This is a genomic window from Caballeronia sp. GAFFF1 (genome assembly GCF_023630705.1).
Taxonomy (GTDB): domain Bacteria; phylum Pseudomonadota; class Gammaproteobacteria; order Burkholderiales; family Burkholderiaceae; genus Caballeronia.
Window position 1 is genome coordinate 1 of sequence record NZ_JALQEM010000004.1, and the last position, 55049, is coordinate 55049.

59 protein-coding genes and 1 other RNA gene (1 of these 60 running past the window's edge) are annotated in these 55049 nt (G+C 63.8%); 31 read left to right on the forward strand and 29 right to left on the reverse strand.

Features of this window, described 5'->3' with window-relative positions; all coding sequences use genetic code 11:
- From NCR37_RS01770 to NCR37_RS01790, 5 genes are all read left to right on the forward strand, one after another.
- On the forward strand, positions 1-182 hold a 182-nt coding region (locus tag NCR37_RS01770), incomplete at its 5' end, for a hypothetical protein (protein ID WP_250471247.1).
- Positions 183-271: 89 nt separating this feature from the next.
- On the forward strand, positions 272-1165 hold the full coding sequence (locus tag NCR37_RS01775) for a glutamate/aspartate ABC transporter substrate-binding protein (RefSeq protein ID WP_206467496.1): 894 nt from the start codon (positions 272-274) through the stop codon (positions 1163-1165).
- A 69-nt stretch (positions 1166-1234) separates the two neighbouring features.
- Entirely contained in the window at positions 1235-1975 is a 741-nt protein-coding gene (locus NCR37_RS01780) for an amino acid ABC transporter permease (RefSeq protein WP_206467497.1), read from the forward strand.
- Positions 1975-2652 (forward strand): glutamate/aspartate ABC transporter permease GltK, encoded by a 678-nt coding sequence (gene gltK / locus NCR37_RS01785; RefSeq protein WP_175939440.1) that lies wholly within the window; start codon positions 1975-1977, stop codon positions 2650-2652. The genes NCR37_RS01780 and gltK overlap by 1 nt, the downstream gene beginning before the upstream one ends.
- Positions 2649-3374 (forward strand): amino acid ABC transporter ATP-binding protein, encoded by a 726-nt coding sequence (locus NCR37_RS01790; RefSeq protein WP_040052979.1) that lies wholly within the window; start codon positions 2649-2651, stop codon positions 3372-3374. The genes gltK and NCR37_RS01790 overlap by 4 nt, the downstream gene beginning before the upstream one ends.
- Before the next feature lie 54 nt (positions 3375-3428).
- Here NCR37_RS01790 and NCR37_RS01795 read toward each other — a convergent pair whose 3' ends face one another.
- Complete coding sequence (locus NCR37_RS01795) at positions 3429-4331, reverse strand: class II glutamine amidotransferase (protein ID WP_350029040.1); 903 nt, start codon at positions 4329-4331, stop codon at positions 3429-3431.
- 216 nt (positions 4332-4547) lie between these two features.
- Between NCR37_RS01795 and pyrC the strand changes: the two genes are divergently transcribed.
- The 3 genes from pyrC (at position 4548) to rnpB (ending at position 6916) form a co-directional block, all read left to right on the forward strand.
- Positions 4548-5639, forward strand: a complete 1092-nt coding sequence (gene pyrC / locus NCR37_RS01800; protein ID WP_250471248.1) for a dihydroorotase — start codon at positions 4548-4550, stop codon at positions 5637-5639.
- 11 nt (positions 5640-5650) lie between these two features.
- On the forward strand, positions 5651-6490 hold the full coding sequence (locus tag NCR37_RS01805; protein WP_350029041.1) for a DUF3025 domain-containing protein: 840 nt from the start codon (positions 5651-5653) through the stop codon (positions 6488-6490).
- Between the two features lie 12 nt (positions 6491-6502).
- Positions 6503-6916, forward strand: an RNA gene (rnpB, locus tag NCR37_RS01810) — RNase P RNA component class A.
- Positions 6917-6975: 59 nt separating this feature from the next.
- Here rnpB and NCR37_RS01815 read toward each other — a convergent pair.
- Positions 6976-7398, reverse strand: a complete 423-nt coding sequence (locus tag NCR37_RS01815) for an OsmC family protein (protein WP_159835228.1) — start codon at positions 7396-7398, stop codon at positions 6976-6978.
- Between the two features lie 591 nt (positions 7399-7989).
- On the opposite strand from NCR37_RS01815, the gene rplM reads away from it, so the two are divergent.
- From rplM to erpA, 3 genes are all read left to right on the forward strand, one after another.
- On the forward strand, positions 7990-8418 hold the full coding sequence (rplM, locus tag NCR37_RS01820; protein WP_159835229.1) for a 50S ribosomal protein L13: 429 nt from the start codon (positions 7990-7992) through the stop codon (positions 8416-8418).
- 10 nt (positions 8419-8428) lie between these two features.
- Complete coding sequence (gene rpsI, locus NCR37_RS01825; RefSeq protein WP_008351569.1) at positions 8429-8821, forward strand: 30S ribosomal protein S9; 393 nt, start codon at positions 8429-8431, stop codon at positions 8819-8821.
- Positions 8822-9020: 199 nt separating this feature from the next.
- Positions 9021-9386 carry an iron-sulfur cluster insertion protein ErpA gene (gene erpA / locus NCR37_RS01830; RefSeq protein ID WP_175939444.1) on the forward strand — a complete coding sequence of 122 codons (366 nt, stop codon included), beginning with the start codon at positions 9021-9023 and terminating at the stop codon, positions 9384-9386.
- 76 nt (positions 9387-9462) lie between these two features.
- On the opposite strand, the gene NCR37_RS01835 is transcribed toward erpA, so the two are convergent.
- Positions 9463-10593, reverse strand: coding sequence for an anhydro-N-acetylmuramic acid kinase (locus tag NCR37_RS01835; protein ID WP_350029042.1), 1131 nt, complete (start codon positions 10591-10593; stop codon positions 9463-9465).
- Between the two features lie 286 nt (positions 10594-10879).
- Between NCR37_RS01835 and tyrS the strand changes: the two genes are divergently transcribed.
- Genes tyrS through NCR37_RS01850 form a run of 3 tightly spaced genes read left to right on the forward strand, consistent with a single transcriptional unit; the run spans position 10880 to position 13243 of the window.
- Positions 10880-12136 (forward strand): tyrosine--tRNA ligase, encoded by a 1257-nt coding sequence (tyrS, locus tag NCR37_RS01840; RefSeq protein ID WP_250471249.1) that lies wholly within the window; start codon positions 10880-10882, stop codon positions 12134-12136.
- A gap of 4 nt (positions 12137-12140) precedes the next feature.
- On the forward strand, positions 12141-12599 hold the full coding sequence (gene dtd / locus NCR37_RS01845) for a D-aminoacyl-tRNA deacylase (protein WP_250471250.1): 459 nt from the start codon (positions 12141-12143) through the stop codon (positions 12597-12599).
- On the forward strand, positions 12596-13243 hold the full coding sequence (locus NCR37_RS01850) for a histidine phosphatase family protein (RefSeq protein WP_250471251.1): 648 nt from the start codon (positions 12596-12598) through the stop codon (positions 13241-13243). The genes dtd and NCR37_RS01850 overlap by 4 nt, the downstream gene beginning before the upstream one ends.
- Here NCR37_RS01850 and NCR37_RS01855 read toward each other — a convergent pair.
- The 10 genes from NCR37_RS01855 to NCR37_RS01900 form a co-directional block, all read right to left on the reverse strand.
- Positions 13240-14142 (reverse strand): oxygenase MpaB family protein, encoded by a 903-nt coding sequence (locus NCR37_RS01855; RefSeq protein WP_250471252.1) that lies wholly within the window; start codon positions 14140-14142, stop codon positions 13240-13242. The genes NCR37_RS01850 and NCR37_RS01855 overlap by 4 nt on opposite strands.
- 3 nt (positions 14143-14145) lie before the next feature.
- The gene (ruvB, locus tag NCR37_RS01860; RefSeq protein ID WP_175939449.1) at positions 14146-15207 is read right to left on the reverse strand and encodes a Holliday junction branch migration DNA helicase RuvB; all 1062 of its coding nucleotides are present in this window, start codon (positions 15205-15207) and stop codon (positions 14146-14148) included.
- Positions 15208-15287: 80 nt separating this feature from the next.
- A complete protein-coding gene (gene ruvA / locus NCR37_RS01865) occupies positions 15288-15869 on the reverse strand; it encodes a Holliday junction branch migration protein RuvA (protein ID WP_250471253.1) in 582 nt (193 codons plus the stop codon).
- A 24-nt stretch (positions 15870-15893) separates the two neighbouring features.
- Positions 15894-16436, reverse strand: a complete 543-nt coding sequence (gene ruvC, locus NCR37_RS01870; RefSeq protein WP_175939451.1) for a crossover junction endodeoxyribonuclease RuvC — start codon at positions 16434-16436, stop codon at positions 15894-15896.
- A gap of 90 nt (positions 16437-16526) precedes the next feature.
- Positions 16527-18092, reverse strand: a complete 1566-nt coding sequence (purH, locus tag NCR37_RS01875) for a bifunctional phosphoribosylaminoimidazolecarboxamide formyltransferase/IMP cyclohydrolase (RefSeq protein WP_250471254.1) — start codon at positions 18090-18092, stop codon at positions 16527-16529.
- A gap of 64 nt (positions 18093-18156) precedes the next feature.
- The gene (locus NCR37_RS01880; RefSeq protein ID WP_175939453.1) at positions 18157-18390 is read right to left on the reverse strand and encodes a Fis family transcriptional regulator; all 234 of its coding nucleotides are present in this window, start codon (positions 18388-18390) and stop codon (positions 18157-18159) included.
- Complete coding sequence (gene dusB, locus NCR37_RS01885) at positions 18387-19478, reverse strand: tRNA dihydrouridine synthase DusB (protein WP_250471255.1); 1092 nt, start codon at positions 19476-19478, stop codon at positions 18387-18389. Before dusB ends, NCR37_RS01880 begins: the two co-directional genes overlap by 4 nt.
- 198 nt (positions 19479-19676) lie before the next feature.
- Positions 19677-20876: a UbiH/UbiF/VisC/COQ6 family ubiquinone biosynthesis hydroxylase gene (locus NCR37_RS01890; protein ID WP_250471256.1), complete on the reverse strand. Its 1200-nt coding sequence runs from the start codon at positions 20874-20876 to the stop codon at positions 19677-19679.
- A gap of 10 nt (positions 20877-20886) precedes the next feature.
- On the reverse strand, positions 20887-22284 hold the full coding sequence (locus tag NCR37_RS01895) for an aminopeptidase P N-terminal domain-containing protein (RefSeq protein ID WP_250471257.1): 1398 nt from the start codon (positions 22282-22284) through the stop codon (positions 20887-20889).
- A 115-nt stretch (positions 22285-22399) separates the two neighbouring features.
- Entirely contained in the window at positions 22400-23701 is a 1302-nt protein-coding gene (locus tag NCR37_RS01900) for a THUMP domain-containing class I SAM-dependent RNA methyltransferase (protein WP_250471258.1), read from the reverse strand.
- Between the two features lie 146 nt (positions 23702-23847).
- Between NCR37_RS01900 and NCR37_RS01905 the strand changes: the two genes are divergently transcribed.
- Complete coding sequence (locus NCR37_RS01905) at positions 23848-24150, forward strand: hypothetical protein (protein ID WP_250471259.1); 303 nt, start codon at positions 23848-23850, stop codon at positions 24148-24150.
- A 132-nt stretch (positions 24151-24282) separates the two neighbouring features.
- A complete protein-coding gene (locus tag NCR37_RS01910) occupies positions 24283-24447 on the forward strand; it encodes a hypothetical protein (protein ID WP_250471260.1) in 165 nt (54 codons plus the stop codon).
- 73 nt (positions 24448-24520) lie between these two features.
- Here NCR37_RS01910 and NCR37_RS01915 read toward each other — a convergent pair whose 3' ends face one another.
- The 3 genes from NCR37_RS01915 to NCR37_RS01925 are packed head-to-tail and all read right to left on the reverse strand — an operon-like array spanning position 24521 to position 27443.
- Positions 24521-25963, reverse strand: a complete 1443-nt coding sequence (locus NCR37_RS01915) for an NAD(P)(+) transhydrogenase (Re/Si-specific) subunit beta (RefSeq protein WP_250471261.1) — start codon at positions 25961-25963, stop codon at positions 24521-24523.
- Positions 25964-26284 (reverse strand): NAD(P) transhydrogenase subunit alpha part 2, encoded by a 321-nt coding sequence (locus tag NCR37_RS01920; RefSeq protein WP_175939459.1) that lies wholly within the window; start codon positions 26282-26284, stop codon positions 25964-25966.
- A 13-nt stretch (positions 26285-26297) separates the two neighbouring features.
- The gene (locus tag NCR37_RS01925) at positions 26298-27443 is read right to left on the reverse strand and encodes a Re/Si-specific NAD(P)(+) transhydrogenase subunit alpha (protein WP_250471262.1); all 1146 of its coding nucleotides are present in this window, start codon (positions 27441-27443) and stop codon (positions 26298-26300) included.
- 216 nt (positions 27444-27659) lie between these two features.
- On the opposite strand from NCR37_RS01925, the gene NCR37_RS01930 reads away from it, so the two are divergent.
- The 4 genes from NCR37_RS01930 (at position 27660) to NCR37_RS01945 (ending at position 31298) form a co-directional block, all read left to right on the forward strand.
- Positions 27660-28142 carry an NUDIX hydrolase gene (locus NCR37_RS01930; protein WP_250471263.1) on the forward strand — a complete coding sequence of 161 codons (483 nt, stop codon included), beginning with the start codon at positions 27660-27662 and terminating at the stop codon, positions 28140-28142.
- A 31-nt stretch (positions 28143-28173) separates the two neighbouring features.
- The gene (gene mnmA, locus NCR37_RS01935) at positions 28174-29307 is read left to right on the forward strand and encodes a tRNA 2-thiouridine(34) synthase MnmA (protein ID WP_250471264.1); all 1134 of its coding nucleotides are present in this window, start codon (positions 28174-28176) and stop codon (positions 29305-29307) included.
- 147 nt (positions 29308-29454) lie between these two features.
- Positions 29455-30012 carry a TetR/AcrR family transcriptional regulator gene (locus NCR37_RS01940; protein WP_248321192.1) on the forward strand — a complete coding sequence of 186 codons (558 nt, stop codon included), beginning with the start codon at positions 29455-29457 and terminating at the stop codon, positions 30010-30012.
- A gap of 260 nt (positions 30013-30272) precedes the next feature.
- Complete coding sequence (locus tag NCR37_RS01945; RefSeq protein ID WP_250471265.1) at positions 30273-31298, forward strand: alpha/beta hydrolase; 1026 nt, start codon at positions 30273-30275, stop codon at positions 31296-31298.
- A gap of 45 nt (positions 31299-31343) precedes the next feature.
- Here the strand turns inward: NCR37_RS01945 and NCR37_RS01950 are convergent, their stop codons facing one another.
- From NCR37_RS01950 to NCR37_RS01970, 5 genes are all read right to left on the reverse strand, one after another.
- Positions 31344-31955, reverse strand: coding sequence for a glutathione S-transferase (locus NCR37_RS01950; RefSeq protein WP_250471266.1), 612 nt, complete (start codon positions 31953-31955; stop codon positions 31344-31346).
- A gap of 218 nt (positions 31956-32173) precedes the next feature.
- Positions 32174-32875: a PqiC family protein gene (locus tag NCR37_RS01955; protein WP_250471267.1), complete on the reverse strand. Its 702-nt coding sequence runs from the start codon at positions 32873-32875 to the stop codon at positions 32174-32176.
- Complete coding sequence (locus NCR37_RS01960) at positions 32872-34533, reverse strand: PqiB family protein (RefSeq protein ID WP_250471269.1); 1662 nt, start codon at positions 34531-34533, stop codon at positions 32872-32874. Before NCR37_RS01960 ends, NCR37_RS01955 begins: the two co-directional genes overlap by 4 nt.
- On the reverse strand, positions 34526-35215 hold the full coding sequence (locus NCR37_RS01965) for a paraquat-inducible protein A (RefSeq protein ID WP_250471270.1): 690 nt from the start codon (positions 35213-35215) through the stop codon (positions 34526-34528). The genes NCR37_RS01960 and NCR37_RS01965 overlap by 8 nt, the downstream gene beginning before the upstream one ends.
- Positions 35212-35871, reverse strand: coding sequence for a paraquat-inducible protein A (locus tag NCR37_RS01970; protein ID WP_250471271.1), 660 nt, complete (start codon positions 35869-35871; stop codon positions 35212-35214). The genes NCR37_RS01965 and NCR37_RS01970 overlap by 4 nt, the downstream gene beginning before the upstream one ends.
- 420 nt (positions 35872-36291) lie before the next feature.
- Here NCR37_RS01970 and NCR37_RS01975 point away from each other — a divergent pair, with 420 nt between their 5' ends.
- The 3 genes from NCR37_RS01975 to NCR37_RS01985 all read left to right on the forward strand — a co-directional run bounded on the left by NCR37_RS01975 (position 36292) and on the right by NCR37_RS01985 (position 38191).
- The gene (locus NCR37_RS01975) at positions 36292-36861 is read left to right on the forward strand and encodes a cytochrome b (RefSeq protein WP_250471273.1); all 570 of its coding nucleotides are present in this window, start codon (positions 36292-36294) and stop codon (positions 36859-36861) included.
- Positions 36862-36990: 129 nt separating this feature from the next.
- Positions 36991-37554 carry a YceI family protein gene (locus NCR37_RS01980; protein WP_250471274.1) on the forward strand — a complete coding sequence of 188 codons (564 nt, stop codon included), beginning with the start codon at positions 36991-36993 and terminating at the stop codon, positions 37552-37554.
- A gap of 73 nt (positions 37555-37627) precedes the next feature.
- Complete coding sequence (locus NCR37_RS01985; RefSeq protein ID WP_502800472.1) at positions 37628-38191, forward strand: YceI family protein; 564 nt, start codon at positions 37628-37630, stop codon at positions 38189-38191.
- Between the two features lie 82 nt (positions 38192-38273).
- On the opposite strand, the gene secF is transcribed toward NCR37_RS01985, so the two are convergent.
- The 5 genes from secF to queA form a co-directional block, all read right to left on the reverse strand.
- A complete protein-coding gene (secF, locus tag NCR37_RS01990; protein WP_250471277.1) occupies positions 38274-39224 on the reverse strand; it encodes a protein translocase subunit SecF in 951 nt (316 codons plus the stop codon).
- Between the two features lie 18 nt (positions 39225-39242).
- Positions 39243-41318, reverse strand: coding sequence for a protein translocase subunit SecD (gene secD / locus NCR37_RS01995; protein WP_250471278.1), 2076 nt, complete (start codon positions 41316-41318; stop codon positions 39243-39245).
- Between the two features lie 149 nt (positions 41319-41467).
- Positions 41468-41797 (reverse strand): preprotein translocase subunit YajC, encoded by a 330-nt coding sequence (gene yajC, locus NCR37_RS02000; protein ID WP_159835259.1) that lies wholly within the window; start codon positions 41795-41797, stop codon positions 41468-41470.
- A 207-nt stretch (positions 41798-42004) separates the two neighbouring features.
- Positions 42005-43165, reverse strand: coding sequence for a tRNA guanosine(34) transglycosylase Tgt (gene tgt, locus NCR37_RS02005; RefSeq protein ID WP_250471280.1), 1161 nt, complete (start codon positions 43163-43165; stop codon positions 42005-42007).
- Positions 43166-43214: 49 nt separating this feature from the next.
- The gene (gene queA, locus NCR37_RS02010; RefSeq protein ID WP_250471282.1) at positions 43215-44258 is read right to left on the reverse strand and encodes a tRNA preQ1(34) S-adenosylmethionine ribosyltransferase-isomerase QueA; all 1044 of its coding nucleotides are present in this window, start codon (positions 44256-44258) and stop codon (positions 43215-43217) included.
- Between the two features lie 80 nt (positions 44259-44338).
- Here queA and recG point away from each other — a divergent pair, with 80 nt between their 5' ends.
- The 8 genes from recG (at position 44339) to NCR37_RS02050 (ending at position 52788) form a co-directional block, all read left to right on the forward strand.
- Entirely contained in the window at positions 44339-46537 is a 2199-nt protein-coding gene (recG, locus tag NCR37_RS02015) for an ATP-dependent DNA helicase RecG (protein WP_250471283.1), read from the forward strand.
- Positions 46538-46678: 141 nt separating this feature from the next.
- Positions 46679-47638, forward strand: a complete 960-nt coding sequence (locus NCR37_RS02020; protein WP_175939478.1) for a hydrogen peroxide-inducible genes activator — start codon at positions 46679-46681, stop codon at positions 47636-47638.
- A gap of 196 nt (positions 47639-47834) precedes the next feature.
- Positions 47835-48206 carry a DUF805 domain-containing protein gene (locus NCR37_RS02025; protein ID WP_250471284.1) on the forward strand — a complete coding sequence of 124 codons (372 nt, stop codon included), beginning with the start codon at positions 47835-47837 and terminating at the stop codon, positions 48204-48206.
- A gap of 299 nt (positions 48207-48505) precedes the next feature.
- Positions 48506-49996 (forward strand): catalase, encoded by a 1491-nt coding sequence (locus NCR37_RS02030; protein WP_250471285.1) that lies wholly within the window; start codon positions 48506-48508, stop codon positions 49994-49996.
- A 53-nt stretch (positions 49997-50049) separates the two neighbouring features.
- A complete protein-coding gene (locus NCR37_RS02035) occupies positions 50050-50214 on the forward strand; it encodes a hypothetical protein (RefSeq protein WP_250471286.1) in 165 nt (54 codons plus the stop codon).
- A 167-nt stretch (positions 50215-50381) separates the two neighbouring features.
- The gene (locus NCR37_RS02040; protein ID WP_250471287.1) at positions 50382-50870 is read left to right on the forward strand and encodes a Dps family protein; all 489 of its coding nucleotides are present in this window, start codon (positions 50382-50384) and stop codon (positions 50868-50870) included.
- 121 nt (positions 50871-50991) lie between these two features.
- Positions 50992-51852 (forward strand): 4-hydroxybenzoate octaprenyltransferase, encoded by an 861-nt coding sequence (gene ubiA / locus NCR37_RS02045; RefSeq protein ID WP_250471288.1) that lies wholly within the window; start codon positions 50992-50994, stop codon positions 51850-51852.
- 117 nt (positions 51853-51969) lie between these two features.
- Positions 51970-52788, forward strand: coding sequence for an FkbM family methyltransferase (locus NCR37_RS02050; RefSeq protein WP_250471289.1), 819 nt, complete (start codon positions 51970-51972; stop codon positions 52786-52788).
- Between the two features lie 38 nt (positions 52789-52826).
- Here NCR37_RS02050 and proC read toward each other — a convergent pair whose 3' ends face one another.
- The 3 genes in view from proC to glcF are tightly spaced (at most 45 nt apart) and all read right to left on the reverse strand, a layout consistent with a single transcriptional unit that may run on beyond the window.
- Positions 52827-53639 (reverse strand): pyrroline-5-carboxylate reductase, encoded by an 813-nt coding sequence (proC, locus tag NCR37_RS02055; RefSeq protein ID WP_250471295.1) that lies wholly within the window; start codon positions 53637-53639, stop codon positions 52827-52829.
- A 13-nt stretch (positions 53640-53652) separates the two neighbouring features.
- On the reverse strand, positions 53653-54348 hold the full coding sequence (locus NCR37_RS02060) for a YggS family pyridoxal phosphate-dependent enzyme (protein WP_250471296.1): 696 nt from the start codon (positions 54346-54348) through the stop codon (positions 53653-53655).
- 45 nt (positions 54349-54393) lie between these two features.
- Positions 54394-55049, reverse strand: the 3' portion of a protein-coding gene (gene glcF, locus NCR37_RS02065) for a glycolate oxidase subunit GlcF (RefSeq protein WP_250471297.1). The gene runs 571 nt beyond the window's last position; 656 of the gene's 1227 nt are visible here — the last part of the coding sequence; its start codon lies beyond the right edge, outside the window — the gene reads right to left on this strand; its stop codon occupies positions 54394-54396.

A 55049-nucleotide genomic window follows, 5' to 3' on the forward strand; every position in this document is an offset into this window, starting at 1 on the left:
AGCCCGCTAAGCCAAAAAAACGGCGGGGGCGCGGGGGGGGGGGGGGGGGGGGGGGCCCCCCCCCCCCCCCCCCCCCAGCCCGGGGGGGGGGCCCCCCCGCCCCCCCGCCACTTTTTTTATCAGATTCGCGTAATATGCGCGCCTACGCGGAGTTGCACTCGGTTGCGCCGGCCCGTCTCTAAAATGCGACGAACACCGGTTAACGATCATTCTTTCAGAATTATTACCCTGCTAAACTTGGCCCGGTTTTTCGCCACAGGAGATCGAACACATGAAGGTTAAAAAGGCTGCGCTGCTCGTCGCCGCGCTGGGAATTTTCGCCACGGGCGCCTACGCCCAGGACGCGGGCACGCTCAAGAAGATCAAGGATACGGGTGTCATCTCGCTGGGGCATCGCGAATCGTCCATTCCGTTCTCGTACTATGACGACAAGCAGAATGTCGTCGGCTATTCGAACGAGTTCGCGCTGAAGGTCGTCGAGGCGGTCAAGCAGAAGCTCAACATGCCGAACCTGAAGGTGAAGCTGACGCCGGTGACGTCGCAAAACCGCATTCCGCTCGTGCAGAACGGCACCGTCGATATCGAATGCGGCTCGACCACGAACAACGCCGAGCGCCAGCAGCAAGCGGCTTTCTCGAACACGATCTTCGTGATCGGCACGCGTCTCATGACCAAGAAGGATTCCGGCGTGAAGGACTGGGCCGACCTGAAGGGCAAGACCGTCGTGACGACTGCCGGCACCACGTCCGAGCGCCTGCTTCGCAAGATGAATCAGGAAAAGAACATGGGCATGAACATCATCAGCGCGAAGGATCACGGCGAGTCGTTCCTGACGCTGTCGACGGGCCGCGCGGTCGCGTTCATGATGGACGACGCGCTGCTCGCCGGCGAGCGCGCCAAGTCGAACAACCCGGGCGATTTCGTGATCGTCGGCGCGCCGCAATCGCATGAAGCGTACGGCTGCATGATGCGCAAGAACGACCCCGAGTTCAAGAAGGTGGTCGACGACGCAATCGCGAAGGTCGAAACGTCGGGCGAAGCCGACAAGATCTACAAGAAGTGGTTCGAAAGCCCGATTCCTCCGAAGGGGCTCAACCTGAACTTCCCGGAAAGCGAAGACATGAAGGCTCTGTTCAAGAGCCCGAATGACAAGGCAATCGACTAACCGGTTCGGGTAAAGAACGAACGAGACGGAAGGAGCCTTGCTTCTTCCGTTTCTTTTTGGAGTGAGTCCATGTCTTATCACTGGAACTGGGGCGTTTTGCTGAGTCCGGTTTCCACCGGCGAGCCCACCACGTATCTCGGCTGGCTGATTTCAGGCTTCTGGGTGACGATTACCGTGTCGCTCGCGGCCTGGGTCATCGCGCTCGTGGTCGGCTCGTTGTTCGGCATCTTGCGCACGGTCCCGAATCGCACGCTGGCCGGCATCGGCACCGTGTATGTCGCGATCTTCCGCAACATTCCGCTGATCGTGCAGTTCTTCATCTGGTATCTCGTGATACCGGAACTGCTGCCGGCTTCCATCGGCAACTGGTTCAAGCAACTGCCGCCTTCCGCGCAGTTCTTTTCGTCGTCGATCATCTGTCTCGGGCTGTTCACCGGCGCGCGCGTGTGCGAACAGGTGCGCTCGGGCATCAACGCGTTGCCGCGCGGACAGCGCAACGCCGGCCTCGCGATGGGCTTCACGCAATGGCAGACGTATCGCTACGTGCTGATGCCGGTGGCGTATCGCATCATCGTGCCGCCGCTCACGTCGGAATTTCTGAACGTGTTCAAGAATTCGGCGGTGGCCTCGACCATCGGTCTGCTCGATCTCTCGGCGCAGGCGCGTCAGCTCGTGGACTACACGGCGCAGACCTATGAATCGTTTATCGCGGTGACGCTCGCGTACATGCTCATCAACCTCATCGTGATGCTGCTGATGCGCTGGATCGAAGCGAAAACGCGGCTGCCTGGCTACATCGGAGGCAAGTAATGCATCAGTTCAACTGGAGTGGCGTCATCGGCTCGCTGCCTACGCTGTGGACGGGCGCCATCATCACGTTGCAGATCACGCTGCTCGCCATCGTGATCGGCATCGTGTGGGGAACGGTCATCGCGCTGTTCCGCCTCTCGGGCATCAAGCCGCTGCAATGGTTCGCGGGCGCGTACGTCACGCTGTTTCGCTCCATCCCGCTCGTCATGGTGCTGCTGTGGTTCTTCCTGATCGTGCCGCAGGTGCTGCAGAACGTGCTCGGGCTGTCGGCGGATATCGACATTCGCCTCGCATCGGCGATGGTCGCGTTTTCGCTGTTCGAAGCCGCGTACTATTCGGAAATCATCCGCGCCGGCATTCAGGCGGTGCCGCGCGGGCAGGTCAACGCAGCCTTCGCGCTCGGCATGACCTACGGTCAGGCGATGAAGCTCGTCGTTCTGCCACAGGCGTTCCGGGCGATGGTGCCGCTTCTGCTCACGCAAGCGATCGTGCTCTTCCAGGACACGTCGCTCGTCTACGTGATCAGTCTCGCGGACTTCTTCCGCACGGCGACGAACATCGGCGACCGCGACGGCACGACCGTCGAAATGGTGCTGTTTGCCGGGGCATGTTATTTCGTGGTGTGCGTGGTGGCGTCGGCGCTCGTCAAAAGTCTTCAGAAAAAGGTCGCAAGATGATCTCTATCAAGAATGTTTCGAAGTGGTACGGGCAGTTCCAGGTGCTCACCGACTGCACGACCGAAGTGAAGAAGGGCGAAGTCGTCGTCGTGTGCGGCCCGTCGGGCTCGGGCAAGTCGACGCTCATCAAGACCGTCAACGGCCTGGAGCCGTTCCAGAAGGGCGAGATCACCATCAACGGCCAGTCGCTGACGGACAAGAAGACGAATCTGTCGAAGCTGCGCTCGAAGGTCGGCATGGTGTTCCAGCACTTCGAGCTCTTTCCGCATCTGTCGATCGTGCAGAACCTGACGCTCGCGCAGATCAAGGTGCTTGGCCGTTCGAACGACGAAGCGACGCAGAAGGGCCTGAAGCTTCTGGATCGCGTCGGCTTGCGCGCGCATGCGGACAAGTATCCCGGCCAGTTGTCGGGCGGTCAGCAGCAGCGCGTGGCGATTGCGCGCGCGCTTTCGATGGACCCGATCGCGATGCTCTTCGACGAGCCGACTTCCGCGCTCGATCCTGAGATGATCAACGAAGTGCTCGACGTGATGGTGGAGCTCGCGCAGGAAGGCATGACCATGATGTGCGTGACGCACGAAATGGGCTTCGCGAAGAAGGTCGCGCATCGCGTGATCTTCATGGATAAGGGCTTGATCGTGGAGGACGACCAGAAAGACGCGTTCTTTGCGAACCCGAAGTCCGACCGCGCGAAGGACTTCCTCGCGAAGATCCTGCACTGAGCTTTTGCACGCTTGAAAGAATCGCGGCGCTTCCGAAAAGAAGCGCCGCGTTTTTTATTCGATGCCCAGTTCAGATTCGACTGCCGCCGTCGTGCGGATCTCGTCGATTTTCAGCGCGGAGCCGACGCACGCCTTCGCGAGCGGTTCGGCCGCCTTTCTCGCGACTGCCTCGGGGACCGGAATGTTCAGCGTCCGCGCGAGCGCGCCTTTCTGAAACATCGCGAGATCGCCGGGAGCGAAGCGCGTCCAGACTTCGTTATCGGTGAGCGGCGAGGTCGCGATCACGGCGACGCGGTCTTCCGGCGTCGTGTACTTCGCGAAGTCGATGGACATGTCCGCGTCGATCAAGTGCGCTGTCGAAAACGGCCAGCTGCGCACGAGATAGTAGAGATGCGTGGAGCAGTGCGAAAAGAGCGCCTGCCCGTTCGACATCAGGAAGTTGAACACGCCGTACTGCGTGATCTCGCGCGTGAGCGTGGCGAGCGCCTCGAAAAGTTCGTCGAGCGGCGGCTGCGAGCACGGAAAGGCGCCGCGCAAGCCTTGCAGCAGCGCGCAAAACGCGAGTTCGCTGTCCGTGGTGCCGACCGGCTGATAGACGCCCGTGAGTTGCGGCGCGTGGCCGTTCAGATCGCCGTTATGCGCGAAGATCCAGTGCCGGCCCCACAACTCGCGCATGAACGGGTGGCAGTTCTCCAGAAGGATATGCCCTTGCGTCGCCTTGCGAATATGCGCGATGGTGTTCTTCGACTTGATCGGATACCGCTTGACCATCTCGGCGAGCGGCGAACTCGCCGACGACTGATGATCGATGAACAGCCGGCACGCCTTGTCCTCGAAGAACGCGATGCCCCAGCCATCCGCGTGGTGATCCGTCATTCCGCCGCGCGCCGCGAAGCCGGTGAACGAGAACGTCACGTCGGTCGGTTCGGCGCAATTCATTCCGAGAAGTTGGCACATGTTGCTCGATGCGGCGGGCCGAAGCCCTGAAGTCGGGTTGTTACAATATGTCCGACAAGCATATCACCGGGGCATTCCCGAAAAAATCGAACGCCGCGGCTCGCCGGCCGCCGTTGTGGATTTTCCACGGCGGTTTTTTCCGGTTGTATGCCGCTCGGCTGCGCAGTTCTTTGCTTGCGGTTCGCTTTCTCTTAACGTCCTCGCCGTCATCACGCCATGTCCGCTACTTCCGCATCGCCCGATTCGCCCGATTCGCCCTCTACGCTCACCCTGGCGCGCCCCGACGACTGGCACTTGCACGTGCGCGATGGCGCGACGCTCGCCGCCGTGCTTCCGCATACGGCGCGCCAGTTCGGCCGCGCGATCATCATGCCGAACCTGAAGCCGCCGGTCACGACCACCGAAATGGCCGCGGCGTACCGCGAGCGGATTCTCGCGGCATTGCCGAAGGAGGGCGCGGGCGCGGGCTTCGAGCCGCTGATGACGCTCTATCTCACCGACAACACGCCGCCCGACGAGATCCGCCGCGCGAAAGACAGCGGCTTCGTACACGGCGTGAAGCTGTACCCGGCCGGCGCGACGACGAATTCCGATGCGGGCGTGACGGATCTGCTCGGCAAGTGCGCGAAAACGCTCGAAGCGATGCAGGAAGTGGGCATGCCGCTGCTGACGCATGGCGAAGTGACGGACAGCGACATCGACGTGTTCGACCGCGAAAAAGTATTTATCGACCGCGTGATGACGCCGCTGCGCCGCGATTTTCCCGCGCTCAAGGTGGTCTTCGAGCACATCACGACGAAAGACGCTGCCGACTACGTGCGCGACGCGCAAGGCACCATCGGCGCGACGATCACCGCGCATCACCTGCTGTACAACCGCAACGCCATGCTCGTCGGCGGCATCCGTCCGCACTATTACTGCTTGCCGGTGCTCAAGCGGGAGACGCATCGCGTGGCGCTCGTCGAGGCGGCGACGTCCGGTAATCCGCGCTTTTTCCTCGGCACGGATAGCGCGCCGCATCCGAAGGGCCTGAAGGAGCACGCGTGCGGCTGCGCGGGCTGCTACACGGCGCTGCACGCGCTGGAACTCTATGCCGAAGCCTTCGACAAGGCCGGCGCGCTCGACAAGCTGGAAGGCTTCGCAAGTTTCCACGGCGCGGATTTTTACGGCCTGCCGCGCAGCGCGGAGACGGTGACGCTCGAGCGCGCGTCGTGGACGCTGCCCGCCGAATTCGCCGCCGGGGATTCGCAGATCGTCCCGCTGCGCGGCGGCGAGTCGATCGGCTGGCGGTTCGTGGAATCGGCCTGACGGTCGCAGCGGTGTCCGCGCGTTTCGACGAGATCGACTGGACGCGTCCGTGGCTCGCGCCGCTCGCGTCGCGCGGCGAACGCTGGCAGGCGGCGGCGCTGGATGGTCCGGCGCGCTATCTCGAAGCACTGAACGACGACGCCGCGCAAGCCGCGCTCGTGACCGGACGCGGCCTGACGCTCGCGTTCGTCGCGCAGGAATCGCTGGCGGAGGGCGCGTCGTACGAGGCGCATATCGCCACGACCGGCTGCGTGCCGACGCGCCACAATCTGCACGATTTCTTCAACGGCCTGATGTGGCTTCAGTATCCGCGCATCAAGGTGGCGCTCAACGCGTGTCAGGCAGAGCAGATCGACGCGCTCGGCATCGGCCCGACGCGCGGCGGCGTGCGCGATGCGCTCACGCTCTTCGACGAAAACGCGGTGCTGTTCGCGTGCGCCGACGCATCGCTCGCGGATGCGCTGCGCCGCTTCGACTGGCGTGAGTTGTTCATCGCGAAACGCGCGTCGTGGGGCAGCCGGTGCGAGGCGCGCGTTTTCGGCCACGCGTTGCTCGAAAAGCTCGTCGCGCCATACAAGGCGTGCACGGGGCACGCGTGGATCGTGAACGTGCCGGCCGCGTATTTCTCATCGGACGATGCCGCCCGCCGCTCCATGCTCGACGATCTCGTTTCGCGCAGCCTGATGGCCGAGCCGCCCGCGAGCCGCGCGTTCGCACCGCTGCCGGTGCTGGGCGTGCCCGGCTGGTGCGACGCGAACGCGGACGCCGCGTTCTATGACGACCCGTCCGTCTTCCGTCCCGGCCGGCGCATCGCGGCAGGCGCAGCAAAGCACGCGAAAGCCGCATGTTAGAATCGACGCCGCAAAGCAGGCCAGGCAGTCGCGGCTTCGGCGCTCACCAGCGTCGAGGGCGAGGAAAGTCCGGACTCCACAGGGCAGGGTGATGGCTAACGGCCATCCGTGGCAACACGCGGAACAGGGCAACAGAAAGCAAACCGCCGATGGCTTCGGACGCAAGTCCGGAGATCAGGTAAGGGTGAAACGGTGCGGTAAGAGCGCACCGCGGCCGTCGCGAGACGTGCCGGCACGGTAACCTCCACCCGGAGCAATTCCAAATAGGCAGGCGCGCATCTTCGCGATGCAGGACGGTGCCCCCGTTCGTCTGCGGGTAGGAAGCTCGAGCGCGTCAGCAATGGCGCGCCTAGAGGAATGGCTGCCACGCGCGTTCGCCTTCGGGCGGCGCGCGCACAGAATCCGGCTTATCGGCCCGCTTTGTCGTCATTCAAAAGAAAGAGCCGGCGTCTTGCCTGACGCCGGCTCTTTTTTCTGCGACGCGCTTATCGTTCGACGATATCGAACGAATGCGTCAGTTCCGCCGTCTTGGCGAGCATGATCGACGCGGAACAATACTTGTCGTGCGACAGATTGATGGCGCGCTCGACCGTCGCGGGATTCAGGTTCTTCCCCGTCACCGTGAAGTGGAAGTGGATCTTCGTGAACACCTTCGGGTCTTCGCTTGCGCGCTCGGCCTTGAGCGTCACCGAGCAGCCTTCGATTTCCTGGCGGCTTTTCTTCAGGATCATCACGACGTCGTACGCGGTGCAGCCGCCGGTACCGAGCAGAACCATTTCCATCGGACGCGGCGCGAGATTGCGGCCGCCGCCTTCCGGCGCGCCGTCCATGTTGACGAGATGACCGCTACCGGTTTCGGCGGCGAACGCCATGCCGTCCTGTCCCATCCAGCTCACTTTGCATTCCATGCTAAGGCTCCGCCCGCTTGACGCGTTGTAAACAGCTTTCATTGTAGCGGTTCATCGAACGGTCATCGCAGACCGAGTCCGCGCATTCTCCGATTGACGCGGGTGGGAAGCCGGAATCCGCTTAGCCGCGCGCGCCACGCTGACGGTCGGAGATCTCGCCTCCGCAGGAAGAAACGCCGCGGCGACGGCGCACGGTGAAACCACATTATGAAATGAACTCTCATAATGCGAATCTTCTTGCTTTGCAGCATGACCGTGCCTATACTCAGGCCATTGGTTGTTGTCGACGAGGCAGTCGACGAACCTACAGCGTCTCCTCCACCTCCTCCTAGGTGGATTGAGCCCGAGCTTCAAATGCTCGGGCTTTTTTTCGTTCGGAGAGCCGCGCGCCGTCCGCAATTGGCCACCGAGCGCCGCAACCCTTTGACGCAACGAGCGTTTTCCCGCTATACTTCAAAGTTCTCTTCGTCACACGCCCGCGGAGAGAAGTCAGGGAGAGCCTGCACGCGCAAGGAAAGTCATTTAGCGCACTCATATAAGCAGGACCGAACAAGGTAAAGAGTAAAGGGCAGATTAATTTTTGGATCGATCATGAAGACGTTTTCCGCAAAAGCCGAAGAGGTGACGCGCGAATGGTACGTGATTGACGCGACGGATAAGGTTCTCGGCCGTGTCGCCAGCGAAGTGGCACGCCGTCTTCGCGGCAAGCATAAGCCTGAATTTACTCCGCACGTCGACACCGGCGATTACATCATCGTCGTCAATGCCGGCAAGCTGAAGGTCACCGGCAACAAGACCACGGACAAGAAGTACTACCGTCACTCGGGCTACCCGGGCGGCATCTATGAAACGACGTTCGGCAAGATGCAAGAGCGTTTCCCGGGCCGCGCGCTCGAGAAGGCTGTGAAGGGCATGCTGCCGAAGGGCCCGCTCGGCTACGCGATGATCAAGAAGCTGAAGGTCTACGCTGAAGCCACGCATCCGCACACGGCTCAACAGCCCAAGTCGCTCGAGATCTAAGGGAGCCCACATGATCGGTAACTGGAACTACGGTACGGGCCGCCGCAAGAGCGCCGTCGCTCGTGTCTTCATCAAGTCGGGCAAGGGCGAGATCATCGTCAATGGCAAGCCCATCGCCGACTATTTCTCGCGCGAAACGTCGCTGATGATCGTGCGTCAACCGCTGGAACTCACGAACCACGCCACCACGTTCGACATCAAGGTCAACGTGAACGGCGGCGGCGAAACGGGTCAGGCAGGCGCGGTCCGCCACGGCATCACCCGTGCGCTGATGGACTACGACGCAACGCTCAAGTCGCAACTGTCGAACGCTGGCTTCGTCACGCGTGACGCGCGTGAAGTGGAACGTAAGAAGGTCGGTTTCCACAAGGCACGCCGCAGGAAGCAATTCTCGAAGCGTTAATCGCTTCGGGTTTCGCCGGTTCTGCCGGCGAAGCTGCTGCGAAAGCCGCCCGCACTGCAAGGTGCCGGCGGCTTTTTCTTTTTGCCGCAATTTGCCCGAATCAGTCGAATTTGCATATAGCCTCTTGATTCCATGGGCTTTCGGCACGATTTTGAGATCAGCCCTACAATAGCGGCTAGAAGCTAAATTGGAGAGTTCAATGAGCGCAGTCAGCGACACCCCCACGACCGAAATGCCGATGCCGTTCGTCTTCACCGACGCTGCTGCCGACAAGGTCAAGCAATTGATCGACGAAGAAGGCAATCCGGATCTGAAGCTGCGCGTGTTCGTGCAAGGCGGCGGATGCTCGGGCTTCCAGTACGGTTTCACGTTCGACGAAGAAATCAACGAAGACGACACCGTGATGGACAAAAGCGGCGTGCAATTGCTGGTCGATTCGATGAGCTATCAATACCTCGTCGGCGCGGAAATCGACTATAAGGACGATCTCAACGGCGCGCAGTTCGTGATCAAGAATCCGAACGCGACCACGACTTGCGGATGCGGTTCGTCGTTCTCGGTCTGAGCGCCGAGCGCAGTCTGATGTTTGATGACAAACGGAGCCTTCGGGCTCCGTTTTTCGTTTCCGCTCGCCAAAGCGTTCAGCGCGGGTAGATCGCGCCCAGCACGCGCTCGCCCGCCGCGCCCGTCACCGACGCGAGATTGCCGGGCTCGCGCGCCACGCAGCGCATCGCTAGCCAGGCGAACGCGAACGCTTCGACTTGCTGCGGCGGCACGCCGAGCGCCTCGGTGGTCATGACGGGCACGCCCGAGACGCCGGTTTCATCGAGCGCCTGTTGCAGCATTTGCATGAGCACCGGATTGCGCGCGCCGCCGCCGCACACGTAGACAGCGCGGGCGTCGGACGCGTGGCGCTCTATCTCGCGCGCGACCGTCACGGCCGTGAGCGCGGTGAGCGTTGCTTGCACGTCGGCGGGGGCGAGCGCCGCGAAGGGCGCGAGCTTGGCATCGAGCCACGCCGGATTGAAGAGATCGCGGCCGGTGCTTTTCGGCGGCGCTTCCTCGAAAAACGGCTCGTCGAGCAGCGCGTTGAGCAGCGGCCGATTCACCTCGCCGCGCGCCGCGAACTTTCCGCCGTCGTCGTACGGCTTGTTCAGATGCCGGTGCGCCCATTCATCCAGCAACGCGTTCGCCGGGCCGCAGTCGAAGCCGCGTACCGCGCCGCTCGCCGCCAGAACCGTGATATTGCTGATGCCGCCGAGATTGCAGACGACGCGCGTCTCGTTCTTCGCGCCGAAAATCGTCGCATGAAAAGCCGGCACGAGCGGCGCGCCCTGACCGCCGGCGGCTACGTCGCGGCTGCGAAAATCGGCGATCACGTCGATGTTCGTCATCTCGGCGAGCAACGCGGGATTGTTGATCTGCCGCGTGTACCCCTTTTCCGGCCGATGCCGCACCGTTTGACCGTGCACGCCGATCGCGCGCACCTTCGTCGACGAATAGCCGCTCACGCTCTGCAACTCGTGGCAGCAGACGGCGTAGCGCGTGGCGAGCGCATTGCCGGCGAGCGCCTCGCGTTCCAGTTCGTTGTCGCCCGGCGCCTGCAACGCGAAGAGCGCGTCGCGCAGGCCCTCGGAGAAGGACACGTGCGCCTCGCCGAGCACGACCGGCGGCTTGCCCGCGGCGAACTGCACCGCGACGCCGTCGACGCCGTCCATGCTCGTGCCGGACATCAGGCCGAAGTACACGCCGTCTGCCTTGCCGGGTTCGATTACTTCGGCTTTTTTCCCCACGTTCCCCTCCTCGTCGATGCTCGTCGGTGCTTGTCCATCAACGCGGGATTATCCGCGCATCCGTGCCGATCGTTAAGACGCGGCCGCCGCCCGCCGCCCGCCGCCCGCCGCCGGACATCCGCGCGCCGCCGAACGGACCGAATGCGTGCCTCATCGCGTAAAATCGTGAGCCTGAACAAGCCATTACGCCCATCACGCCATTAAGCACCGCGCGAGGCCGTCCAGGACGGCGCCATCGCAATCTTTCACATCACAAGCCGCAAGCATGACCACTGACTCCAACGCTTCTTCCGCGCCGCCGCGCGAGGCCTTTCCGATCACCGACGACGTGCGCGCCGCCCTCGCGATCGCCAAGCGCGGCTGCGACGAACTGCTGATCGAAGACGAGTTCGCGCAGAAGCTCGCACGGAGCGCCGCCACGGGCAAACCGTTGCGCATCAAGCTCGGGCTGGACCCGACCGCGCCGGACATTCACATCGGCCATACGGTGGTGCTCAACAAGATGCGCCAGTTGCAGGACCTCGGGCATCAGGTGATTTTCCTGATCGGTGACTTCACGTCGCTGATCGGCGATCCGTCCGGCCGCAACGCCACGCGCCCGCCGCTCACGCGCGAGCAGATCGAAATGAACGCCAAGACGTATTTCGAGCAGGCGTCGCTGGTGCTCGACCGCGAGAAAACCGAGATTCGCTACAACAGCGAATGGTCCATGCCGCTCGGCGCGGACGGCATGATCAAGCTGGCCTCGCGCTACACGGTGGCGCGCATTCTCGAACGCGAAGATTTCACCAAGCGTTTCCAGACCGGCGTGCCCATCTCGATTCACGAATTCCTTTATCCGCTGATGCAGGGCTACGACTCGGTGGCGCTCAACGCGGATCTCGAACTCGGCGGCACGGATCAGAAGTTCAACCTGCTGGTCGGCCGCGAATTGCAGAAGCAATATGGCCAGGAGCAGCAATGCATTCTGACGATGCCGCTGCTCGAAGGGCTCGACGGCGTCGAAAAGATGTCGAAGTCGAAGCATAACTATGTCGGCATCAGCGAGAAGCCGACCGAGATGTTCGGCAAGCTGATGAGCATCTCCGACGCGCTCATGTGGCGTTACTTCGAGCTGCTGTCGTTCCGCAGCATGGAAGAGATCGCGCGCTTCAGGCAGGAAGCCGAAGGCGGCCGCAATCCGCGCGACTTCAAGGTAATGCTCGCGCAGGAAATCGTCGCGCGGTTCCATTCGCCGGCGGACGCCGAGCGCGCGCTCGAAGACTTCAACCATCGCGCGAAGGGCGGCGTGCCGGACGATATTCCGACCGTCACGCTCGCGGGCGCGCCGCTTGCCATCGGCCAGTTGCTCAAGCAGGCGGGGCTCGTGCCGTCTACGAGCGAGGCGCTGCGCAACATCGAGCAGGGCGGCGTGAAGATCGACGGCGCGACGGTGTCCGACAAGGGTTTGAAGGTCGAGCCGGGCGAGTTCGTCGTGCAGGTAGGCAAGCGCCGCTTCGCGCGCATCACGCTTACGGCGTAAGCGGATGATCGCCCTTATCCAACGAGTGCGGCGCGCGGACGTGCGCGTCGGCGAGCGCGTGACCGGCGCGATCGACGCGGGCCTGCTCGCGCTCGTCTGCGCCGAACGGGGCGACAACGAAGCCGCAGCCGACAAGCTGCTCGCGAAGATGCTGGCGTATCGCGTGTTCAGCGACGCGGCGGGCAAGATGAACCTGTCCGTGCAGAACATCGACGGCGCAGGGCGGGCGGGCGGCGTGCTGCTCGTGTCGCAATTCACGCTCGCCGCCGATACGTCGAGCGGACTGCGCCCGAGCTTCACGCCGGCCGCGCCGCCCGACGAGGGGAAACGGCTCTTCGATTACTTCGTGCGCGAGGCGCGGGCGAAGCATCCGATCGTCGAGACCGGCGAATTCGGCGCCGAGATGCAGGTGTCGCTCGTCAACGACGGGCCGGTCACGTTCTGGCTGCAGGTGCGGCCATGACGACTCAGGTCTTGTTCATCCGCCACGGCGAGACCGACTGGAATCGCGTGAAGCGCATTCAGGGGCATATCGACATTCCGCTGTCCGTGCATGGCGTGCTGCAAGCCGAGCAACTGGGCGCGCGTCTCGCGCGGGAGGGGCGGCTCGACGCCGTCTACAGCAGCGATCTTCTACGCGCGCAACAGACCGCCCGCCCGTTTTCCGATGCGCTCAAACTCGACCTCCGCTTGTCCGAAGCCTTGCGCGAACGAAACTACGGCGCGTTTCAGGGCCACGACAGCGACGAAATCAGCGAGAAGTTTCCGGCCGAGTACGTCGAATGGCAAACGCGCGATCCCGGCTTCACGCCGCCCGGCGGCGAATCGCTGCGCGTCTTCTATCACCGCGTGATTCACGCAATGGAGCCGATCGTCGCCGCGCATCCGGGCGGGCGCATCGCGTGTGTGGCGCACGGCGGCGTGCTCGACTGCATCTACCGGTTCGCGATGAAACTGCCGCTCGACGCGCCGCGCAACTGGCCGCTGCTCAATTGCAGCCTCAACGTGGTCGATTACGACGGCGGCCACGCGACGGTGGTGTCATGGGGTGATGTAACCCATCTCGCCACCGATACCGCCGACGACAGCCTGCGCAAGACAGCCTAGTCGCTCTTCTTTGCGGCAACTCGCAAGCGCGCACGCTTCGAGATGCCGTTGACGAGCGCCCAGCGGACGACCGGCGCCATTGCCCGCACGCCGGGACGCGCAATGACCCGCCGCATCGGCGCGAGCGACGACAGGCCGAGCATGGCCTGCGCCCAGTCGGGCAGCAGATCGACGCCTGCATTGAACACCAGCACGCGCGCCGGTTTCATGACGACGCTTGGCGTCGGCGCATTCTTGAGCACGCGAATGACTTCCTGGGTGCGCTCGCTTGCGTGCAGATGCGGACGCATGGCGGCGAGATACGCGTCGACCTGCGCGCGCGTGGTCGGCACGTCGCGCGCGCCGAGCAGGCGGGCGACGAGCGCCGTTTCTTCGAAGTAGCGGTCCTGATCCGCCTCTGACAGAGCAGGGTTCACGTAGCGCAGATAGCCTTCGAGAAAGCTCGTGACTTCGGCGACGTGCACCCATGTCAGAAGATCGGCATCGCTCGCGCGATACGGCCGGCCGTCGGGCGCGGTGCCCGTCACGCCCATATGGATGCCCTTGACGCGCTCGATCAGCGCGAGCGCGTCGTGCCGGTTGCCGAACGTGGTTCCCGCGATGAAGGTGGCCGTGCGCCGCAGACGCCCGAGAATATCCGTGCGAAACGTGGAGTGATCCCACACGCCCGCGAGCGCCAGCGGATGCAGCGTCTGGAGCAACAGCGCGCTGATGCCGCTCGTCATCATCGACGTGAAATCGGCGTGGACTTTCCAGCAGATGGTGTCCGGTCCGAAGAGGCCCGGATCGCCCGGCGGCGAGGAGTAATCGAGCGTCGGCCCGCTGCCGGTCGTGAGGTTCGTGATGCCGCGTGCAATCGAAGACCGCACGCGCGTGACCAACGTTGCCTGATCCGACATGCGCTAGCCGTTGTTCGCGTCCCAGAGGTCGCGGATCGGGCCGCCGTCCGGCGCGGCGATGCCGAAGTGCCGGTACGTCAGCAAGGTCGCGACGCGCCCGCGCGGCGTGCGCTGCAAATAGCCTTGCTGGATCAAATAAGGCTCCAGCACGTCTTCGATGGTGTCGCGTTCTTCGCCAATGGCCGCCGCGAGGTTATCGACGCCTACCGGCCCGCCGTCGAACTTGTGCAGGATCGCTTCGAGCAGCTTGCGGTCCATCAGGTCGAAGCCGACGGGATCGACGTCCAGCATCTTCAGCGCGGCATCCGCCACTTCCGCCGTGATGCTGCCGTTAGCCTTCACTTCCGCGTAATCGCGCACGCGGCGCAGCAGCCGGTTCGCGATACGCGGCGTCCCACGTGAGCGCCGCGCGATTTCCAGCGCGCCTTCTGGCACGATGTCCGCCTTCAGAAGCGACGCCGAGCGCGACACGATACGCGCGAGCTCGTTCGCGTTGTAGAACTCCAGCCGCGACACGATGCCGAAGCGGTCGCGCAACGGATTCGTCAGCATGCCCGCGCGCGTGGTCGCGCCGACGAGCGTGAACGGCTGAAGATCCAGCTTGACGCTGCGCGCGGCCGGACCTTCGCCGATCATGATGTCGATCTGATAATCCTCAAGCGCCGGATAAAGAATTTCCTCGACGACCGGCGAGAGCCGATGAATCTCGTCGATGAAGAGCACGTCGTTCGCTTCGAGATTGGTGAGCAACGCGGCGAGGTCGCCTGCGCGTTCCAGCACCGGTCCCGACGTCTGCCGCAGATTCACGCCCATTTCCCGCGCGATGATATGCGCGAGCGTGGTCTTGCCCAGACCCGGCGGACCGAAGAGCAGCACATGATCCAGCGCTTCGGAACGCCGCTTGGCCGCTTCGATGAAGATTTCGAGCTGCCCGCGCACCTTCTCTTGCCCCACGTATTCGTCGAGCTGGCGCGGTCGCAGCGCGCGCTCGAAGGCTTCTTCGTTCGGCGAGACGGGCGTGGCCGAGATGATGCGTTCGGCGGCGAGTTTGTCGGTTTCGATCATGAGTCGATTGTACAGCGAGCCTTCTCGCCGCGAACCTGGCCGAACGGCCTAGTGGCGCACAGCGCCAGGCGACCGGAGAATCAGGCTTTCGAGAGCGCCTTCAAGGCGAGCTTGATGCCTTCCGAGACGCCCGTTCCCGCCGGCACGTTCTTGATGGCGGCGAGGGCTTCCTTCTCGGAATAGCCGAGCGCGAGCAGCGCATTGAGAATGTCGGACGCATGGTCGGACTGCGAAGCGGCACTCGCCATTGCGCCGAGATCGGCGCCGAGCTTGCCCTTCAGTTCGAGCAGCAGGCGTTCGGCCGTCTTCTTGCCGATGCCCGGCACGCGCGTGAGGCGCGCGGTGTCTTGAGTCGTCACGGTCTGCGCGAGCTCTTGCACGCTCATGCCCGAAAGCACCGCGAGCGCCATGCGCGCGCCGATGCCGCTGATCTTTAACAATTCGCGAAACGTTGAGCGTTCCTGCGACGTGAGAAAGCCGTAGAGCAAGTGCGCGTCCTCGCGCACGATCATCTGCGTGAGCAGCACGACCTTGTCGCCCGCGTTCGGCAGGTTGTAGAACGTGCTCATCGGCACGTCGATTTCATAGCCGACGCCGTTGCAGTCGACGAGCAGGTGCGGCGGATTTTTTTCCAGCAGAACGCCGGCGATGCGACCAATCATGTTTGCGTTATCGAATGAAGAGATTTAGCCGATGAGCCTGCCGCGCCGCACGCGCAAGCCTTTCTTCGCGAGCGACGGCGCAATGCCGCCGAGCGTGGCGAGCCCCGTGCCCCCGTGCGCGTGACAGATGGCCATGCCGAGCGCGTCGGCCGCGTCGGTGCTCGGCACGCCCGAGAGATTGAGCAGGCGCACGACCATCTGCTGCATCTGCTCCTTGGTCGCGCGGCCGTAGCCGACAACAGCCTGCTTCAGTTGCAGCGCCGTGTATTCGGCGACCGGCACGCCGCTCGCGACAAGCCCGCAGATGGCCGCGCCGCGCGCCTGCCCGAGCAGTAGCGTCGATTGCGGATTGACGTTGACGAAGACTTTCTCGATGGCCGCCTGATCCGGATTGTGCTGCCGGATAAGCGTCGAAATGCCGTCGAAGATGGTGTTCAGGCGCGAAGGCAAATCGGCGTCGGCCGTCTTGATGACGCCGCTCGTCACATAGTTGAGCGAGTGCCCCGCCATGTCGATGATGCCGAAGCCCGTCACGCGCAGGCCGGGGTCGATGCCTAAGATTCTCATTCGTTCGCGATGCGGCTCGTCCAAAGTGAAATGGCCTGCTTGCGCCGTTCCGAAGCGCAAACAGGCCAATACTAAATGAACTTGCCGCGATTAATGGCGGAAATGGCGCGTGCCCGTAAGAATCATCGCGACGTTGTGCTCATCGGCGGCGGCGACCACTTCGTCGTCGCGCATGGAGCCGCCCGGCTGGATCACGCAGGTCGCGCCCGCGTTCACCACAACGTCGAGGCCGTCGCGGAACGGGAAGAACGCATCCGATGCCACCGCCGAGCCGTTGAGCGAGAGTCCTGCATTCTGCGCCTTGATGCCCGCAATGCGCGCCGAATCCACGCGGCTCATCTGGCCCGCGCCGACGCCGAGCGTCATGCCGCCGCCGCAGAACACGATCGCGTTCGACTTCACGAACTTCGCCACGCGCCAGGCGAACATCAGATCGTCCATTTCCTTCGGCGTCGGATGGCGCTTGGTCACGACGCGCAGTTCATGCGGCTGCACGTTCTTCGAATCGAGCGATTGAACCAGCAGACCGCCGCCCACGCGCTTCAGGTCGAATGCGTTGTGGCCGTCGCCCAGCGCGATTTGCAGCAAGCGCACGTTCTGCTTCGCGACGAACACGGCGCGCGCGGCTTCGCTGAACGAAGGCGCGATCAGCACTTCGACGAACTGCTTCGCCACGGCCTGCGCCGCCGCTTCGTCCACTTCGCGATTGAACGCGATGATGCCGCCGAACGCCGAGGTCGGATCGGTCTGGAAGGCCTTCGAGTAAGCCTCGTGCGCGTTCGCGCCGATGGCGACGCCGCACGGATTCGCGTGCTTGATGATGACGCATGCGGGCGCGTCGAAGGTCTTCACGCATTCCCACGCAGCGTCGGAATCGGCGATGTTGTTGTACGAGAGTTCCTTGCCCTGCAACTGCTCGTAGTTGGCGAGCGCGCCGGCGGGCACCGAAAGATCGCGGTAGAACGCCGCGCTTTGATGCGGGTTTTCGCCGTAGCGCAAGTCCTGCACTTTCTCGAACGCGAGATTGAACGTGGCGGGGTAGGTGTTGCGCTCGCTATGCTGAAGCGTTTCGGTAAGGCTCGTCAGATAGTTGGTAATCGCGCCGTCGTACTGCGCGGTGTGCGCGAAGACCTTGGTCGCGAGCCGGAAGTTCGTCGCGTAGCCGATGCTGTTGTCGTTCGCGCGCATTTCGTCGAGCACGGCGGCATAGTCGGCCGGATCGACGATGACGGTTACATCGCGATGATTCTTCGCCGCCGAGCGCAGCATGGTCGGACCGCCGATGTCGATGTTCTCGATCGCGTCTTCCAGCGAGCATTGTTCCTTCGCCACCGTCTGCACGAACGGATACAGATTGACGACGAGCAGGTCGATCGTCGGAATGTCGTGTTTTTCGAGTGCGGCCATGTGCTCCGGCAGATCACGGCGGGCGAGAATGCCGCCGTGCACCTTGGGATGCAGCGTCTTCACGCGCCCATCCAGCATTTCCGGGAAGCCGGTGTAGTCGGCGACTTCGGTCACGGGCAGTCCCGCGTCCGCGAGCAGTTTCGCCGTGCCGCCGGTCGAAAGAAGCCTGACGCCGAGCTGCGAGAGCGATTGGGCGAATTCGACGATGCCGGACTTGTCGGAAACCGAGATGAGCGCTTGCTTGATCATGATGAACACTGAAGCCAGAAAGGATAACCAGGCCGGACTCGAGGCGCGCGCCTTGTCCGAAGAATCAAATCAATCCGTGCTGCTGAAGTTTCTTGCGTAGCGTGTTGCGGTTGATGCCGAGATACTCTGCGGCGAGCGACTGATTGCCGCCCGCCTGCGCGAGCACCACTTCGAGCATCGGTTTCTCCACGCACGAGATCACCATGTCGTACACGTCGTGCGGGTTCGAGCCGTCCAGGTCCTGAAAGTAGCTGTCGAGGCTCTGGCGGACGCATTGTTCGATGTTATGTCTGCTCATGCGGCGATTCGTCGGTCTGTGTTGTTCTGTCCGCCGCACGATTCCTCATCGGCCGCTTCGTCGGCGTCCGCGGCCTCGTCCACATAGACGAGACGGTCTGACAGCGCCTTTTGCGCGTCGAAGAATTCGTTCACAGCGAACAATTGTTCTTTGGTCGTGTCGAGCGTATTCATCCGGTGCCGGAAGGTGTTGGCGCCGGAAAGGCCGCGAGTGTACCAGCCGATGTGCTTGCGCGCAGTCCGAACGCCCGTGAATTCCCCGTAGAACGCGTAGTGATCTTCGAGGTGCTCGTTCATGACCTGCTGAATCTCGTCGATGCGCGGCGGCGGCATGCGCTCGCCCGTCGCAAGGAAGTGCTCGATCTCGCGGAAAAGCCACGGCCGGCCCTGCGCCGCGCGGCCGATCATGATGGCGTCCGCGCCGGTTGCCGCGAGCACGTCACGCGCTTTCTCGGGCGTCGTGATGTCACCGTTCGCGACGACCGGGATCTTCACCGACGCCTTCACGGCAGCGATGGTCTCGTACTCCGCGTCGCCCTTATACAAGTCGGCGCGCGTGCGTCCGTGCACGGTCAGCATGGAGATGCCGGCATTCTCGGCAATGCGCGCGATGGTCAGCGCATTCTTGTTCTCGCGATTCCAGCCCGTGCGAATCTTGAGCGTGACGGGCACCGCGTCCGGGCCGACGCCAACCGCTTGCACGACGGCCTCGACGATGCGCGCGACCAGCGGTTCGTTTTGCAAGAGCGCCGATCCCGCCGCGACGTTGCACACCTTCTTCGCCGGGCAGCCCATATTGATATCGATGATCTGCGCGCCGTTCGCCACGTTGTGACGCGCGGCTTCGGCGAGCATCTGCGGGTCCGCGCCCGCAATTTGCACGGCAATCGGCTCGACCTCGCCCGCGTGGTTCGCGCGCCGCATGGTCTTTTCGCTCTTCCACAACTGCGCATTCGACGCGACCATTTCCGACACCGCGTAGCCCGCGCCCATGCGCTTGCACAGCTGGCGGAACGGCCGGTCGGTGACGCCTGCCATCGGAGCGACGAACAGGTTATTGCGCAGAACGTGTGAACCGATGATGGGCATGAAGTCGGGGCACCGAGCGGGCGAACGTTCGGCAATGAGCGCCGTGTCGCGTCAGACGGATGCGGGAATGCGGAAGGGAAACGCGTATTTTAACGCTAAGCGCGTGCTGAAATTAAGAGCAATCGCGTGCAAGTGTTTAAATCTTCTATGAAAGCGGACGCGCCCATAGAGGATAAGTCGCGCGTCTGCCACACAAGTTTAGCGTCGCTGGCCGAACATCATCTGTCGCGCAAGCGCCGTTTTGAGCGGCGGCAGGAATTCGAGCGCGGTCAGCGCCAGCCCGCGCGCGGCGGCGAGCGGCGCGAAATCCACCGTAAAGATACGGGCGAGCGTATCTGTCGCGCCGATGGTGAAGCGCCGGTCGAGCGCGCGCCGCTGCGCAAAGTGCGCGAGCGCGAGCGGGCGCGGTCCGTCGGTCGAGAGGGCATCGCAGAGCGCCTGCGCGTCGCGCAGCCCGAGGTTCAGGCCCTGGCCCGCCACCGGATGCAGCGTCTGCGCCGCATTGCCGATAGCAACCGTGCGCCGGTCGACCAGCGCGTTGAGCGCCGTCAGCCCGAGCGGGTACGCCGCCCGCCCGACGATTCGCGTGAAGCGCCCCATGCGCGAGCCGAACGCGACGCCGAGTTCGGCGAGGAAGGCGTCGTCGTCTAGCTGCATGCGTCGCGCGGCTTCGTCGGGCGAGCAGCACCAGACGAGCGAATAGTCCGCGTGACGCTGGCCGCCGCAGGGCAAGAGCGCAATCGGGCCTTGGTTCGTGAAGCGTTCCCACGCGACGTTGGCTTGCGGGTCCGACACGCTCACCGTGCCGACGATGGCCGTCTGCCCGTAATCGCGTGCCCGGCGCTCCGTGGAGACTGCGACATCGCGCGGACCTTGCTGATAGAGCCCGCCTTCAGCGTTGACCAGCACGCGCACCCGGATCGTGCGCTCGACACCGCCCGATTGCAGCGGCAAGGTCACGCTTTCGTTGTCCTGCAAGGGCGGCAGGGCGGACGTATCGGTGAGCCAATCGACTTTCGTCGCGCGCACGGCCTTGGCAAGCGCGCCGACGAGCGAGCCGTAGCGCGCCACGTAACCCAGCTCCGGCAAGTCGTGTTCGTCGTGTTCGATCAGCGTGCGCCCGAAATGTCCACGCTGCGAGACGTGAATGCGGCGGATCGGCGTGACGTCGGCGGGAAAACCGAGCGGCTGGAGCATGACGCGGCTGCCGTGCGAAAGCGCCAGCGAGCGGGGATCGTTCGCCGCGGCTTCGGGCGTGCGCGCGTCGATCAGCGCGATGGACAGCCGCGAGGTCGCGCTGCGCCGCGCGAGCCAGCCGGCGAGCGCAAGCCCGACCGGACCCGCGCCGACGATGGCAATGTCGTAATCGAAATGCGGTTGCGTGGTGGCGTCGCTCATGTCGTCAGATTCAATGGCTGATGGATTCGCGCATGAGCGCCTCGATCTCGTCGGCGGCGACGGGGACTTCGCGCGTCAGCAACTCGCAGCCGCCGGGCGTGACGAGGGCGTCGTCTTCGATTCGGATGCCTGTGTTCCAGTAGCGCTCGGGCACGTCTTCGGCGGCGCGCACGTACAGGCCCGGCTCGATGGTCAGCACGTTCCCGGCAACGAGCGTACGCCAGGGACGCGCGCCTTGCTCGTCGCGCGGGCCGTCGGCTTCCCTATACTCGCCCGCGTCGTGCACATCCATGCCGAGCCAATGGCCGGTGCGGTGCATATAGAAGCGCGCATAGGCGCGTTCCGCGATGACATTCTCCACGCCGCCGAACTTCGCTTTGTCGAGAATGCCGGTGTCGAGCAGACCTTGCGACAGCACTTCGAGCGCGGCCTGATGGAGCGCGTCGAAGCTCACGCCGGCGCGCGTCGCGTCGATGGCGGCGGACTGCGCGGCGAGCACGATGTCATAGAGCTCGCGCTGCGCTGGCGTGAAACGGCCGCTTGCCGGGAACGTACGCGTGATGTCGGAGGCGTAGCCGTCGAGCTCGCATGCGGCGTCGATCAGGACGAGATCGCCGTCGCGCATGGTCGCATTGCCCGCCGGGTAATGCAGCACGCACGCATTCGCGCCTGTGGCCACGATGGAGCCGTACGCGGGCGCTTGCGCGCCGTGCCGCCGGAACGTATAGAGCAGTTCCGCTTCGAGTTCGTATTCGCGCATGCCGGGGCGGCAAGCATGCATCGCGCCGCGGTGCGCCTCGGCGGAGATGGATGCCGCGCGGCGCATGATCGCGATCTCGTGCGCGTCCTTCACCATCCGCATTTCGTCGATGATCGGCAACAGATGCTGCGCCCGCGTGGGTGCGCGCACGCCGCTGCGGCTTTGGGCGCGCACGGCGTCGATCCAGCCGCGAACCTTGGCGTCGAGTTCAGCCGATGTTCCGAGCGCGTAGAACAGCGCGGGCTGGTCGGCGAGAAGGCGCGGCATGTGGTCGTCGAGCGCGCCGATGGCAAAGGCGGCATCGAAACCGAACGCCTCGGCGGCAGCTTCGGGACCGTAGCGAAAGCCTTCCCATGTTTCGCGCTCGACATTTTTCTCGCGGCAGAACAGGATGGACGCAGGCTCGCCATCCCGCGCGCTCGCGTTCAGCACGAGCGTCGCCTCGGGCTCGCTGAAGCCCGTCAGGTAATAGAAGTAGCTGTCGTGGCGGAACGGGTAGTCCGTGTCGCGATTGCGCATGACTTCCGGCGCGGTCGAGAGGACGGCGAGGCCGCCGCCCTGCGCACGCAACTGCGCGAGCACGCGCTCGCGGCGGCTGCGGTAAACATCGACGGCGATCGGGCTGACATCTTCGATAAGTGAGTTCATGCGCCGATTGTAGCGCCGGCCTACAAGCTGCGCGAATAGGCCATTCGGCCTAGTGGTCACATGTCACACGGCGAGGCATACTCGCCCGGAAGCGGTCGAGCCTGCTGCCGCGCGCCTACTCTTCCGCCCGGTTGCGCACGCTGCCCGCCACGAGGTCGAAGCGGAACAGCCGGCATTCGAGCGCGCCGTTGAAAAGCGGCGTCTTGGTCGATTCCCGCAGCCGCAACATGCCGGGCAACTTGCGGTCGGACGTCAGCACATAGGCGCGCCAGCCGGGAAAGCGTTGCTTGAGCGCGTTGCCGAACGAGACGAAGAACTCGGTATCGGCGGGATCGGGCTGGGCGCGGGCGAATGCGTCGTCGTCCTCGCGGCGCGAGCGCGCCGTGTCGCGAATTTCGCCGCGCGGGCCGCGTCCGCGCACTTCGATGCGTTCGCCATACGGCGGATTCGCGACGAGGATGCCGGGCGCGTCGGTGGGCGGCGTCATGTTGCGGGCGTCCACCTGCTTGAGCGACAGTTCCGGCACGCCCGCGCGGCTCAGGTTCGCGCGCGCCTTGTCGAGCATGTCGCCGGAAATGTCGCTGCCGAAGATGTTGATGTCCTTCGCGTTGGCGCGCGCCGCGCGCTTGGCTTCCATCGCGGCGTTCTTGAGCTTTTGCCACATGCCCGGATGGAACGGCTTGAGTTTCTCGAAGCCGAACCGCCGCTCGCTGCCCGGCGCGATGTTGAGCGCGGTCTGCGCAGCTTCCGCGAGGAACGTGCCGCTGCCGCACATCGGATCGAAAAGCGGCGTGCCGGGCGTCCATCCGGTCAGGCGCAAAATGCCGGCGGCGAGATTTTCGCGAAGGGGCGCCGCGCCTTTATCGAGCCGCCAGCCGCGCTTGAAGAGCGGTTCGCCCGAGGTGTCGAGATAGAGCGTGCACTCGTTCATGGTGAGGAACGCGAACACGCGGACGTCGGGCTGCGCCGTATCGATGCTCGGGCGCGCGCCGCTCAGATCGCGCAGGCGGTCGCACACGGCGTCTTTCACGCGCAGCGTCGTGAATTCGAGGCTCTTGAGCGGCGACTTGATTGCCGTCAGGTCGACGCGCATGGTCTGGCTCGGCGTGAACCACTGTTCCCATCGCTGCCGATGCGTCAGTTCGTAGATATCGTGCTCGTTGCGATACGGACCGTGCGCGATCTTCAGCAACACGCGGCTCGCGATGCGCGAGTGCAGGTTCGCCGCCATTCCCGCGACCCAGCCGCCCCGGAAGTGCACGCCGCCCGGCACTTGCGCGCCGACCGTGAGCGGACCGCTTCCCGAGAGCGGCGCGGTGCTGACGTGTCGCTCCCCGATCTCGGCAAGCTCGGCGGCGAGCGGCGCTTCGAGACCGCGCGGGCAGGGGACAAACCAGTCGAAGAGAGGGGAGGACATGTGGGGCGCTTGCGGGGGTTCAAAGGCGGTATTGTACGCGGGCGAACTTCTAAAGGCTGCGCGCTAGAATCTGCCGCGGCGTCGTTTCCGCGCCGTGCCGGCCAGGCAGAGGGCAACGTTTCGTTTTGCTTCGGCACAGACGTTCAGTGAGTGCGGTGCGCTTTCATTCGCAACGTGTTAGTCCGAGCAAGCAGCCTAATGCACGCATTCGCCACCACATTCGAAAAATGGTCAACTGGGCTTATTTCCTGAGATCCGACAAAGCGACGCGTCTTGCCGTCGGCGTTGTCCAGGCGTTCGAAGAAGTTCATTCGTCGATTGCTTCGGGTACACATACCCTTCCGAGCAACGGCGTTCTGGCCTACGTTGCTGCGCCTTTTGCAGAACTCGGCTTCGCCGTCGAGGCAGGGAAAAAGCACGCGGACAAGATTCGCGTCCCCGTCTTATAGGGAAACAACGGACGAATCGCCAAGGCATTCGAAGCCGATGCTTATCACGCGGCCGAACGGTTCGTTGTCGAAGTCGAGGCCGGACGTGGAGTGGCCAACAACCAGTTCCTCAAAGGCCTCTTTCAAGCTTGCATGATGGACGACGTCGACTATCTGGCGATTGCAGTCCGAAACGTCTACATTGCCGCGGGCGTGACGAATCCGGACTTCGACCGCGTCGTCACGTTCTTCGATACCCTCTTTGCGAGCAACCGGATGCGGCTTCCTCTAAAGGGCATCTTGATCGTGGGCGATTGAACGTTGAGTGGCGTGACTTCACGCGCTCGTCCACGATTGGCGAACGAGCGCGGTTTTTCTCAATCGCCAACCCTCACTCCACCGCCTTCATCATCTCCTCGACGACCTTCTTCGCATCCCCGAACACCATCATCGTCTTGTCCATATAGAACAGTTCGTTATCGAGCCCGGCATAACCCGCCGCCATCGACCGCTTGTTCACGATGATCGTCCGTGCCTTGTACGCTTCCAGAATCGGCATGCCGGCAATCGGCGATTTCGGGTCCGTCTTCGCAGCCGGGTTCACTACGTCGTTGGCTCCGAGCACGAGCACCACGTCCGTCTGCCCGAATTCGCTGTTGATGTCCTCCATCTCCTGAACCATCTCGTACGGCACCTCGGCTTCCGCGAGCAGCACGTTCATGTGCCCCGGCATGCGCCCCGCGACCGGGTGAATCGCGTAACGCACGTCGATGCCTTTCTCGACCAGCTTGTCCGTCAGTTCCTTCAGCGCATGCTGCGCGCGCGCGACGGCGAGTCCATAACCCGGCACGATCACCACGCTTTCCGCGTTGCCGAGCATGAAGGCGGCGTCATCGGCGGAACCGGATTTCACCGGCCGCTGCTCCTGCGCGCCGCCCGCCGCCGCGCCGCCCGCTTCGCCGCCGAAGCCGCCCAGAATCACGTTGAAGAACGAGCGGTTCATGGCCTTGCACATGATGTACGAGAGAATCGCGCCGGACGATCCGACGAGCGAGCCCGCGATAATCAGCATCGGATTGTTGAGCGAGAAGCCGATGCCCGCCGCCGCCCAGCCGGAGTACGAATTGAGCATGGAGACGACGACCGGCATGTCCGCGCCGCCAATCGGAATGATGATGAGCACGCCGAGCGCGAACGCGATCAGCGTCATGATGACGAAGGGCAGCCACGACTGCGTCACCATGAAGATGATGCCGAAGCCGATCATCGCCACGGCGAGCAGCAAGTTAATCAGATGCTGTCCCGAGTACACCACCGGCGCGCCCTGAAAAAGCCTGAACTTGTACTTGCCCGAGAGCTTGCCGAACGCGATGACCGATCCCGAAAACGTAATCGCGCCGACGAACGTGCCGATGAATAACTCAACACGATTGCCATACGGAATCAGATAGCCCGGCGGCGCAAGCCCGAATGCGGACGGCTCCGACACCACCGCATACGCGATGCACACCGCCGCGAGACCGATCAGCGAGTGCATCGCCGCGACGAGCTCGGGCATCTTCGTCATCTCGACTTTGGCCGCGATATACGCGCCCGCCGCGCCGCCGATAATCAACGCCGCGAACAAGAGCGACAGCCCGAGCGAGAGATTGGACCCGAGATCAGCGGCCTGTTTCGCGATGAGCGCGAGCGTCGTAAAGATGGCGATAGCCATGCCCGCCATGCCGAACGTGTTGCCGATGCGCGCGGTCTTCGGATTCGACAGGCCCTTGAGCGCCTGAATGAAGCACACCGACGCGATCAGATACAGAAGAGTGACGACGTTCATGCTCATTTACGCGCCCTCCTTGCTGGTCAGCTTTCTCGGTTCCTTCTTCTTGAACATTTCGAGCATGCGCCGCGTGACGAGAAAGCCGCCGAACACGTTCACCGCGGCGAGCAGCACCGCGAGCGCGCCGAAGAACTTGCCCGTGCCGCCGACCGTGAGACCGACCGCGAGCATCGCGCCGACGATCACGATCGCCGAAATGGCGTTCGTCACGGCCATCAGCGGCGTGTGCAGCGCGGGCGTGACGTTCCAGACGACGTGATAGCCGACGTAGATCGCCAGCACGAAGATGATGAGGTTGATCACCGTATGGTTGATGACGTCCATGTTCTTCTCCGTGTCAGGCGGTCGCGCGGGCGAGCTGTCCGTCGCGGCACTGGAGCGTGGCCGCGACGATGTCGTCCGCGAGGTCGATGTTGAGCGTGCCTTCCTTCGTGAGGATCAGCTTCAGGAAGTCGAGCAGATTACGCGCGTAGAGCGCGGAGGCGTCGGCGGCGACCATCGAGGCCAGATTCGTGTGGCCGACGATATGGACGCCGTGCTTCATCACCACTTGGTCGACTTCGGTGAGCGGGCAATTGCCGCCTTTTCTGCCTTCGAACTCGGGTCCGCGTCCGGCGGCCAGATCAACGATCACCGAGCCGGGTTTCATGTGCTTCACCGTTTCCACGGAGATGAGCGTCGGCGCGGGACGGCCGGGAATCAGCGCCGTCGAAATGACGATATCGGCCGCCTTGGCACGTTCGTGCACGAGTGCCGACTGCCGCGCGAGCCAGCTCGGCGGCATGGGACGCGCGTAACCGCCGACGCCTTGCGCCGCGTCGCGTTCCTCGTCGGTCTCGAAGGGCACGTCGACGAATTTCGCGCCGAGCGACTCGATCTGCTCCTTCACCGCCGGCCGCACATCCGACGCTTCGACCACGGCGCCGAGGCGCTTCGCCGTCGCAATCGCCTGCAGGCCCGCGACGCCCGCGCCCAGCACGAGCACGCGCGCCGCCTTCACCGTGCCGGCGGCGGTCATGAGCATCGGCATGAATCGCTGGTAGTACTGGCAGGCCATCAGCACGGCCTTGTATCCGGCGATGTTCGCCTGCGACGAGAGCACGTCGAGGCTCTGCGCGCGCGTCGTGCGCGGCGCGGCTTCGAGCGCGAACGCGGTGATGTTCGCTGCTGCGAGCCGCGCGGTGTTCTCGGTGTTGAACGGATCGAGCATGCCGATGAGCACGGCGCCCGGCTTGATCGTCGCGAGTTCTTCGGCGGACGGTGACTGCACCTTGAGCACGATCTCGGCTGACAACGCGGTGGCGGCATCGACGATATCCGCGCCCGCTTGCGCGAACGCGTCGTCGATATAGCTTGCCGGCACGCCTGCGCCGCTTTGCACCGAAAGGCGGTGCCCTTGCGCGACGAGCTTTTTCACCGTCTCTGGCGTGGCGGCGACGCGCGCCTCGTTCGCCCGCGCCTCGGCAGGCACTCCGATATGCATGTTGAATCCTCCTGTCTTTTCTTTTCCTGCCCTCGCGCGCGGCCACGCACGAGGGAGAGACCAAGCCTGTTTTCGAGTTTCAGATGCTGACGGACGACTTTCCCAACTCTAACTGAAGAATATGCGCCCAAAATGCGATCCGGGGCGCGATCGCACTCCGCGCTAACCCTTAGGCCGCGCGCACGTGATCGGACGGGTGACGGTAAAATGTCGGCCATGAAATCAGATACTTGGGCTCCTCACGTTACGGTCGCGGCAGTCGTCGAGCAGGACGGGCGCTTCCTCGTCATCGAGGAACACACGTCCGCAGGGCTGCGAATCAACCAACCGGCCGGTCACCTCGAAGCGGGCGAAACGCTCGTCGAGGCGGTCGTTCGCGAGACGCTGGAAGAAACGGCGCATCGCTTCGAGCCCGAGGCGCTCGTCGGCGCGTACATGACGCACTTTCAGCGTCCCGGGCGCGATGTCACGTATCTGCGCTTCACGTTCTGCGGCAAGTCCGCGGGCGAAGTAGCGGGGCGCGCGCTGGACAAAGGCATCGTTCGCGCGATGTGGCTCACGCCCGACGAACTGCGCGCGACGGCCGCGCAGCATCGCACGCCGCTCGTCATGCAGTGCGTCGACGACTATCTGGCCGGGCGGCGCGTGCCACTCGATTTCATCCATACGCATTCGGTCGCGCCGGTGGTGCGCTCCTGACGCGCTCGCGCGCCAACAACGCGGTAATCCTATGAGCAAGCGAAGAGTAGTGGTGGGCATGTCGGGCGGCGTCGATTCGTCGGTGACGGCGTGGCTGCTGGAAGAGCAGGGCTACGACGTAGTCGGCCTGTTTATGAAGAACTGGGAAGACGACGACGACGGCGAGTACTGCTCGACGCGGCAGGACTGGATCGACGTCGTGTCGGTGGCCGACCTGATCGGCATCGACGTCGAGGCGGTCAACTTCGCCGCCGAATACAAGGACCGCGTGTTCGCCGAATTCTTGCGCGAGTACTCGGCCGGCCGCACGCCGAATCCGGACGTGCTGTGCAACGCGGAAATCAAGTTCAAGGCGTTCCTCGATCACGCGATGTCGCTCGGCGCGGAAACCATCGCGACCGGCCACTACGCCCGCGTGCGCGAACAGAATGGCCTTTTCCAATTGCTTAAGGCCACCGATTCGACGAAGGACCAGTCGTACTTCCTGCATCGGCTGAATCAGCAGCAGCTTTCGAAGACGCTCTTCCCGCTCGGCGAAATTCCGAAGACGAAGGTGCGGGAAATCGCCGCGCAGATCGGCCTGCCGAACGCGAAGAAGAAAGATTCGACCGGCATCTGTTTCATCGGCGAACGGCCGTTTCGCGACTTCCTGAACCGCTATCTGCCGACGCAACCCGGCCCGATGAAGACGGCCGAAGGGAAAATCGTCGGCGAGCACATCGGGCTCGCGTTCTATACGTTTGGGCAGCGCAAAGGCATTGGCATCGGCGGCGCGAAGGACGGCAGCGGCGAGCCGTGGTTCGTCGCGGGCAAGGACATGGCGAGCAACACGCTCTATGTCGTGCAGGGCCACGACCATCCGTGGCTTCTGTCGCAGACGCTCGTCGCGGGGAACACGAGCTGGGTCGCGGGTTTCGCGCCCGAGGACGGCACGGCGTGCGCGGCGAAGACACGGTATCGGCAGCAGGACGCCGCGTGCCGCTTCGCCGCGGCGGACGACGGTCGTTTCCAGTTGAACTTCGATGAAGCGCAGTGGGCGGTGACGCCGGGACAGTCGGCGGTGCTGTATCAGGGCGACGTGTGTCTCGGCGGCGGGATCATCGAGCGCGCGGCGGTGGACGTGGGATCGCACGCGCCGCGCGCGGTGGCGGCTGCCGCAAGCTGACGATGCGCGCCCCGGACGCGAGTGTTCCGGGGCGCGCATCGGTAGCCGCCTGCTATCGTTCCGATAAAAAGTCATTTGATACAATCGCTTGACTCTCTACCTATCGATAGATAAAGTGAGCGCACTGGATCAACGGTGAATCACGCGATGGATAAGAACACGGTACGCGAGGCGCTGCTCGATCACGCGCAGACGGTCATGATGAAGCGCGGCTACAACGGCTTCAGCTATCGGGACTTGTCGGAACTCGTCGGCGTGAAGACGTCGAGCATCCACTACTACTTCCCGACGAAGGAAGATCTCGCGCTCGAAGCGGTGAATGCCTACAGCGCGGACGTCATGTCCTCGGTCTATGCCATCGACAGTTCGGCCTCTGCCGACAAGAAGCTCGACCGCTACACGAAGCTCTTTGGACGCATCATCGGCGACGGAACCCAAGTCTGCCTCTGCGGCATGCTGGCGGCGGACATCGAATCGTTGCCAGAGAAAGTGCGGCATGCCATTCAGGCGTTCTTTCGCGCCAACGAAAACTGGCTGGCGAAGGTTCTCGCAGAAGGCGAGGCGCAGGATACGCTCGATGCCGGAGGCAAGCCCGAAGCGGCGGCGCGCGCGCTCTATGCCGCGTTTCAGGGCAGTCTGCTCGCGTGCCGGTTGTTTCAGACGCGGGCACGTCTGGACGAAGTCGCTGCAACGGTGCGGCGGTAGATAACCCTGTGGATAAGTCTGTGAAAAACCCGTTTTCCCTCATGCGTTTGTCTATCGTCCGATAGGTAGATTTTGGCGGGACTCATCTCGGTCTAAAGAAGGGGCACCTTCGCGACCCTTAAGTGGCGCACTCCCTCTAGGGTGGAGTTAGCCGCGCTGTGGGCGCGCACCACATAAACCGAGCGATTCCGTTGATTTATCTATCTAGTAGTAGATAACCATCAAACTTACGTTTCCTTTTTACCGACCCGGAGCACACCATGAAAAAGCTGAAAGCCACGTTCATCGCAACCGTCGTTGCAACCGCCGTCCTGTCGCATGCCGCAGCCGACGCCGCGCCGGTGCTCGAACCGACGACGCAGCAGTTCATCGACACGCTCACCGCGAAGAACGGCCCGCCGATCTACACGCTTTCTCCCGCAGACGCGCGCAACGTGCTCGCAGGCGCGCAAGCGCAGCCGGTGAATAAGGAAGCCGCGAAGATCGAGGACCGCGTGATCGAAGCCGGTCCGACGGGAAAGACCGCGCTGCGCATCGTCCGGCCGGCGCATGCGAAGGGCCCGTTGCCGGTCGTCATGTATTTCCACGGCGGCGGCTGGGTGCTCGGCGACATGAACACGCACGACCGGCTGGTGCGCGAAATCGCGAACGGCGCAGAGGCGGAAGTCGTGTTCGTCGACTACGACCGCTCGCCCGAGACGAAGTACCCGGTGCCGATCGAGGAAGCGTACGCGGCGACGCGCTACGTCGCGGAACACGCCCGCGACTTCAATGTCGATGCGTCGCGCATGGCGGTGGCCGGCGACAGCGTCGGCGGCAACATGGCCGCGGCCCTGACGCTGCTCGCGAAGGAGCGGGGCGGCCCGGCACTGCGCGCGCAAGTGCTGTTCTATCCGGTGACGGACGCCAATTTCGACGACGGCTCGTACAACACGTTCGCCAACGGCCCGTGGCTCACGCGCGACGCGATGAAGTGGTTCTGGGACGCCTACGCGCCGAACGCGTCGGATCGCGCCAAGATCACGGCGTCGCCGCTGCGCGCAAGCATCGATGAATTGAAGGGATTGCCGCCGGCGCTCGTCATCACCGACGAGAACGACGTGTTGCGCGATGAAGGCGAAGCCTACGCGCGCAAGCTGACCGAAGCCGGTGTACCGGTGACGTCGGTCCGCTACAACGGCACGATCCACGATTTCGTGATGCTGAACGCGCTGGCCGGGACGCCCGCCACGCGCGCCGCAATCGCGCAGGCCAACGCAACGCTCAAGGCCGCGCTGAAGAAGTAATGCGCGGATGCCGGCCCGCTCCCGCCGTGCGCGGGAGCGCGGCGCTCAGCGCGGCTCGGTATCGATGAACGATTGCCGTTGCGCGAGCCGCGCGTAGAACTTGTCGAGCGCCGGGTGCGCCTCGCGCCAGTCGAGGTCCGGCATGCGGAAGTCGAGATAGCCGAGCGCGCAGCCGCACGCGATATCGGCGAGCGTGAAGCGGTTCGCGGAGCACCATTGTTTCGTGTCGAGACCACGCGCCATCGCGCGCAGACCGTCCTCGATCTTGTGCCGCTGCCGCGCGATCCACATCTCGCTGCGCTGAGGTTCGTCGCGCAGCACGCCTTCGAGGCGAATCAGGACGGCGGCGTCGAGCATGCCGTCCGCGAGCGCTTCCCAGCAGCGCACTTCGGTTCGCTCGCGCCGTTCCTGCGGCAGCAGCTTGCCAACCGGCGTCAGCGTGTCCACGTATTCGCAGATCACGCGCGAATCGAACACCGCTTCGCCGCCGTCCAGAATCAGGCACGGTACTTTGCCGAGCGGGTTGAAATCGTGGATCTTGGAATCGGATGCCCAGACATCTTCGAGCACCAGTTCGCAGTCGATCTTCTTTTCCGCCATCACGATCCGCACCTTGCGGACGAATGGACTCGTGTGCGAACCGATCAGTTTCATCATCTATTCTTCGCGTTCGTTTCGGATAAAGCGGAGGTCGATCTTAACCGGGCGCGCACGAGCCAACCGCATTTTCGAGATGCGGCGCGGAGCGGTGTCGTCTGGCGACAACATGCCGTTGCGGCCAGACGCTCAGTGCTGCTCATCAGCAGACAAAACCGGGCGTGAAGCAGACGGAAACATCGGGTTCCTATGCGTTCGGCGCATGCAACGCGTCAGAGTTACTGCGCGCTGGCAGTCGTCGCGCCATTCGACGCGGGGCACGGCAATACCGGCGCGGGCCGCGCGTTGGCTGCCGCCTTGGCCCTGGCGGACGATGGCGCCGCGACGGCGGGCGGCAGCGCAGCAAGACTTCGCACGCCTGCCGAAATCGCCGTGGCGAGCGCATTTACCGCTTTGCGATGCCCGTCGACCAGCGCGCCATAGCCTTCGCCGACAGTCTGGTCCGCGACCGTGCGACAGGTCATGACCGTCTGCGAACCGGCGGCGCGCACGCTCCAGACCGCATCGAGCACGGCCTGTGAGCCCGGCCACGACTCGAACCGCTGCACCTTCACCGTCACGCGATACACCGGCGCTGATTCCGGATACGGCGTGCCGTAGACATCGATCGCATTCAACTGCTGTGAGAGATCGCTCGACAGCGCGCGCCGCACTTCGTCGCCCGGAAGCGAGGCCCAGCGTTCCTGTTCCAGCACGCTCACCTGCGCGGGACTTGTCTGCACGACCAGCTGGTTGCGCGAGACCTGCTCGGGCATGTCCACCGGCGCGAGCTGGAAATAGAACGCCGCCGCCGACGACGACACCGCAGCCGGCGACTGCGCCGCGCCGCCCAGGGTATAGAACCGGCTCGACGGCGAGGACGCGCACGCGCACAGCGCGCCCGCCGCGCCTACAGTCAACAACAACGCGCCGAACCTCATGGTTTGTCCTCCGGTTTGCCGCGCAACAGCGATTCCGGATGACGTTCCAGATAATCAGCCAGCGCATTGAGCGATTGAAGCGTCCGCGTGAGTTCCTGCATCGCCTGATGCACGTCGGACTGAAGCGGCGAGTCTTGCTGAAGCGTCGATTGCGCCGCGCCGAAGGTTTTCTTCGCCTGCGTGAGCGTGTCGCGCATTTCCGGCATGATTTCCTTGTTGAGCTGGTCGAAGAGCGTATTGGCGTTCTTCAGCGAGCCGTTGAGATTCGTGCCGATCTGGTCGAACGGAATCTTGTCCAGCTTGCGCGCGATGTCGGCAATCTGCAGTTGCAGCTCGTCGAGCGTGTTCGGCACCGTCGGCAGTTCGATCGGATCGCCCGCCACGTTCACCTTCGCGGGCGCGGCCTTCGGGAAGAAGTCGAGCGCGACGTAAAGCTGGCTCGTCAGCAGATTGCCGGTGCGCAACTGTCCGCGCAGGCCGCGCTTGACGAGCAGCTCCAGCATGTCGTGGCTCTGCTCCGTTCCCTGCTCGGGCAGCGCGGCTTTCGCGCGGCGGCCGAGCCGGTCCGGATACAGGTCGATGGTCACAGGCATCATGAACGAATGCGTCTGCTGGTCGTAGCGCACGCCGATGCCCGTCACCTGCCCGAGCACGATGCCGCGGAAATCGACCGGCGCGCCCACCGACAAGCCGCGCAACGACTGATTGAAGTTCATCACCACATGCACCGGATCGCCGTCGGGGTCGCGCATCGCGTCGGCCTGATCGGAGGCGAGGCGGAAGGTTGCGTTCTCCTTCGCTTGCGCGCCGGCTTGCTGATTCGGCGGCGTCTGAAACGCGATGCCGCCCAGCACCACCGTGGCGAGCGACTGCGTGTTGAGCGTGAAACCGCTCGAATCCAGCCGCAGATCGACGCCGCTCGCGTGCCACCAGCGCGAGTTCGTGCCGACGTACTGGTCATACGGCGCGTTCACGAAAACCTGCATGGTGACGCCGGTGCCGTCCTTGTCGAGCGAGAACGCCGTGACCTGACCGACCTGAACGCGGCGGTAATACACCGGCGAGCCGATATCCAGCGAGCCGAGCGATTCGCCGTGCAGCGTGAAGGTGTGTCCTTTCTGGTCGCCGGTGACGGCAGGCGGCGTCTCCAGACCGACGAAGTAGCTCTGATCCTCGGTTGATTTTCCGGCGTCCGCGCCGATGTACGCGCCTGAGAGCAGCGTGGAAAGGCCGGTGACGCCGCTTGCCGCCACGCGCGGCCGCACGACCCAGAAGCGCGTGTCCTTCACGGCGAAATCGGTGGCTTCCTTCGTGAGCTGGACATCGACGAGCACGCGCGAATGGTCCTTCGAAAGCGTGATGGTCTTGACCGTGCCGATGTCCACGTCCTTGAACTTGACCTTCGTCTTGCCGGGCTCGAGGCCCTCGGCGCTCACGAAACTGATGGTCACGGTCGGACCGCGGCTCGACACCGTCTTCACGACCAGAAACACGCCGATTAGCGCCGCGACGATCGGAATGACCCACACGAGCGACGGCAGCCAGCGGCTGCGCGGCTCGATCACCGGCTCGGGCAGTCTCGGCGGCAGTCCGCCGCCGCTCGTTTCCTCGGGAGTCTCAGCAACATCCGGCCCATTCGGACCTTGGGCACTAGTCATATTTCTTTCCTGACGGTTCTATGTTGTCCCATATCAGACGTGGGTCGAACTGCATCGAGGCGAGCATCGTCAGGACGACGACGGACGCGAACGCGAGCGCGGCCGGCCCCGCCGTGATGACCGCGACTGACTTGAAGCGCACGAGCGCGACGGTGAGCGTGACGACGAAGATATCGAGCATCGACCATCGGCCGATGCCTTCGACGATGCGATAGAGCGTCGTTCGCTGACGCGGCCGCCACGTCGAGCGCCGCTGCACGCTCACGAGCAGAAATGCGAGCGAAAGCAGCTTCAGCATCGGCACGAGAATGCTCGCCACGAAAATAACCACGGCGAGCGGATAGTCGCCATCGTTCCAGAACAACGCGACGCCGCTCATGATGGTGTCGTCTTCCGCGCCGAGAATCGACGACGTGTGCAGCATCGGATAGACGTTCGCGGGAATATAGAGGATCGCCGCGCTGATGAGGAGCGCCCACGTCCGCGCGATGCTGTCCGGATTGCGCCGGTGCACGGCCGCGCCGCAGCGCGTGCAGCGCTGCTTTTCGACCGTGCGCGCGAGCGGCTGCACGAGGCCGCAGGCGTGGCACCCGACAACGCGCTCGCGCGAGGCCGTCGTGAAGAGCGTGGGCGGTTCGGCGCCGGGCCCGGGCGAGTCGGTGTTGCGCGGAGCGTCGGTCACGATTTCTGCCTCGCGGGCGGCGCGACGGCCGCACGTCCGCGCCGCGGAAGCTCGCCCGCGATATCCCAGAGCGAGCGAGGATCGAAACTGACGACGACCGCCACCATCAGCGTGAGCGCGCCGAACGCGAAGAGCGCGGCCTCGGGAATCACGCGCGCGACGCTCAGCATCTTCACGAGCGTGACGAGCACGCCGAGCATGAACACTTCGATCATGCCCCACGGCCGCACGAACTGAATCGCGCGCAGCGTGACGTCAAAACCCGGCGGCACATAACCGGCGCGCACGGGCATCAGCACGTAGAGCAGCGCGGTCAGTTCGCAAAGCGGAAACAGGATGGTCGCGCAAAACACGAGCACCGCGACGAACTCCATGTGCTCGCCCCACAGCGCGATGATCGCGCCGATGAGCGTCGTCTGCGAGGTGATGCCGTTCGCGTCGAGTTCGACGATGGGAAACGCCTGCGCGATGACGAAGGTGATGAGCGCGGCAAGCGTCGTCGCGCAGATGCGGTCGAGGTTGGATGTCATGCCGCGGTAGAGTCGCGTGCCGCAGCGCGGACAGTTCGCGCTGCTATGTTCTGGCAGCGCGCGCTTCCTGAAGAGCGCGTCGCATTCGTGACATGCGATCAGTTCTTCTGAATCGTTCACATTCATAGTCGATGCCGGGCCTTCTCATGCGTGGTCGTGGGGCGCCGCAAGATCGGCCCGGGCAGTAAGAGCAAGTCCCGGGCCAGCGCGCACGGTAGCAGCATGGTATCAAACACCGATGACGCGCGACGATACGGCAGGCGCGAGGCAAGTCAGACCCCGGCGCGGAATAAACCGGCCGGCGGTTCCGTTCACTTCTGGCCGCGCCCGGAGGCATCGACCGTTGCATGCGCGGAATAGTTCGTTGCATGGATGCAGCACATCGCTCGGAAACGGCCGCAAAGCCGCGCCAGTGCTGGCCCGGAGCGTAGGCCGCAGGTCCCGGCGCACGGGATGGCATTTCGCCATTGTTCGGGTAGCATGGCGGCGCGTGCATCGGTCAGACGCACCCAGACGCACATTACGCATATTCAGGACATCAGCATCATGGAAAGCAGTGTTGGCATCTCGCAAGCCACTTCGGTCGAGCGATACGGCGCGACGGCGATCGCGTTCCACTGGCTCATCGCGCTCTTGATCGTGGGCGGGTTCTATCTCGGCTGGATCATGACCGATATTCCCGGCTTCACTCCGACCAAGCTCAAGTACTTCTCGTGGCACAAGTGGATCGGCGTGACCGTGTTCCTGCTCGCGGCGCTGCGGCTCGCGTGGCGCATGACGCATCGCGCGCCCGCCATGCCGGCCGGCATGCCGCGCTGGCAGCAGGGCGCGGCGCACGTCACGCATATTCTGCTCTACGTGCTGATGATCGTGATTCCCGCATCCGGCTATCTGTACAGCTCGGCGGCGGGCTTGCAGGTGGTGTACCTCGGCGTGCTGCCGCTGCCGACGATCATCGGGCCCGACAAGGCGCTCAAAGCCACGCTGCGCATCGTCCATGTGGCGCTGAACTACGGCCTGCTGGTGCTGGTCGCCATGCACGTTCTCGCGGCGCTCAAGCATCATTTCGTCGATCGCGACGGCTTGCTCGGCCGCATGCTGCCGTTTATCAAGTAACTTGGTTCAGCGCGCGCGGGCGTCGATTGTTTCCTCGCCGTTGGCAGGGCGTTTCCGGTCCGCTCTTGGTTCCCGCATGCTTTTGATTTTCAATACCGGTTGCTCGTCGATACGTCTAAAAAGGCACACATGAAACTGAAACTCAATGGTTGGATGCTGGCGGCGGTGGCCGCGGCATCGCTCGCCACGGCGGCGGGCGCACAGGCGCAGGTGGATATGGCGAAGAGCTCGGTCATCGCCACGTCGAAGCAGATGAACGTCCCGACCGATGGCAAGTTCAACAAGTTCAACGCGCAACTTTCGTTCGATCCGGCGAAGCCTGCGGCGGGCAGCGCGAACATCACCATCGACACCGGCAGCTACGATCTCGGCGACGACGATTACAACAAGCAAGTACGCGGCAAGGAATGGTTCGACAGCGCGACGTACCCGACCGCCACGTTCGTTTCGAGCGCCATTGCGCCGGCGGGCGGCAATCAGTACAAGGTCACCGGCAAGATCACGATCAAGGGCAAGTCGCAGACGGTCACGGTGCCCGTCACCATCACGCAGCAGGGCAGCACCGAAACCTTCGACGGCTCGCTGCCGATCAAGCGCACGCAGTTCGACGTGGGCACGGGCGAATGGAAGGACACGTCGGTGGTCGCGGACGATGTCGTCATCAAGTTTCATATCGTCGCCGCGAAGAAGTAAGCGGCGGCGGTTCGGTTCAACAACGTAAATGCAACGCTCAATCAGTCAGGAGAAGCACTTGAACAAGTTTTCGATGATCGCCGCCGGCGCGCTCGCAGCCGGCCTTTCTTTCAGCGCGATGGCCGCTGACACGTATCAGCTCGACCCGAATCACACGTATCCGAGCTTCGAGGCGGACCACTTCGGCGGCGTGTCGACGTGGCGCGGCAAGTTCAACAAGAGCAGCGGCACCGTGGTGCTCGACCGCGCGGCGAAGACCGGCACGTTGGACGTGACGATCGACGTATCATCGATCAACACGGGCAACGCCAAGCTCGACGAGCATCTGCAAAAGCCCGAATTCTTCGATGCCGCCAAGTACCCGACGGCCGTGTACAAGGGCACGTCGATCAAGTTCGACGGCGACAAGCCGGCTGAAGTGGTCGGCACGCTGACGATGCACGGCGTGACGAAGCCGCTGAACCTGAAGATCGAGAGCTTCAAGTGCTTCGTGAACCCGATGATGAAGAAGGAAGTCTGCGGCACGGAAGCCACGGCGACGTTCGATCGCGGCGACTTCGGCATGGACTACGGCAAGTCGTACGGCTTCAGCCTGAAGACGGTGCTGCATATCCAGGCCGAAGGCGTGAAGCAGTAAGTCTCGGCGCATCGCGCGAGAGAAAATGAAAAGGGCCGGTCGTCGAGACCGGCCCTTTGCTTTGATGCGTCAGAAAGGAGCGTTAAACCTGAGCGCCCGCGTTCGGGTCGTTCGGATCGAACTTGTCCTTCTTGTCCCTGATCAGATCTTCGCGCTTGACGCCGAACCACATGGCGAGCGCGGCGGCAACGAACACCGACGAATAGATACCGAACAGAATACCCACGGTCAGCGCGAGCGCGAAGTAGTGCAGCGTCGGACCGCCGAAGAAGAACATCGAGAGCACCATCATTTCGGTACAGCCGTGGGTGATGATGGTCCGCGACATGGTGCTCGTGATCGCGTGGTTGATGACTTCGATCACCGTCATCTTGCGCTGCTTGCGGAACGTCTCGCGAATCCGGTCGAAGATAACGACCGACTCGTTCACCGAATAGCCGAGCACCGCGAGAATCGCCGCCAGCACCGAGAGCGAGAACTCCCACTGGAAGTAGGCGAAGAAGCCGAGAATGATCACCACGTCGTGCAGGTTCGCGATAATGCCCGCCACCGCGTACTTCCACTCGAAGCGGAACGACAGGTAGATCACGATGCCGATCACCACGCACGCCAGCGCGGCGAGCCCGTTGGTCACGAGTTCCTTGCCGACCTGCGGCCCGACGAACTCCACGCGCTGCAAGGTCACTTGCGCGTCATTCGACTTGAGCGCGCTCATCACCTGGTCGCTCTGCTGCGCCGAGGTGAGGCCCTGCTTGAGCGGCAGGCGGATCAGCACGTCGCGCGAGGTGCCGAAGTTCTGCACTTGCGCGTCGCCGTAACCGAGCTTCGCCATGGTGGCGCGCACCGGTTCGAGCGGCACGGCCTGCGGATACTGCACTTCGATGACCGTGCCGCCGGTGAACTCGACCGACAGATGCAGCCCGCGATGCACGAGGAAAAAGACGGCCGCGAGGAACGTGATGAGCGAGATCGCGTTGAAGATCAACGCGCGCTGCATCAGCGGCAAGTCACGGCGAATGCGGAAGAATTCCATGTTTCGTTTCTCCGGGGCTCAGGGCTTAACGGACTGGCCCGGTTTCTGTTGATCGATGCCGGGGCCCGAGCGGCGGCGCACGGTTGGCTTGCCGGTGCGCGGGGCCGTCTGAGCGCTCGCGCGCGGCGCGGCGGCGCGCGCCTTGGTCTTGCTGCGGGCGGCCGGAACGACTTCCTCGGCGACCGCTTCATCGCCCTGCTGCGCCGCGAGATACGCCGCAGCGGCCGATTCGGCGCTCGCGCCTTCCGGACGCCACACCTGACCGATAGCCAGCGACTTCAGCTTCTTCTTGCCGCCGTACCACAGGTTCACGAGACCGCGCGAGAAGAACACGGCTGAGAACATGGACGTCAGAATGCCGATACAGTGAACCACCGCGAAGCCGCGCACCGGGCCCGAGCCGAACGCGAGCAGCGCGAGACCGGCGATCAGCGTAGTGACGTTCGAGTCCAGAATGGTCGCCCAGGCGTGCTTGAAGCCTTCCTGAATCGCGGTCTGCGGCGGCGCGCCGTTGCGCAGTTCTTCGCGGATACGCTCGTTGATCAGCACGTTCGCGTCGATCGCCATACCGAGCGCGAGCGCGATAGCGGCAATGCCCGGCAGCGTCAGCGTGGCCTGCAGCATCGAGAGAATCGCGACGAGCAAGAGCAGGTTCACCGACAGCGAGAGCATGGAGATCAGGCCGAACAGCAGGTAGTACACGATCATGAAGACGGCAATCGCGGCGAAACCGTACGTGACCGAATCGAAGCCCTTCTTGATGTTGTCCGCGCCGAGGCTCGGGCCGACCGTGCGTTCCTCGATGATGTCCATCGGCGCGGCCAGCGAGCCGGCGCGCAGGAGCAGCGCGAGATCGGTGGCGGCCTGCGGCGTCGGCTGGCCGGTAATCTGGAAGCGGTCGCCGAGTTCGGACTGGATGGTCGCGACCGTCAGCACTTCGCCCTTGCCCTTTTCGAAGAGCACCATCGCCATCGGCTTGCCGATGTTGTCGCGCGAGACGGCGCCGACCGCGCGCCCGCCCGCCGAATCGAGACGGATGTTCACGGACGGACGCTGATGATCGTCGAAGCCCGCCGAGGCGTCGATGATGCGGTCGCCCGTGAAGATCACCTGCTTGCGCAGAAAGACGGTGCGGTCGCCTTGCTTGAACGCTTCGTCGCCGGGAGGAACGGGATCGTTCGGACCCGAGGCGTACGTGTTCACCGGGTCGGCGAGGCGGGCTTCGAGCGTCGCCGTGCGGCCGATGATGTCCTTCGCCTTCGCCGTGTCCTGCACGCCCGGCAGCTCGACCACGATGCGGTCCGCGCCCTGTTGCTGGATCACCGGCTCGGCGACGCCGAGCTCGTTCACGCGGTTATGCAGCGTCGTGATGTTCTGCTTGAGCGCGCCGTCTTCGACGGTCTTCTGCGTGCCCGCCGAGAACGTGCCGACCACCTGAACGCCGTCGCCGCCCTGGCGCGTCGTCCATTGAAGCTCGGAAACGCCCGTGGAAAGCAGATTGCGCGCGTTATCCGCGACCGACTGATCCGAGAAATTCACGACGACCGATTGCCCCACGCGATTCACGCCGCCGTCGCGAATGTTGCGATCGCGCAGAAAAGTGCGGGCGTCGGCTGCGTCGGAATCGAGCTTCTTGTTCAGCGCGCCGGCCATGTCTACCTGAAGCAGGAAGTGCACGCCGCCGCGCAGATCGAGACCGAGATACATCGGCAGCGCGTGCAGGGCCGTCAGCCAGCGCGGCGAGGCGCTTTGCAGATTCAGCGCGACGATGTATTGCGGATCGGTCGGGTCGCTGTTCAACGTTTTCGTCAGCAGGTCCTTCACGCGCAACTGCGTGTCGGTGTCCTTCAGGCGCACGCGAATGTTCGCGTTGGTCTGCGAATTGTCGAACGTGACTTCGTCCACCGTAATGTGGCTCGCGGCGAGCGCGCCTTCCACATTCGCAAGCGTGGACGAATCCAGCTTGACGGTCGCCTTGCCGCTCGACACCTGCACGGCGGGCGCTTCGCCGAAGAAATTGGGGAGCGTGTACACGAGACCGATGACGAGCGCCACCAGCATCACGACATACTTCCAAAGGGGATAACGATTCATGGGGATGGCCGAACAGAAAGTTGGCTTCGGAGGAGAGGGCGTCCGGCATTACGCGCGACGAGCCGGCTGAGTGACTCGTGTGACTCGTGTGACTCGTGTGACTCGGAGGGCTCGGAGCGAGGCCGCGCCGGACGCGAAAGAATCTGGCCTTACAGCGACTTGATGGTGCCCTTGGGGAGAATAGTCGTGACGGAGGCCTTCTGCACGGTGATTTCCGTGCCTTCGGCGATTTCGACGCCGACATACGCTTCCGACACCTTCGTCACCTTGCCGACGATACCGCCGTTGGTCACCACTTCGTCGCCCTTGGCCATGGCGGCCAGCATGTTGCGATGCTCTTTCTGACGCTTCATCTGCGGACGGATCATGATGAAGTACAGCACCGCGAACATCAGGATCAGGGGCAGGAAGCTCATCAGGCTCGATTCCGCGCTGCCCGCGGTGGCGCCTTGTGCAAAGGCATTCGAAATGAACGACACGTTGGTCTCTCCGTTATACGTCGACAATACGTCGAAATTGCGATTTGAAAACCGGCTCAGAAATTAGCCCGACATTCTACCACTCGCCCATGCCGGCAAGACGCCGGAATGCGCTTTGGCATCAAGCCGTTAGGCCCGCGCGCAAGGCGTTTCGGCGAGCGACAGAAAGCTTATTGTAATGCTGCGCGAGTCACGACAGGCGTTGGCTCAGTCGACTCCGCGCGCCCGGTTTTCCGCGAAGGTCTTGCCGAACGCCTCGAAGCTGTGATTTTCGATCGACTCGCGCACTTCGCCGATCAATTGCAGGTAGTAGTGCAGATTGTGAATCGTGTTCAACTGCGCGCCGAGAATTTCGCCCACGCGATGCAGGTGATGCAGATACGCCCGCGTGAAATGGCGGCAGGTATAGCAGCCGCAGCTTTCGTCGAGCGGTTTCATGGAATTCTTGTGCGTTGCGTTCTTGATCTTCAGATCGCCGAAGCGCGTGAAAAGCCAGCCGTTGCGCGCATTGCGCGTGGGCATCACGCAATCGAACATGTCGACGCCCGCCGCCACGCCCGCCACCAGATCTTCCGGCGTGCCGACGCCCATCAGGTAATGCGGCTTGTCGGCAGGCAGTTTCGGGCCGATGTGGTTCAAGACGCGCATCATGTCTTCCTTCGGCTCCCCGACCGATAGCCCGCCGATGGCGAAGCCGTGAAAGCCGATGTCCGAGAGCCCGGCGAGCGATTCGTCGCGCAGGTCCTCGAACATGCCGCCCTGCACGATGCCGAAGAGCGCATTCGGGTTGCCGAGCCGCGTGAATTCGTCGATGGAACGCTTCGCCCAACGCATCGACATGCGCATGGAGTCGGCGGCATCTTTGTGCGAGGTCGGCACGCCGTTGGTCGCGTACGGCGTGCATTCGTCGAACTGCATGACGATGTCCGAGTTCAGCACCTTCTGAATCTGCATCGACACTTCGGGCGACAGGAACAGCCGGTCGCCGTTGATCGGCGACGCGAAGGTGACGCCATCTTCGGTGATCTTGCGCAGATCGCCGAGCGAAAACACCTGAAAGCCGCCGGAATCGGTGAGGATCGGCCGGTTCCAGCCCATGAAGCGATGCAGGCCGCCGTGCGCGCCGATCGTCTCCAGTCCCGGGCGCAGCCAAAGGTGAAACGTATTCCCGAGAATAATCTGCGCGCGAATTTCTTCGAGCTCGCGCGGCTGGATCGCCTTCACGGTGCCGTACGTGCCAACCGGCATGAAGATCGGCGTTTCGATGACGCCGTGATTGAGCGTGAGGCGGCCGCGGCGCGCCTGGCCGTCGGTCGTCAGCAGTTCGAACTTGAGGCCGTTGTCCGGCGGGGTGTGATTCTCGGTCATGTAGATTCCTGTGCTACCGGAGAACAGTCCGGCGCGTCGGGTTGAAAGATCAGGCGCGCGTGAGCAGCATCGCGTCGCCGTAGCTGAAAAAGCGATACCGCGCCTCGATGGCGTGACGATACGCCTTGCGGATCGTCTCCATGCCGGCGAACGCGGAGACGAGCATCATCAGCGTCGATTTCGGCAAATGGAAGTTGGTGATCAGACGGTCGACGATGCGGAATTCGTAGCCCGGCGTGATGAAGATATCGGTTTCCGCGCTGGTCGCGGCGAGCGGGCGGCCGGCCTCGGCGGCGTCGCGGGCGGCGGCTTCGAGCGCGCGCATCGAGGTCGTGCCGACCGCGATCACGCGATTGCCGCGCGCCTTGGCCGCCGCGATGCGATCCACGAGCGACTGCGGCAGCGCGTACCACTCGCTATGCATCTTGTGCTCGGCGATATTGTCGACGCGCACCGGCTGGAACGTGCCCGCGCCGACGTGCAGCGTGAGCGTCGCGCGTTCGACGCCGCGCGCATCGAGCCGGGCGAAGAGCGCGTCGTCGAAATGGAGGCCCGCCGTGGGCGCGGCCACCGCGCCGGGATTGGCCGCATAAACGGTCTGGTAGCGCGATTCGTCGTAGGCGTCGGCGTCGTGCTCGATGTACGGCGGCAGCGGCAAGCGCCCGTATTGCTCGATGAGCGTCAGGCAATCGGCCGGAAAGTGCAGCGTATAGAACGGCTCGACGCGCTCGCCGACGGTCACGTCGAACGCGTCCGCGAGCTTGATCGTGCTGCCCGCCACCGGACTCTTGCTCGCGCGAATCTGGGCGAGCGCGGTCGTCGGACCGGTGAGGCGCTCCACGAGCACTTCCACGCGCCCGCCACTGGCCTTCTGGCCGAAGAACCGCGCCTTCAGGACTTTGGTATCGTTGAAGACGAGCAGATCGCCCGGCTGAATCAGGTCCGGCAGTTCGGCAAAGCGCCGGTCGATGAGCGTGGCCGGCGAGGTGCGGTTGTCCACTTCGAGCAGGCGGCTCGCGCTGCGCTCGGCGAGCGCGCTCTGCGCGATCAGCTCGGGCGGCAGATTAAAATCGAAATCGGAAAGCGTGAACATGGCTTGAAGTCGTGCGAACGAAGCTGAAAACAAGGCACCAGCGCCGAACAAACCTCACATTGTACTTGCGAAGAGATTAGATGCCCCTGTCCGACCGTCGCCTGTCATCCCCGGCCGATGCGCTTTCCAGCGCCGAACCCGGCGCCGCGCTCGCAGCCGCGCCGGCGGCCAAGCGCGCGAAGGCCGGCGACGACGCGGCCAAGAAGGCGAAGCCCGTCGTCAAGACGGCGGACAAGCTCGCGAAGCTCGGCCTCAAGTCGGACATCGACCTCGTGTTGCATCTGCCGATGCGCTATGAGGACGAAACCTCGCTCACGCCGATCGCCGAACTGATCCCCGGCGACATCGCGCAGACGGAAGGCATCGTGTTCGACAACGAGATTGCGTATCGGCCGCGAAGGCAGTTGCTCGTGAAGATTCACGACGACGCCGGCGACGAACTCACGCTGCGTTTTCTCAACTTCTACGGCTCGCAAGTCAAGCAAATGGCCATCGGCACGCGCTTGCGTGTGCGCGGCGACGTGCGAGGCGGCTTCTTCGGGCTGGAGATGGTGCATCCGGCGGTGCGCCCCGTCGATGGCGACACGCCGCTGCCGCAGGCGCTCACGCCCGTCTATCCGTCGACGGCGGGCATCTCGCAGGCGTATCTGCGCAAGGCCATCGACAACGCGCTCACCCGCGTCTCGTTGCCTGAGCTGTTGCCGGAGCCGGTGGCGCGCGCGCATCTCGCGCCGCTGAACTTGCCGGATCTGCTCGACGCGGTGAAAACGCTGCATCATCCGCGCGCGGATTCGGACGAAACCGCGCTCATCGACGGCACGCATCCGGCGTGGACGCGCATCAAGTTCGAGGAACTGCTCGCGCAGCAGCTATCGCTCAAGCGCGCGCACGCCGAGCGCCGCACGCGCGCGGCGCCCGCCATGCCGCGCCGGACCGCGAGCGATGCCGATTCGCTGCTCGCGCGGCTGTTGCATGCGCTGCCGTTCAGGCTGACCGGCGCGCAGGAGCGCGTCGTCGCGGAGATCGCGGGCGAACTGACGCTCGCGCATCCGATGCAGCGTCTGCTCCAGGGCGATGTCGGCAGCGGCAAGACCATCGTGGCGGCGCTTGCGGCGGCGCAGGCCATCGACGCCGGTTATCAGGCCGCGCTGATGGCGCCGACCGAAATCCTCGCGGAGCAGCACGCGCGCAAGCTGCGCGGCTGGCTGGAACCGCTCGGCGTGACGGTGGCGTGGCTTGCGGGCAGTCTGAAGGCGAAGGAAAAGCGCGCCGCGAGCGACGCGGCGGCGCTCGGCACGGCGCAACTCGTCATCGGCACGCACGCGATCATTCAGGATACGGTGGAATTCGCGCGTCTCGGTCTCGTGATCGTGGACGAGCAGCATCGCTTCGGCGTGGCGCAGCGTCTAGCGTTGCGGGCAAAGGCGCAGAACGCGTCCGATGGCGCGCGCGACTTCCAGCCGCATCAACTGATGATGTCCGCGACGCCCATTCCCCGCACGCTCGCGATGACGTACTACGCGGACCTCGACGTCTCCACCATCGACGAACTGCCGCCGGGCCGCACGCCGATTCTCACCAAGGTCGTCTCGGACGGGCGGCGCGACGAGATCATCGGCCGCGTGCGCGAGGCGGCGCTGACCGGGCGGCAGGTCTACTGGGTGTGTCCGCTGATCGAGGAAAGCGAGACCTTGCAGTTGCAGACGGCCGTCGAGACGTACGAGACGCTCGTTGCCGCGCTGCCCGAACTGCGCGTCGGGCTCGTTCACGGGCGGCTCGCGCCCGCCGAGAAAGCTGCCGTCATGGACGCCTTCTCGCGCAACGAGGTGCAGTTGCTCGTCGCGACGACCGTGATCGAAGTGGGCGTCGACGTCCCGAACGCGTCGCTGATGGTGATCGAGCACGCGGAGCGCTTCGGCCTCGCGCAGTTGCATCAGTTGCGCGGACGCGTGGGGCGGGGCAGCGCGGCGTCCGTGTGCGTGCTGATGTATTCGAATCCGCTCTCGCAGACGGCGCGCGCCCGTCTCCAGACGATGCGCGAAACCACCGACGGCTTCGAAATCGCGCGCCGCGATCTGGAAATACGTGGTCCCGGCGAGTTCCTGGGCGCGCGTCAGTCGGGCGAAGCCATGCTGCGCTTCGCGAGCCTGGAACAGGACGGCTGGCTGATCGAGCCTGCGCGCGAGGCGGCGCAACACATGCTCGATGCCTTCCCGGAGGCCGTCGAGCGGCATCTCGCCCGCTGGCTCGGCGCACGCGAGCAGTATTTGAAGGCGTAGGCCGCGAACTTGCCGGCGTTTCGTCGGTCCCTATTTGATTCGCGGGTCATCCGCGCGCGCCGGATATCGACGAGTTGTCGAACCGGCATTCGCGGGTGTATAACTCAAACCTATTGAATCCATGTCTTCCATTGGTCCCCAATGACGCTCACTGAATTGAAGTACATCGTCGCGGTGGCGCGCGAGCGGCACTTCGGCCGCGCCGCCGAGGCGTGCTTCGTCAGCCAGCCGACGCTGTCGGTGGCAATCAAGAAGCTCGAGGACGAGCTGAATGTGCAGATCTTCGAGCGCGGCACGAGCGAGGTCAGCGTCACGCCAATTGGCGAGCAGATCGTCACGCAGGCGCAACGCGTGCTCGAACAGACGCTCGCCATCAAGGAAATCGCCAAGCAGGGCAAGGATCCGCTCGTCGGGCCGCTGCGTCTGGGCGTCATCTACACCATCGGGCCGTATCTGCTGCCGACGCTCGTCAAGCAGATGATCAAGTCGGTCCCGCAGATGCCGCTCATGCTGCAGGAAAATTACACGCTCAAGCTGATCGAGCTTCTGAAGCAAGGCGAGATCGACGTCGCGATCATGGCGCTGCCGTTTCCCGAAACCGGGCTGATGGTGCGCGCGCTCTACGACGAGCCGTTCGTCGTCGCGATGCCGTCGGGCCACGCGTGGGAGAACCGCAGCAAGATCGACCCGGACGATCTGAAGCAGGAAACCATGCTGCTGCTCGGCAGCGGCCATTGCTTCCGCGATCACGTGCTCGGCGTCTGCCCGGAACTGATGCGCTTCTCGCAAAACGCCGACGGCATTCAGAAGACGTTCGAAGGCTCGTCGCTGGAAACCATTCGGCATATGGTCGCGAGCGGTGTCGGCATCACGGTGCTGCCGCGCATGTCGGTGATGGAAGTGAAGCCGCACGCGCCGGGCATCGACTCCGGCTTGCTCAGCTACGTTCCGTTCGACGAACCGGTGCCGGACCGGCGCGTGGTGCTCGCGTGGCGAAAGAGTTTCACGCGGATGCCGGCAATCGACGCCATTTCCGATGCAATCGCCGCTTGCGACTTACCGGGCGTTAAGAAGCTGGATATGCCGGTGGCGGTGAATTAAACCCTTCGCCTATGCCATCCAATGAACCGCGCTCTCGAAAGAGGCGCGGTTTTTTATTTGCGGCCGAGCTATAGGCGGTTCTGTGTTTTTTGGTCAATTGCCGCAATCGCGATAAGAATGCTTTGCCTCGCGCCATGAACTTTTCGTCCGGGCGCGGCATGTCTGTCGCGCCTCATACACAGGAACGAGAATAAAAATGGGCTTTTCTGAAACAGTTCGCGTCGCGTTAATCCGAAAATTCGCTACGTTCAACGGCCGTGCTCGCCGTTCGGAATATTGGTACTTCCAGCTTTTCGCGGGCATCGTCGCGGGTGTTGCAATGGTGCTGATGGGCATCAATGAAGATTCGCTAGCCGTTATTTCGCTCGTCACGATCGTTGTCCTGGCGCTGTTCCTGCCGAGTCTCGCAGTGACGGTTCGACGGCTGCACGACACCGGCCGGTCCGGGTGGTTTTATCTCGTCGCGTTCGTGCCGCTCGTCGGCGGCATTCTGGTCTTCATCTGGACGTGTTCGCGCGGCACGGAGGGCGTGAACCGCTACGGTTCGGATCCGCTTAACGCCGCGTGACGCCTGGACGGCGCGAAGCGCCATGCCAGCAGCCGAATCCGCCTATCGCATAAATAAAATTAATCGAATAGCGATATCCGATAGTTTTGATAAGCTCTGGTCCCAGAGAGCCGCCCGGCTCTGACAAGACAAGAGGAACACAGCGATGACATCCCGCCAACCCGCCGCATCCCGCACCGCTTCGGCAGCAACGCCGTGGTCGGAACTGCGCGCCGTCGCGCTCGACGTCCTTGCCGCCTTCGCCCGCACTGCGTGACGCCTTCTTCATCCCAAGCCAACACAAACCACGGAGTATCACGATGACGACCCAACGACTCACCACCGCCAGCGGCGCGCCCGTAGGAGACAACCAGAATTCGCAGACCGCCGGCCCGCGCGGCCCGGTGACGCTGCAGGATTTCTGGCTCATCGAGAAGCTCGCGCACTTCGACCGCGAAGTGATTCCCGAGCGCCGCGTGCATGCGAAGGGCTCGGGCGCGTTCGGCACGTTGCGCGTGACGCATGACATTTCCCGCTACACGAAGGCGAAGCTCTTCAACGAGATCGGCAAGGAAACGCCTATTTTCATGCGCTTTTCGACGGTAGCCGGCGAGCGCGGCGCGGCCGACGCCGAGCGCGACGTGCGCGGCTTCTCCATCAAGTTCTATACGGAAGAGGGCAACTGGGACGTGGTCGGCAATAACACGCCGGTGTTTTTCATCCGCGATCCGCTCAAGTTTCCCGACTTCATCCATACGCAAAAGCGCGATCCGTACACCAACCTGCGCAGCAACGTGGCGGCGTGGGACTTTTGGTCGCGTCATCCGGAATCCCTGCATCAGGTGACCATTTTGATGAGCGATCGCGGCATCCCGAAGAATTATCGGCAGATGCACGGCTTCGGTTCGCACACCTTCTCGTTCATCAATGCGGACAACGAGCGCTTCTACGTGAAGTTCCATTTCAAGTCGCAGCAGCCGCTCGAAAACTTCACGGATGCTGAAGCCGCCGCCGTGATCGCCGCCGACCGCGAAAGCGCGCAGCGCGATTTGGTCGAAAACATCGACCGGAGCAACTTCCCGCGCTGGAATTTCCGCGTGCAGATCATGCCGGAAGCCGACGCGGCGACGTACCGCTTCAATCCGTTCGACATCACGAAGGTGTGGCCGCACAAGGACTATCCGCTCATCGATGTGGGCGTGATCGAGCTCAACCGCAACGCGCAGAACTATTTCGCGGAGGTCGAGCAGTCGGCCTTCACGCCGGCGAACGTGGTGCCGGGCATCGGCTTTTCGCCGGACCGGCTATTGCAGGGGCGGCTCTTCTCGTACGGCGACACGCAACGCTATCGCCTTGGCATCAATCACCATCAGATTCCGGTGAACGCGCCGCGCACGCCGGTGGCGAATCCGTTTCATCGCGATGGCGCGATGCGCGTCGACGGCAATCTCGGCGGCCGCGTGAACTACGAGCCGAACCGCTTCGGCGACTTCGCGCAGGACGCGAGTGTGAACGAGCCGCCGCTCGCGGCGGGCGCGGTCGATCGCTACGACCATCGCGAGGACGGCGACTACTACAGCCAGCCGGGCGCGCTCTTCCGCCTGTTCGATGACGGGCAGCGCGAGCGCCTCTTCGGCAACATCGCGCGGCACATTCACGGCGTGCCGAACGAGATCGTCGCGCGGCAGATCGAGCATTTCCGCCGCGCCGATCCGGCTTATGCGCAAGGCGTCGTCGATGCGCTCGCCCGCATCGGGCAGCGGATCGACGTGAACAAGGACATCGACGAGGAAGATACGGCCGCTGTGTGACTCGCGTGAAAGGCGCGGCGGCAACGGTCGAACGGGAAAGCAGGAGAAAGATCATGACCCAGACACTGAACATCATCGGCCAGGCGGTGGATCGCCTGGAAGCGACGAGCCGCCGGGCAACGCGCGGTGCGCGCGTCGCAGCTGCTTTCGGAATCGTGGCGGCGGCGTACGGACTCGTCGTCGCGAGCGCGCTGCATGGCGCAGGCGGGTTCGCCTGACCGTAATCCGCCTCGCGCGGCGTGCGGCATGAGCGCGGCGAAGCCTTGCTGCGCAAGGAAAGCGCCGCGTTTCTAAGATACACTGTCGATCGCTCGAAACGCCGCGCGGCGAAACAATGCATCACGCGCGGCGCACTACGTTCGAATCACTCTTTCACGGAGTCATCATGGCGAAAAAAGGCATTGCACCTGCCGTCAACATCGGCATCAACGACAAAGACCGCAAGCGGATCGCCGACGGGCTGTCCCGGCTGCTCGCAGACACCTACACGCTCTACCTGAAGACGCACAATTTTCACTGGAACGTCACGGGGCCGATGTTCAACACGCTGCACCTGATGTTCGAGACGCAATACACGGAACTGGCTACAGCCGTCGATTCGATCGCGGAACGCATTCGCGCGCTCGGCGTGCACGCGCCGGGCAGCTATCGCGACTTCGCAAGGCTCTCGTCGATTCCTGAGGCCGAAGGCGTGCCCGACGCCGAAGACATGATCCGCCAACTGGTCGAAGGTCAGGAAGCGGTGGTGCGCACGGCGCGCGAGATTTTCCCGGCGACCGAAGCCGCCAACGACGAGCCGACCGCCGACCTGCTCACGCAGCGCATGCAGACGCACGAAAAGACCGCGTGGATGCTGCGCTCGATGCTCGCGTAAAGCAAAGCGGTCATCTTCCCGCTACCGGGACCCGTGCGATGGACTGCACGGGTCTTTTGCTTTGGAGGGCGGCGCGCGGAGCTGAACTAAAATAGCTCATCCCCTGCTTCGATCACCTTCCATGCTCGCCCGTCTCCCGCTCTATATGCGCCTCGTGCGCCTGGACAAGCCCATCGGCAGCCTGCTGCTCCTGTGGCCGACGCTCAACGCGTTATGGATCGCGTCGGATGGTCGGCCATCGCTGATGCTGATCGTGATCTTCGCGATTGGCACGCTCCTGATGCGCTCGGCGGGCTGCGCGATCAACGACTATGCGGACCGCGACTTCGACCGCTACGTAAAGCGCACCGCCGAGCGCCCGATCACGTCGGGCAAGATTCGCGCGTGGGAAGCGGTCGCGCTCGCGGCGGCGCTGTCGCTCGTCGCGTTCCTGCTGATTCTGCCGCTCAACGCGCTTACGAAGGAACTGTCGGTCTTCGCGCTGTTCGTCGCGGGCACCTATCCGTTCACCAAGCGATTCTTCGCGATCCCGCAGGCGTATCTGGGCATCGCGTTCGGCTTCGGCATTCCGATGGCGTTTGCCGCCGTGCAGGATCATGTGCCGATGCTCGCGTGGATCATGCTCGCGGCCAACGTGTTCTGGTCGGTGGCGTACGACACCGAATACGCGATGGTCGATCGCGACGACGACATCGAGATCGGCATTCGCACGTCCGCGCTCACATTCGGCCGATATGACGTGCTCGCCGTGATGCTGTGCTACGCCGCGACGCTTGCGGTGTATGCGGGCATCGGCATCACGCTGCACTTCGGCTGGCCGTACTGGCTCGGCTGGCTGGGCGCGGCCGGCTGCGCGGCGTATCACTACCTGCTTATTCGTGACCGCGAGCGCATGGCGTGCTTCGCAGCGTTCAAGCACAACAATTGGCTGGGCGGCGTGCTGTTCGCAGGCATCGCGCTTCAATACGCGCTTGGCGGTTGAGGCTGCGCGGCGCGTCGACGGCTCGGCGATTTATGACAGTTCGGATGCCGTGTTTCATTGCTTAATCGTTGACGAGGGGCCACACTGCGCACCCGCCAACTTCCAGGCATCCTTGTAATGCAGCTTCCGCATCGCCCGATTGCCTTCGTGCTTGCCGCATCGAATCACGGCACGATGATCGTCAATCGAAACGACCACCACACGCGCAACGGCTTTTCATTCGGTGTCGGTCAGCAGATTCTCAGCCGGTCGTGCTTCGACGCCGACGAAGTCGCATTTGTTCTCCATGTCCTTTCGATGCGTCGACGCTATTTCGGAGAAGGTGTCTTTGCGATCGACGGAGGCGCGAATGTCGGCGTGCACTCAGTGGAATGGGCGCGCCATATGCACGGCTGGGGACGCGTGTTGAGCTTCGAGGCTCAGGAAGTGGTTTATTACGCGCTGGCGGGCAATCTCGCGCTCAACAATTGCCTGAACGCTCGCGCGCGGCTTGCGGCGCTCGGCGAATCGACGGGCGAGATCAGCATTCCTCAACCCGATTACTTCTCGGCCGCGAGCTTCGGCAGTCTGGAACTGCGCCAGCGCGCAACGCCCGAAGCCATCGGCCAGGCCATTTCATACGATCCGGAAGAGTGCGTCTCCGTGCCGATGGTGAGCATCGATTCGTTGATGCTCGATCGTGTCGATTTCATCAAGCTCGACGTGGAAGGCATGGAACTGGACGTGCTTCGGGGCGCGAAGGAAACCATCGAGCGCTGCGCGCCGGTCATGCTGGTCGAAGTGCTCAAGAGCGACGAGAAACGCATCCGGACGTTTCTCGGCGACATCGGCTATACCGCGTTCTATTCGATCGGGCCGAACGTACTTGCGTTGAACGCACATGATCCCGTATTGGGGCACGTCGCGCAGCGCGGCGACAGGCTTTTCATCGAATAACCCGCGCGCGCCACGTCACATCTGCGCTTTCAAGACGTTCAAGCCGCGCCGAATTCATCGCCCATTTCTTTGGCCCGCGCTTCTGCTGCCAACGCGCCGCGCACGATCGCTTCCTTCACGCCCTGCGCATCGAAGGAGGCGAGCGCGGCCGCCGTCGTGCCGCCCTTCGATGTCACGCGCTCGCGCAGCACGCTCGCGGGCTCGTTCGACTGCGCCGCGAGCTGCGCTGCGCCCGTGAACGTCGCGACCGCGAGCGCGCGGCCTTGCTCATCGTCCATGCCGAGCGCGCGCGCCGCTTCCTGCATCGCTTCGATGAAATAGAACACGTACGCGGGGCCGCTGCCGGAAATGGCGGTGACGGCGTCGATCTTCGCTTCGTCATCGAACCAGACGGTCGTGCCGACGGCTTCCAGTACCTGCGATGCAAGCGCCTTCGCCTCGTCGCTCACGCCCGGCAATGCGGCGAGCCCCGTCACGCCCATGCCGATGAGCGCGGGCGTGTTCGGCATGGTGCGCACCACGTTCGCGTAACCGCCGAGCCACCGCGAGAGGTCCGCCGCGCGGATGCCCGCCGCGATGCTGATGACCGTTTGCCGCCCGAGATGCGGCGCGAGCGCCTCGGCGACGCCTCTGAGCACCTGCGGCTTCACCGCGAGCAGGATAGCGTCGTAGCCGGCGAGTTTCGCGTCGATGGCCGCGCCCGTCTCGATGCCGAATTGCTTCGCGGTGCGCGCGCGCGCTTCGTCGTTGATGTCGATGGCGTAGATATCCGCAGGCGCGACGCCGCGCTTGATAAGACCGCCGATGAGCGCCGCGGCCATGTTGCCGCCGCCGATGAATGCGATTTTCATGGTGAGTGATGAGTCAGTGGGTGTAAGTGCGCTTGCCGAAGATCGCGGTGCCGATGCGCACGATGCTCGCGCCTTCGAGCACGGCGGCTTCGAGATCGGCGGACATGCCCATCGAGAGCGTGTCGAGATGGAGGCCGTCGGCGCGCAACGCATCCATCAATTCGCGCAGGCGCGCGTGCGGGGCGCGCTGGGCGTCGAGCGTGTCGGCGGGCTCGGGAATCGACATCAGCCCGCGCAGACGCAGGCCGGGGAGCTTGGCTACCGCATGCGCGAGCGCCGCGGCGTCGTGCGGCTCGACGCCGCTTTTGGATGCCTCGCCGCTCAGGTTCACCTGCACGCACACGTTGAGCGGCGTCGCGCCTTCGGGACGCTGCGCCGAAAGGCGTTCCGCGATTTTCAGGCGGTCGATGGAGTGCACCCAGTCGAACTGCTCCGCGACGAGCTTCGTCTTGTTCGATTGCAGCGGCCCGATGAAATGCCATTCGATCTGGCTGCGCAAGTCGGCGAGCGCGGCGATCTTCGCGATGCCTTCCTGCACGTAGTTCTCTCCGAACGCGCGCTGGCCGGCATCGAAGGCGGCGCGCACGTCGTCGGCGGGGAAGGTCTTGGAAACGGCGAGCAGCTTGACCGACGCAGGATCGCGCGACGCGCGTCCGGCGGCCTGCGCGATCCGTTGACGGACTTCTTCTAGATGTTGAGCGATGGACATGCGCGAGCGACATTCATGGCGGATCGGGCCATTATACGAATCCGCCTAGCCGTACAGCAGATGCTCCAGAAGCTGAATCCAGTGCGTCACCGGCGTGGATGTGCCGCTTTGCAGATGCGCGATGCAGCCGACGTTCGCCGACACGATCATCTGCGGCTCGGTCTTTTCCAGCCGGTCGAGCTTCTGGTTGCGCAGCGCGTAAGCCATCTTCGGTTGCAGCACCGAATACGTTCCGGCCGACCCGCAGCACATGTGCGCGTCCGCAGGCAGGCGCACTTCGAGACCGAGCGCCGTCAGAAGATGCTCGACGCGCCCGCGAATCTGCTGCCCGTGCTGCAACGTGCACGGCGGATGAAACGCGACCGTATGCACCGCGCGACGCCGCGCCAGCCCGACGAGTTCTTCCTCGAACGCAGGCAGAATCTCGGCCAGATCGCGCGTCAATTCGACGATGCGCCGCGCCTTGTCCGCGTATATCGGATCGTTGCGCAGCAGGTGGGCGTACTCCTTGACCGTCGCGCCGCAGCCCGACGCGTTCATCACGATCGCCTCGACGCCGCTTTCGACGTACGGCCACCACGCGTCGATGTTGTTGCGCACGTCGTCGAGCGCGTCGTCGTTGTAGCCGAGATGCAGACGAATCGCGCCGCAGCAGCCGGCACCCGGCGCGGTCACGATCTCGATGCCGAGCGCATCGAACA

Excerpts from the sequence above, each read along its gene's own strand:
- NCR37_RS01775 (WP_206467496.1), top strand. The coding sequence starts at position 272 with ATGAAGGTTAAAAAGGCTGCGCTGCTCGTCGCCGCGCTGGGAATTTTC.
- NCR37_RS01780 (WP_206467497.1), top strand. The coding sequence starts at position 1,235 with ATGTCTTATCACTGGAACTGGGGCGTTTTGCTGAGTCCGGTTTCCACC.
- gltK (WP_175939440.1), top strand. The coding sequence starts at position 1,975 with ATGCATCAGTTCAACTGGAGTGGCGTCATCGGCTCGCTGCCTACGCTG.
- NCR37_RS01790 (WP_040052979.1), top strand. The coding sequence starts at position 2,649 with ATGATCTCTATCAAGAATGTTTCGAAGTGGTACGGGCAGTTCCAGGTG.
- NCR37_RS01795 (WP_350029040.1), bottom strand. The coding sequence starts at position 4,331 with ATGTGCCAACTTCTCGGAATGAATTGCGCCGAACCGACCGACGTGACG.
- pyrC (WP_250471248.1), top strand. The coding sequence starts at position 4,548 with ATGTCCGCTACTTCCGCATCGCCCGATTCGCCCGATTCGCCCTCTACG.
- NCR37_RS01815 (WP_159835228.1), bottom strand. The coding sequence starts at position 7,398 with ATGGAATGCAAAGTGAGCTGGATGGGACAGGACGGCATGGCGTTCGCC.
- rplM (WP_159835229.1), top strand. The coding sequence starts at position 7,990 with ATGAAGACGTTTTCCGCAAAAGCCGAAGAGGTGACGCGCGAATGGTAC.
- rpsI (WP_008351569.1), top strand. The coding sequence starts at position 8,429 with ATGATCGGTAACTGGAACTACGGTACGGGCCGCCGCAAGAGCGCCGTC.
- erpA (WP_175939444.1), top strand. The coding sequence starts at position 9,021 with ATGAGCGCAGTCAGCGACACCCCCACGACCGAAATGCCGATGCCGTTC.
- tyrS (WP_250471249.1), top strand. The coding sequence starts at position 10,880 with ATGACCACTGACTCCAACGCTTCTTCCGCGCCGCCGCGCGAGGCCTTT.
- dtd (WP_250471250.1), top strand. The coding sequence starts at position 12,141 with ATGATCGCCCTTATCCAACGAGTGCGGCGCGCGGACGTGCGCGTCGGC.
- NCR37_RS01850 (WP_250471251.1), top strand. The coding sequence starts at position 12,596 with ATGACGACTCAGGTCTTGTTCATCCGCCACGGCGAGACCGACTGGAAT.
- NCR37_RS01855 (WP_250471252.1), bottom strand. The coding sequence starts at position 14,142 with ATGTCGGATCAGGCAACGTTGGTCACGCGCGTGCGGTCTTCGATTGCA.
- ruvB (WP_175939449.1), bottom strand. The coding sequence starts at position 15,207 with ATGATCGAAACCGACAAACTCGCCGCCGAACGCATCATCTCGGCCACG.
- ruvA (WP_250471253.1), bottom strand. The coding sequence starts at position 15,869 with ATGATTGGTCGCATCGCCGGCGTTCTGCTGGAAAAAAATCCGCCGCAC.
- ruvC (WP_175939451.1), bottom strand. The coding sequence starts at position 16,436 with ATGAGAATCTTAGGCATCGACCCCGGCCTGCGCGTGACGGGCTTCGGC.
- purH (WP_250471254.1), bottom strand. The coding sequence starts at position 18,092 with ATGATCAAGCAAGCGCTCATCTCGGTTTCCGACAAGTCCGGCATCGTC.
- NCR37_RS01880 (WP_175939453.1), bottom strand. The coding sequence starts at position 18,390 with ATGAGCAGACATAACATCGAACAATGCGTCCGCCAGAGCCTCGACAGC.
- dusB (WP_250471255.1), bottom strand. The coding sequence starts at position 19,478 with ATGCCCATCATCGGTTCACACGTTCTGCGCAATAACCTGTTCGTCGCT.
- NCR37_RS01890 (WP_250471256.1), bottom strand. The coding sequence starts at position 20,876 with ATGAGCGACGCCACCACGCAACCGCATTTCGATTACGACATTGCCATC.
- NCR37_RS01895 (WP_250471257.1), bottom strand. The coding sequence starts at position 22,284 with ATGAACTCACTTATCGAAGATGTCAGCCCGATCGCCGTCGATGTTTAC.
- NCR37_RS01900 (WP_250471258.1), bottom strand. The coding sequence starts at position 23,701 with ATGTCCTCCCCTCTCTTCGACTGGTTTGTCCCCTGCCCGCGCGGTCTC.
- NCR37_RS01910 (WP_250471260.1), top strand. The coding sequence starts at position 24,283 with ATGATGGACGACGTCGACTATCTGGCGATTGCAGTCCGAAACGTCTAC.
- NCR37_RS01915 (WP_250471261.1), bottom strand. The coding sequence starts at position 25,963 with ATGAGCATGAACGTCGTCACTCTTCTGTATCTGATCGCGTCGGTGTGC.
- NCR37_RS01920 (WP_175939459.1), bottom strand. The coding sequence starts at position 26,284 with ATGGACGTCATCAACCATACGGTGATCAACCTCATCATCTTCGTGCTG.
- NCR37_RS01925 (WP_250471262.1), bottom strand. The coding sequence starts at position 27,443 with ATGCATATCGGAGTGCCTGCCGAGGCGCGGGCGAACGAGGCGCGCGTC.
- NCR37_RS01930 (WP_250471263.1), top strand. The coding sequence starts at position 27,660 with ATGAAATCAGATACTTGGGCTCCTCACGTTACGGTCGCGGCAGTCGTC.
- mnmA (WP_250471264.1), top strand. The coding sequence starts at position 28,174 with ATGAGCAAGCGAAGAGTAGTGGTGGGCATGTCGGGCGGCGTCGATTCG.
- NCR37_RS01940 (WP_248321192.1), top strand. The coding sequence starts at position 29,455 with ATGGATAAGAACACGGTACGCGAGGCGCTGCTCGATCACGCGCAGACG.
- NCR37_RS01945 (WP_250471265.1), top strand. The coding sequence starts at position 30,273 with ATGAAAAAGCTGAAAGCCACGTTCATCGCAACCGTCGTTGCAACCGCC.
- NCR37_RS01950 (WP_250471266.1), bottom strand. The coding sequence starts at position 31,955 with ATGATGAAACTGATCGGTTCGCACACGAGTCCATTCGTCCGCAAGGTG.
- NCR37_RS01955 (WP_250471267.1), bottom strand. The coding sequence starts at position 32,875 with ATGAGGTTCGGCGCGTTGTTGTTGACTGTAGGCGCGGCGGGCGCGCTG.
- NCR37_RS01960 (WP_250471269.1), bottom strand. The coding sequence starts at position 34,533 with ATGACTAGTGCCCAAGGTCCGAATGGGCCGGATGTTGCTGAGACTCCC.
- NCR37_RS01970 (WP_250471271.1), bottom strand. The coding sequence starts at position 35,871 with ATGAATGTGAACGATTCAGAAGAACTGATCGCATGTCACGAATGCGAC.
- NCR37_RS01975 (WP_250471273.1), top strand. The coding sequence starts at position 36,292 with ATGGAAAGCAGTGTTGGCATCTCGCAAGCCACTTCGGTCGAGCGATAC.
- NCR37_RS01980 (WP_250471274.1), top strand. The coding sequence starts at position 36,991 with ATGAAACTGAAACTCAATGGTTGGATGCTGGCGGCGGTGGCCGCGGCA.
- NCR37_RS01985 (WP_502800472.1), top strand. The coding sequence starts at position 37,628 with ATGATCGCCGCCGGCGCGCTCGCAGCCGGCCTTTCTTTCAGCGCGATG.
- secF (WP_250471277.1), bottom strand. The coding sequence starts at position 39,224 with ATGGAATTCTTCCGCATTCGCCGTGACTTGCCGCTGATGCAGCGCGCG.
- secD (WP_250471278.1), bottom strand. The coding sequence starts at position 41,318 with ATGAATCGTTATCCCCTTTGGAAGTATGTCGTGATGCTGGTGGCGCTC.
- tgt (WP_250471280.1), bottom strand. The coding sequence starts at position 43,165 with ATGACCGAGAATCACACCCCGCCGGACAACGGCCTCAAGTTCGAACTG.
- queA (WP_250471282.1), bottom strand. The coding sequence starts at position 44,258 with ATGTTCACGCTTTCCGATTTCGATTTTAATCTGCCGCCCGAGCTGATC.
- recG (WP_250471283.1), top strand. The coding sequence starts at position 44,339 with ATGCCCCTGTCCGACCGTCGCCTGTCATCCCCGGCCGATGCGCTTTCC.
- NCR37_RS02020 (WP_175939478.1), top strand. The coding sequence starts at position 46,679 with ATGACGCTCACTGAATTGAAGTACATCGTCGCGGTGGCGCGCGAGCGG.
- NCR37_RS02025 (WP_250471284.1), top strand. The coding sequence starts at position 47,835 with ATGGGCTTTTCTGAAACAGTTCGCGTCGCGTTAATCCGAAAATTCGCT.
- NCR37_RS02030 (WP_250471285.1), top strand. The coding sequence starts at position 48,506 with ATGACGACCCAACGACTCACCACCGCCAGCGGCGCGCCCGTAGGAGAC.
- NCR37_RS02035 (WP_250471286.1), top strand. The coding sequence starts at position 50,050 with ATGACCCAGACACTGAACATCATCGGCCAGGCGGTGGATCGCCTGGAA.
- NCR37_RS02040 (WP_250471287.1), top strand. The coding sequence starts at position 50,382 with ATGGCGAAAAAAGGCATTGCACCTGCCGTCAACATCGGCATCAACGAC.
- ubiA (WP_250471288.1), top strand. The coding sequence starts at position 50,992 with ATGCTCGCCCGTCTCCCGCTCTATATGCGCCTCGTGCGCCTGGACAAG.
- NCR37_RS02050 (WP_250471289.1), top strand. The coding sequence starts at position 51,970 with ATGCAGCTTCCGCATCGCCCGATTGCCTTCGTGCTTGCCGCATCGAAT.
- proC (WP_250471295.1), bottom strand. The coding sequence starts at position 53,639 with ATGAAAATCGCATTCATCGGCGGCGGCAACATGGCCGCGGCGCTCATC.
- NCR37_RS02060 (WP_250471296.1), bottom strand. The coding sequence starts at position 54,348 with ATGTCCATCGCTCAACATCTAGAAGAAGTCCGTCAACGGATCGCGCAG.